Raw genomic sequence first — 56,211 nt, forward strand, 5'->3', positions numbered from 1 at the left:
TGCGACAGCGAGTCCGAGTGGGTGGAGCCGTAGCCGTTCAGCCACGCCTTCCAGGAGCCGCTGTGGGCCGCCTGCGAGGCGCTGCTGTCCACCACGCCGCTCGACGTCGTCCACGGCGTGGCCGTGCCCGACTCGAAGCCCTCGTTGCCCAGCAGCTGGGCCGGGGTGCAGCCGCCGCCACCGGTGGAGACGGCCCAGGTGAAGCTGGTGGAGGCCGACTTGCCGGCGGCGTCCGTCACGGTGACGGTGACGGTGGAGCTGCCCGCCGTGGAGACGGTGCCGGTGATCGCGCCGGTGGAGGCGTTGATCGACAGCCCGGCGGGCAGGCCGCTCGCGGCGTAGGACAGCGGGGCGGTGCCACCGGAGGCGTTGATCTGGAGGTTGACCGCGCCGCCGACGGCGGTGGACTGGTTGCCCGGGTTGGTCACCGAGACGGCGCTGCCGGCCGGCTTGGTGAGCAGGCAGCCGGCCACGTTGAGGTCGATGGCCCGGGTGGAGGAGTTCAGGCAGGTGGTGAACCAGTACGTCTCCTCGCCGTAGCTCTGGCCCTTGTAGGCCTTGGTGGTGCCGTCGGCGGCCACCTCGCACGGGTTGTTGAGGGTGCACATGCCGCCGTCGTCGTTGCCGGTGTTGTTGATGCCGACGATCCGCCCGCTGGCGGAGTCGACGATCGGCGAGCCGGAGGTGCCGTGCGTGGTGTTGCAGCCGGAGCTGTAGCGCAGCGAGTCGTGCCAGGTCCAGGCGTCCTCGCGCAGGGTCGGCACGAAGCCGTTGACGGAGCAGTTCCAGACCTGCTTCCAGTACGACGAGGGTATGTACATCGACGCGCCGTCGGTCGGGTGGGCGTCGCTGATCGTCAGCGCGGTGGCGCCGTACTTCGAGCTGATCGACCCGTAGGTGTCGGTGAGTTGGTAGAGGGCGACGTCGGTGCCGGTCATGGTCGCGTAGAGCAGCTTGTCGGCCTGGACGGTGCCCAGGCTGTTGCCCGCGCCATCCAGCAGGGTGCCGCTGCGGCTGGCGGTGGTGTTCTGGATGACCTGGCCGGCCGAGGGCATGGTCGGCAGGCAGTGTCCGTTGGTGAGCATCAGCGCCCGGTCGCCGGCCGCCGAGGTGGGGTAACGGACCAGCGAGGCCGAGCAGTTGCTCAGGGCGATGGTGGACGTCAGGTCGGCCGCCTGGACGGCGTGCGCGGGGGCGGCGGCGAAGGCCAGCCCGCCCGCGACGACGGCACTCGTACCGGCCACCGCGACAAGTCTCTTGAACATGGCTCTCCTTGTGGGGGATCGCGGGGTGTACGACTGGTCGCCGACGCCCGCGCCGCATGAAAGTGCCATGGCCACTTCAAGAGGTCAAGGAGTGTGACCGAACTCGCCACTGCCCGGCACGGGCCGTGCCATCCGACGGCAACGACCCGTCCCGGTATGCCCGTTACGGGCCGGGGCAGTGGATACGGCTGCGGCTGCGGTCGCGGTTGCGGCTACGGCTACGGCTGCGGGAAGGCGTTCGGGTCCACGTCGTTGGTCTTGGCGTTGCCGTCGGCCACCGGCTGGAGGGTGATCTCCCAGGAGGTCGCGGTCCGGCCGGTCTCGAACGGGAAGGTGTCCTCGAACTTGGTGAACTGGCAGTTCTGGGTGAAGCCCTTGGCGTCGGAGTCCCAGTCCGCGCCGCCGGAGACGTAGACCTCGTACGTCCCGTCCTCCACGCCGTCGACACTGGCGTGCTGCCCCTTGCCGACGAACACCGAGTGCACGGCCTTGCCGTTCAGCGCGAGCGACACCACGGCGTCCACCTTGCCGCCGTTCTCGACCTTGAACACGCCCTCGCCGCGCAGCTTCCCCTTCCGGACCATGGTGCCGTTGTCCAGCGCGCGGGACTGCTGCTGGGGCAGCGGCGGGACGGCGAAGGTGGTCTGGTAGCCGGCCGCGGTCATCGTGACGAGGGCCGCCGACACCGCCGCCAGCCCCTGGGAGGCGCCCAGTTCGGCCTCGGCCGAGCTCAGCGCGCAGACGTCGTGGAACTTGATGTCGCTGCGGACCTTGCCGGCGTCGGTGGCGAGCGAGGTCAGCGCCGCCACCAGTTCCTTCCGCGCCGTCGTCACCCCGGGCGGCTCGTCCGCCACGCTCAGGGACTTGGCGGCGCCCTGCGCGCTGGTGACGATGCCGCCGAGCACGGTGTCGAGGTCGCCCAGGTCCTTGGCACCGGCCACCTGGGCGAGCGCGACGGTGACCGGGTCGACGCTCGCGCTGAGCACCGGGCCGTACGGCGCCCGGGTCGGGGTCGGCGTTGGCGTCGCGGTCGGCGTCGCCGAGACCCCCGTCCCCGCCGCCCCGGGCGCGGACGAGCCACCCGCCGAACCACCGCCCCCGCCACCGGAGCAGGCCGCCAGCACCAGCGCCGTGCCGACGGCCAGACCGGCCTTCCCCACGAACCTCTCGGACCCCGTGAACCTCATGCCCCACCCCCGGGTAGCCGGACCGCGCGCACACCGCGCAGCCGTGCGGTCACACATGGTCCCGAGCACGAACGACCCCGTCAACCCATTACCCGGCGGTCACCTCCGAGGGGCCCTCCGAGGCCGTCTCCGGAGGTCAACTACGATCGGGCCCGTGCTCAGTCTCACCGGACTCCCCCTCCAGATCATCGCCTCGCTCCTCGCGATCGCCGTCTTCGCCGCCACCATGTGGCTCTGGCCGCGGTTCGGCGGGAAGGGCTGGAAGGCGTGGCTGGGCCGGCTCGGGGCGTTCCTGGCCACCCAGGTGTCGGTGCTGGCCGCGATGGGCCTGATCGCCAACAGCTACTTCGGCTTCTACAGCTCCTGGACGGACCTGCTCGGCACCAGCGGCGGGCTCGGCACGGTGGTCGACCACCAGCCCAACGCCTCCGGGGTGGCCGTCACCGGCGAGCAGAAGTTCTACTCCGCGCAGGGCTCGGACCCGGAGCGCTCCGGCCTGATCCAGAAGGTCGACGTCAAAGGAGCCGGCAGCGGCCTGACCACCGAGGCGTACGTCTACCTGCCGCCGCAGTACTTCCAGCCGGACTACGCCAAGCAGCGCTTCCCGATGGCCCTGGTGCTCACCGGCTACCCGGGCACCCCGGAGAAGCTGATCTCGCTGATGCAGTACCCGGCGTCCACGCTGAACGCGATCGAGCAGAAGAAGCTGCCGCCGACCGTCCTGGTGATGACCCGCCCCACCCTGGTCGGCGACCGGGACACCGAGTGCGTGGACGTGCCGAACGGCCCCCAGGTGGAGACCTTCTTCACCAGCGACCTGCCCAAGGCCCTCGCCACCACCTACCGGATCGGCACCGACCCGGCCAGCCGGGCGGTGATCGGCAACTCCACCGGCGGCTACTGCGCGCTCAAGTTCGCGCTGCGCAAGCCCGACGCCTACCGCTCGGCGGTCGCGCTCTCCGGCTACTACGACGCGGCCCACGACGCGACCACCGGCGACCTGTTCGGCGGCAACGACCGGCTGAAGCAGGAGAACGACCTGCTGTGGCGGCTGAAGAACCAGCCGCCCGCCCCGGTCAACCTGCTGCTGACCACCGCGTACGACGAGAACAACTACGACGAGACCAAGGCCATGATCGCGGCCTTCAAGGCCCCCACCACGATGTCCTCCATCACGCTGGACACCGCCGGCCACAACTTCCACACCTGGACCAGGGAGATCCCCCCGGCCCTGGAGTGGCTGGGCAAGCACCTCGCCGTACCGCCATCCGCCTGACGTTCCAGATCACACGCGCCTCACACTCCCGTCTCACGGTTCTCTCAGGCACGCCACCGACGGTATGGCGCATGACCACGAGCAGCTACTCCCCTCCGGCCGGCGAACCGTGGCCCGAGGCCGCGCACTACCCGCCGCCGGAGGTGCCGCGGCCGGACCCGGTCCGGCCGGACCCGGCGCCGCTCTTCCCCGAACAGCCCCTGCCGCCCGCCGGCCCCAAGGGGTTCGCCACCTGGCCCGACCGGCTGCGCACCCTCCCCGCCCGCGCCTGGCGCGGGCGCGCTGACGACCCGCGCTGGGTGCGCCCGGCCCTGCTGGCGCTGCTGGCCGCGACCGCCGTCCTCTACCTGTGGGGCCTGAGCGCCTCCGGCTGGGCCAACTCCTTCTACTCGGCCGCCGTGCAGGCCGGCTCGCAGAGCTGGAAGGCCTTCTTCTTCGGCTCCTCGGACGCGGCGAACTTCATCACCGTCGACAAGCCCCCGGCCTCGCTGTGGCCGATGGCGCTCTCGGCGCGGATCTTCGGCCTCTCCTCCTGGTCGGTGCTGGCCCCGCAGGCGCTGATGGGCGCGGCCACCGTCGGCGTGCTGTACGCGACGGTGCGCCGGCGCTTCTCCCCGCTCGGCGGCCTGCTGGCGGGCGCCGCGCTGGCGCTCACCCCGGTCGCGGCGCTGATGTTCCGCTTCAACAACCCGGACGCGCTGCTGGTGCTGCTGCTGACGCTGGCCGCGTACGGGATGGTCCGGGCCGTCGAGGCGGCGGGCACCCGGTGGCTGGTGTTCACCGGGGTGATGTTCGGCCTCGCCTTCCTCACCAAGACCCTGGCGGCCTTCCTGGTGCTGCCCGCCTTCGCGGTGATCTACCTGGTGGTGGCGCCCACCGGCCTCTGGCGACGGGTGCGGCAGACCCTGCTCGCGGGCGCGGCACTGCTGGTCTCGGGCGGCTGGTGGGTGGCGGTCGTCGAGCTGATGCCCGCCTCGGCCCGCCCGTACATCGGCGGCTCGCAGGACAACAGCTTCCTCTCGCTCACCTTCGGCTACAACGGCCTCGGCCGGGTCGACGGCAACGAGCGCGGCAGCGTGGGCGGCGGCGCCCGGATGCCGGCCGGGGTCGACCTGCCGGGCGGCGCGGCGCCCGGCGGCCGCGGCTGGGGGCAGACCGGCCTGACCCGGATGTTCGGCACCGACATCGGCGGGCAGATCGCCTGGCTGCTGCCGGCCGCGCTGATCCTGCTGCTGGCCGGTCTCTGGGCGACCCGCCGCTACGGCCGCGCCGACACCGCCCGCGCGGCCTTCCTGGTCTGGGGCGGCTGGCTGCTCTCCACCGCGCTGGTCTTCAGCTTCATGTCCGGGATCTTCCACCAGTACTACACGGTGGCGCTGGCCCCGGCCGTCGCGGCGCTGATCGGCATGGGCGTGGACGGGCTGTGGCGGGCCCGGCACCGGGTGCCCTGGGCGCTGGTACTGGCCGGGACGCTCGCGGTGACGGCGGTCTGGGCGTTCGTGCTGCTCGGCCGCAGCTCCGGCTTCCTGCCGTGGCTGCGCTGGGCGGTGCTGGTGGGCGGACTGCTCGCGGCGGCCGCGCTGGCGGCCGGGCCGTTCGTCGGACGGGTCTCCGGCCGGGCCGGCGCGCGGATCGCCTCGGTGGCGGGCCTGGTGGGCCTCGCGGCGGCGCTCGGCGGTCCGGCCGCGTACGCGGTGGACACCGTGAACTCCCCGCACACCGGCTCGATCGTGACCGCCGGGCCGCGCGTGAAGGGCGGGTCCGGGCCGGGCGGCATGGGGCACCGGGGCGGCAAGGGCTTCCCGGGCGGCAACGGCAACGGCAACGGGCACTGGTTCGGCCAGGGCGGCCCGGGTGCTCCGGGTGGCCAGGGGGGCTTCGCGGGCGGTCAGGGCGGTCAGGGCGGTCAGGGCGGTCAGCAGGGCTTCGCGCCCGGGCAGGGCTTCCCGGGCGGCGGCACCGGCAACGGCGGCGACCGCGCCAACGGCCGCCACGAGCGCGGCACCGACGGCGGCACCGGCCTCCCCGGCACCCAGGACCCCGAGGGCACCGGCACCGACGGCACGAACAGCACCGGCGGCACGGCCGGCGGCCCGCCCCCCGGCGGCATGGGCGGCCTGCTCGACGGCCCCAAGGTGACCGACGAGGTCGCCGCCATGCTCAAGGAGAACGCCGACCACTACACCTGGGCGGCCGCCGCGATCGGCTCGCAGACCGCGGCCGGCTACCAACTCGCCACCGGCGAACCGGTGATGGCCCTCGGCGGCTTCAACGGCACCGACCCCTCGCTGACCCTGGCCGGCTTCCAGAAGTACGTCCAGGAGGGGAAGGTGCACTGGTTCATCGGCGCGGGCGGCTCCCGCCGCGGCTTCGGCGGCGGCGCGGGCGGCGAGGGCGGGCAGCAGAGCGAGTCCGCCCAGATCGAGTCCTGGGTGACCGCCCACTTCACCGCGAAGACCATCGGCTCGACCACCTTCTACGACCTGACGGCCCCCACCTCCTGACCGGGGGCCGCGACCCCGGAGGGGGCGTGCCGCGCGAAAGCGGCACGCCCCCTCCGCGCTGTCCCCGGCCGGCCCCCTCCGCGCTCAGCCGGCCCCCGCCGCCCTCAGTCCGACCCGCAGTGGGTGCCCGCCGCCGGCAGCCGCCCGTCCACCAGGAACGCCGTCACGGCCGCCCGGACGCAGCCGCTCTTGTCGTACGCGGTGTGCCCGTCGCCCTCCCGGGTGAGCAGCACGCCGTGCTCCAGCCCGGCGGAGAGCCGCTCGGCCCAGGCGTACGGGGTGACCGGGTCGGCGGTGGAGCCGATCACCAGGAGCGGGGCGCTGCCCGGCGCCCGGACCGGTCGCGGCGGCTCGGCCGGACGGTACGGCCAGGAGCGGCAGTCCGCTTCGAGCAGGATGCCGACCGGGTCGTGCCCGCTGGTCAGCGGGGCGCGGGCGGCGAGTTCGGCGAGGGCCGGGCGCAGCTCCGCCTCGGTGGGCGGCGGCGGGCCGTCCGCGCAGGAGATGGCGGCGAAGGCGTCGGCCGGGGTCCGGTAGCGGCCGTCCTCGCCGCGGCCGTCGGCGCCGTCGGCGAGGGCGAGCAGGCCGTCGGCGTCGCCCCGGGTGACGGCCGGTTCGAGGGCCTCGCGCAGCCGGGGCCAGGAGCGGCGGCCGTCGGAGAGGACGTCCAGGGCGGCGACCCAGCCGAGCGCGGCGGTGAGGGTCCGGCCGTCGGCGGCGCGCAGCGGGTGGTCGCGCAGGCCGTCGAGGAAGCGGGCGAGGCGCTGCGGGGCGGCGGCCGGGTCGGCGCCGAGCGGGCAGGCCGCCCCGTCCTCGGTGGCGCAGGCGGCGGCGAAGGCCCGGAGCCCGGTCTCGGCGGCGACGGCGGCTTCGATGCCGAGCCGCGCCGCGGGGGCGCTGTGGTCGACGGCGCCGTCGAGGACGAGCCGGCCGGTGCGCTCGGGGAACTCCTCGGCGTAGCGGGCGCCGAGGTGGGTGCCGTAGGAGAAGCCGAGGAAGTCCAGCCGGCGTTCGCCGAGGGCGCCGCGCAGCACGTCGAGGTCGCGGGCGGTGTCGCGGGTGCCGAGGTGCGGGAGCAGGTCGGCGTGCCGGGCGCGGCAGGCCTCGGCGAGGATCCGGGCGTGGTCGTAGGCCGGGTCGTCGGTGGCGTTCCACTGGTCGCGGGTGCGGTCGTCCAGGCAGTGGACGGGGGTGGTGTCGCCGGCGCCGCGCGGGTCGAAGCCGACCAGGTCGTACCGGTCGTGCAGCGGCCCCTGGTAGCTCTGCCAGCCCCAACGGACCATGTCGACACCGGAGTTGCCGGGGCCGCCGGGGTTGAGCAGCAGGGCGCCGAGCCGCCGCTTCGGGTCGGCGGCGGCCACCTTGGCGAGGGCGACGTCGACGGTGCGCCCGCCCGGGTCGGCGTAGTCCAGCGGGACCTTGAGGGTGGCGCACCGCACGGCGGCCGCGTCCTGGTCGCCGTCGTCCTCGCCGGGGCAGCTCCGCCAGTCGATCCGCTGGTCGTAGAGCGCGCGCAGGGCGGGGGCCGCGGTGGCGGCGACCCGTTCGTCCAGCGGCGGGCGGACGGCCGGACGGGCGGCGCCCGTGCAGCCGCTCGACAGCGCGAGGGCGAGGGCGGCGGCGAGGGCGGGCACGGCGCGCCCGGCCGACCGGGGGAGCGGGGAGATCATCGGGGCCACCGCCCACGAATACCACCCGGCCCGCGCCCGGCCGTCACCGGGGGCACACCGCGCCCGCCCTTCGACGGCGTGGATTGACGTTTCGTCAGCCGCCGCACAGCTGGAGCATGGTCTTCTTATCGGCCTCGGTGACGGGCAGCTGGTACTTCAGCGAGACCTGGGCGAAGCGCACCGCGTAGGAGCAGCGGATCTCGGTGTTGGCGGGCAGCCAGGAGGCCGGGCCGGAGTCGCCCTTGGAGGCGTTCTGCGAGCCGTCGGCGGGGATCAGGTTCAGCGGGTCGTTGGCGATCTGGACGCGCTTGGCCTTGTCCCACTTGCTGGCGCCCATCTGCCAGTCGTAGGAGAGCGGCATCACGTGGTCGATCTGGATCTTGGAGGCCTGCTGCTTGGTCCACTGGACGCTCTTGCCGGTGTACGGGTCCCAGATGGTCATCGCGGTGACCGTGCAGTCCGAGCCGTCCTTGTGCTCGACGGCGGTGCCGTCGCGGGCCAGCAGGTCGTTGCGGGTGTCGCACTTGTTGCCGCCGAACGGGACGCCCTCGACGTTGTCCGTCCAGGCGGGGCCGAACTCGTTGCGGTCGTAGCCGTCCTTGGTGCCGACGGCGGCGGTGGTGACCTTGGCGATGACGTCCCGCCCGGCCTTCTGCTCCTCGGGGGTGGTCAGCGGCGCCAGGCCGGGCTTGGTGCCGTCCGGGTTCTGCAGCGGGCTGGTGCCGGTGGCCCCGGCGGCGGCGGTGCCGCCGTTGGCCTTGGGGCCGGTCGACTTGTGGTCGCGGCCGCCGATCAGCCAGCCGACCAGCGCGAGCGCGCATATCAGGAACACGGTGGCGGCGGACAGGGTGGAGCGGCGGGCGGGCACGGGGAACTCCGGAGGTCAGGGGCGGGTTGACGGCAAGCCAGCAGACCAGCCGCCCGGGGGGAGGTCAAGCCGACGCCACGCGATCCCGCCGAGCATGTCGAAGCTCACATCCGCTCATGCCCTGGTCCGGGCCCCAGCCCCGGCCGCGCCGTCAGCCGCCGATGGCGGACATCGGGCGGTCGGGCCGGACGAACTCCGCGCTGCCGACGGCGTGTCCGGGCCCCTTGCCCGCCACCGCGGCCCGCCAGGCCGCCTCGATCGCCGCGTCGTCCGCCCCGCCGCGCAGCAGCGCCCGCAGGTCCGACTCCTCCGTCGCGAACAGACAGGCGCGCAGCTGCCCGTCCGCCGTCAGCCGCACCCGGTCGCAGCCGCCGCAGAACGGCCGGGTGACGGAGGCGATCACGCCGACGACCGCGTCCGTACCGGCGATCCGCCACTCCTCCGCCGGGGCGTTGCCGGACCGGCCGACGGGGACGAGGTCGAACCGCTCCCCCAGCGCCGCCAGGACCTCCGCCGCCGTCACCATCGCCGAACGGTCCCACGCCCCTTGCGCGTCCAGCGGCATGGACTCGATGAACCGCATCCGGTACCCGTGCCCGACGGCGAACTCCACCAGCTCCACGATCTCGTCGTCGTTGACCCCGCGCACCGGCACCGCGTTCACCTTCACCGGCCCCAGCCCGGCCGCCCTCGCCGCCGCCAGCCCCGCGAGCACGTCACCGATGCGGTCCCGCCGGGTGATCGCGGCGAAGCGCTCCGGACGCAGCGTGTCCAGGCTGACGTTCACCCGCCCCAGCCCCGCCGCCGCCAGCCCGGCCGCCGCGCGCGCCAGCCCGATCCCGTTCGTGGTCAACGACACCTCGGCCCCCAGCGGGGCGATCCGCCCGACCAGCCCCGCCAACCCCCGCCGCAGCAACGGCTCCCCGCCCGTCAGCCGGACCGACCGCACCCCCAGCCGCTCCACCGCGATCCGCACCAGCCGGACCACCTCGTCGTCCCCCAGCAGCCCGGCGCGCCCGAGCCAGGGCAGCCCCTCCGCCGGCATGCAGTAGGTGCAGCGCAGGTTGCAGCGGTCGGTCAGCGAGACCCGCAGATCGGTGTGGACCCGGCCGAAGCGGTCCACCAGCGGGGGCGGGGCGGGGTCGCGGGCCTCGGTGTCGTGCGGTCGCGTGTCGTACGGAGGCGCGGTGCGCGGGTCAGGGCTGTGCGGGGCAGGGCTGTACGGGGCGGGGTTGTACGGGGCCGTGTTCATCGGCCCAGTACAGGCGGGCCGGGCCCGCCCCGGCCAGCGGCCGAACCGCCGGGGCGCGGCCGCCGCGCACCGCCTCCGCTTGTGGCTTCCCACAATGCGCGCCCCGGCCCCGACCGGGCAGGCTGGCCCCATGCAGACAGCGCCGACACCCGCCGGACCGGGCCCGGTCGCCGCCCTGGTCCTCGCCGCCGGCGGCGGGCGGCGCCTCGGCGGGCGGCCCAAGGCGCTGCTCCGGTACCGGGGCCGGCCGCTGGTGGAGCACGCGGTGGCGGTGGTCCGGGCCGGCGGCTGCACGGAGGTCACGGTCGTGCTGGGCGCGGCGGGCGAACGGGTCCGGGCCACCGCGCACCTGCCGGGCTGCCGACTGGTCGGCAACCCGGACTGGGCGCAGGGCATGGGCTCCTCGCTGCGGGCCGGCCTGGCCGCGCTGCCGCCGCACGCCTCGGCGGCACTGGTGATGCTGGTGGACACCCCCGGCGTCACCCCGGCCGCGGTGGCCCGGCTGCTGGCCGCCCACCGGGCGGGCGCCGAACTGGCCGCGGCGGCCTACCAGGGGCGGCGCGGACACCCGGTGCTGATCGGCGCCCGGCACTTCGCCGAGGCGGCGGCGGGCGCCCTCGGCGACGCCGGGGCCCGCGCCCTGCTGGCGGCGCACGCGGCGGAGCTCGTCCTGGTCGAGTGCGCCGACGTCGCCGCCCCGGACGACCTCGACACCCCCGCCGACCTGGCCCGCTGGTCCGCCGGCTGAACGTCCCGGTCCGCCGCGCCGGGCATCCCCCTCCGGAAGGATTCCTTCCCTACCCGAGCAGGCAGGATCCCCTGATCCGTCCCTGAGGATTGCCCCATTCCGCGTCCTGCGCCGGACATTTCGGGGAGCATGGGAGACGTCCCACCCACCCGACACCGACGGACGGAGCCCGCGATGGCCGGACTGCCCGACGACTTCACCGGACACGACCCCGCGCGGACGGGGCCCGGCGGTGGCGCCCGGGCGATCCGCTGCCCCGCCTGCCGCCGCGAGCACCTCTACGAACCGCCCTCCCTCCCCTGTCCGTGCGGGGCCTCGCTCAAGGTGCCGCTGCTGCGCGGCGGAGTGCCGGTGCAGGTGCGCTTCCGGTCCTGGGAGGACTCCTGGCTGAGCATGCGCTGCCCGCACTGCGGCCGCTCCGACCAGTGGCCGCAGCCCGAGTTCACCTGCAACTGCGGCGCCACCGTCCGGCTGCCGGTGGACCGCGCCACCCGCCTGGGCACCGGCACCGCCGCCCCGCTCGCCGCCCCCGGCCCGCAGGCCGCCCGCCCGCTCCCGGCCCACCCGGCGAACGCCCCCGCCCCGGCCCCGCCCGCACCGTCCCCGACCGGCCGCTCCCGCCCGTTCCGCCACCGCGCGCCGTTCCGCCCGCACCCGGTGCGCACCTCGCAGGACGCGGTGTTCACCGCCGCCCGCTACCTGGAGTGGCTCGGCTTCGACGACCTGGAGCTCACCGAGTCCCAGGAGCGCGACGGGGTCACCCTGCTGGGCGGCCGGATGGTCGCCCAGGTGGACACCTGGACCGAGCCCGCCGACGTGAAGTCGGTCGAGTGCCTCTGGCTCCAGACCCTGCACGCCGAGGAGATGGCCGCCGCGATGTTCACCCTCGCGGGCTATTCGCACCAGGCCACCGTGCGCGGCGAACAGCTGCTGGTGGCCCTGTTCAGCCTGGACCTGGCGGGCGTGCCGCAGCCCGCGAACGGCGCCGCCGAGGCCCTGATGGAGACCGGCTGGACCTCCTGACCCACCGGGCGGCCCCGCCGGGCCGCCCCACCGGCCCCCTCCGGCCCCTTTCCCTCGCGCACCCCTAGATCATTTCTCTTCCAAAAGCAACAACCTTCGCTCGTGATCTGGTGCACAAGCTCACCCCCGTGTTGAATTGCCGCCACAGCGCGGGCCTTTCGCCCTGTCGTCGCCATGCGTGCGGGTCGTGGCGACAGGGCCTCAGGGGCAGGTCCGTGCCCATGCCGGATGGCGCACACAAGGAGGTGGCGTTGTCGGAGCACGGATGGGACCCGAGCAACCCGGAGGGGCGGGGGCGGGCGGCAGCGGAGGAGCCGGGTGACACCGTGTGGCGGCTGAGGTCCCGGGGGTGCTGGCAGGAGGCCGCCGAACTACTGCGACCGACCGCCGAGCACGACCCGGACGCGGCCCTGGGGCGGGCCGAACTCCTCATCGAGCAATGCCTGTTCACCGCCGCGAACTGGACCCAGGCGGAACAGGCGCTGCGCCTGGCGGAGGCCCTGGCCTCCGGCACCGAGCAGCGCGCGGCCGCCGCCTGCGCCCGCGGCTTCCTCGCGTACGTGGCGAGCGTCCTCGGCCCGCGCGACCGGCTGGACGAGGCACAGGCGGCGCTCGGCCGCACTTCGGCCCTGCTGCCGCCGGACGCCCCGGGCCGCCCGCTGCTGGACTTCCGGCGCGGACTGGTCGCCGAGAACCTGCTGCGCGACCGCAGCGCGGCCTGGATCGCCTACCGGCGGGCGCACGAGGGCGCCGGCGAGCGCGGGGACGAGCTGCTGCGCTCGTACACCTGGCGGCACCTGGCCGCGCTGGCGCTCTCGCGCGGGGAGCGCGGGAACGCCCGGGAGGGCTTCGACGCCTCCCTGCGGCTGCGTGAGCAACTCGGCTTCACGGTGGGGGTGGCGCCGGCGCTCGCGGCGCTCGCCGAGGTGTCCGAGCCGCCCGAGGCCGCGCGGCTGCGGGCCGAGGCGACCCGGCTGGTGGACGCCCTGGGCGGCGTGCCGGTCTGGCTCGCGCGCCAGCTGAACACCCTCCGCACAACCGGTGCTCCCCCGGACGGGCGCATCACCAGCGAGACCGGGGGGACGATCAGCTAAGGTGAGGCTAACCTGGCCGGGGGGAGCAGTACCCCGGCCAGGTCGCCTTGCCGTTCCCCGGGCACCGCCATGCCCCGGTCCGGCCGCGTCCGGCGCCGCCACCACCCGGCCGGGCACCGCCGGGCGGACCATGGGCGCCCCGGTCGACCCGATGGGGCCGTCCATGACCGCGAGCAGCACCCGGCCCGGCCCCAGGCCGCGCGTCCCCCGCGCCACCGGGGCGCGCACCCCCGCCCCCACCGCCCCGGGCGCCCCCTCGTACCACCGGCTGTCAGGACTCACCCCCGTCCTGACGGTGCGCTGCGCCCCGCCCCGGCACGGCGGCGGCTGGCTGCCCGTCGCCGACCTCGCCGCCCGCCCCGAGGCGGTGCGCGAGCTGATCGCCCACGACGCCCGGCAGGGCCTCACCCGCTACGGGCAGCCGCTGCGCCCGGACGTCGCGGCCGGCTTCGGGCTGCACCGCTTCGTCTGGCCGGTCTCGCTGCTGTTCACGCTGCCGTGGTTCCTGGAGCGGCGCGTCCCGCTGCTCGGCCTCGGGGACGTCGCGCTGCGCCGGCGCCCCGACTCGGTCGAACTGACCGTCCGCCCGGCGGAGTTCGCCTGCCTTCCGGACGACCCGGCGGCCGGGTCGGTGGCGGGTTCGAAGCCCGGGACGGCGGCGGGCGCGGCGACCGTGCCCGCGGCCGTCGGCCCGGAGTGGGCCCGGACGGTGCCGGACGAGGCGGCGCTGGCCGCCGCCCTGCGGTCCGCGCTGGGCGCCTTCCTGGCCCCGGTGCTCACCTCCTTCGGCCCGGAGGCGCGGCGCGGGCCCCGGGTGCTGTGGGCGATGGCCACCGACGCGGTGGTGGAGGGGCTCTGCTACGCGGGCGGGCTGCTCGGGGAGCAGGAGCGGGCGCGCGCCGAACTGTCCGCGCTGCTGGCGCCCGGCGGGCCCCCCGACCCCGCGCGCACGCCCGGCGCGGGCGACCGCCCCGCTCCGGCCCCGGCCCCCTTCATCCCGGGCGCCGGATTCGCGCCCCCGGCGCCCGGGGGCGGTGGCGCTCCGGCCCTGGAGCGCGCCCGGGCCAGCTGCTGCCTCGTCTACACCGCCGATCCGAAGGACATGTGCGGCGGCTGTCCGCGCGTCACGCGGCGTTGACGAAAACCTGTCCGATATCAGGTCCGAAAAGCCCGCGATTCCGGGAAAAGCCCGCTTCATATTCGCATGACAATGCGATGGTAACCGGGTCAGAAATCCCTCTCCTCAGCGCATTGACGGCGAATCGGCCATTTCCTCGCCGCGCGTCCGCCATGATGGTCCCCGCCGTCACGACGCAGAAAAGCGACGCAGGAAAGCGAGGCTGGTTTCGGCGATGAAATTGTCCGACATACCGCTCGGATGGGCGATCACCGTGGTCGTGGGGCTGCTGGTCAGCGCACTCCTGGTGGCCCTGCTCCGCAGCCGGGGGTCCGCCTCCTCCACCGCCGGCACGGATTCCTGGGAGCGCTCCGAGGAACGGCGCCGCCGCAAGGAATCCCTGTACGGCGGCGCCTCCTACACCCTGTTGTTCTGCTGCGCGGGCGTCGCGGCCGCCCTCTCCTTCCACGGCCTGGTCGGCTTCGGCGTGCAGAACCTGGGCCTGTCCGGCGGCTGGGAGTACCTCGTCCCGTTCGGCCTGGACGGCGCCGCGATGTTCTGCTCGGTGCTCGCCGTCCGCGAGGCCAGCCACGGTGACGCCGCGCTCGGCTCCCGGCTGCTGGTCTGGCTCTTCGCCGGCGCCTCGGCCTGGTTCAACTGGGTGCACGCCCCGCGCGGCCTGACCCACGCCGGCGCCCCGCAGTTCTTCTCCGGCATGTCCCTCTCCGCGGCGATCCTGTTCGACCGGGCGCTCAAGCAGACCCGCCGGGCCGCGCTGCGCGAGCAGGGCCTGGTGCCGCGCCCGCTGCCGCAGATCCGCATCGTCCGCTGGCTGCGCGCCCCGCGCGAGACCTACGCGGCCTGGTCGCTGATGCTGCTGGAGAACGTCCGCAGCCTGGACGAGGCGGTCGAGGAGGTGCGCGACGACAAGCGGGAGCGCGCCGACGAGAAGCAGCGCCGCAAGCTGGCCGGGCGCCGGGAACGGGCCGAGATCCGGGCGATCAACCGCTCCCACAGCGCCTGGCGGCGCGGCGGCGGCACCGCGCGGCGGCTGGGGTCCGGCGCGGAGCCCGCGACGGCCGCCACGGCGGACCGCCCCGGGGTGGAACGCGTCTCGACGGAGCGGGTGTCGGCGGAACGGGTGTCGACGGAGCGCGTCGGGGCCGAGCGTCCCGAGGTGGAGCGCCCCGCCGGTCCGCGCGAGGTGGAACCGGCCGAGGGCACGGTCGTCCAGCCGGGCCTGCCGGCCCGTCCGGAGCGGCGCACCATCGACCTCACCCTGGAGGAGGACACCGTCACGCTGCCCCGGCTGGACGAGATGGAACGCAAACTGAAGGACCTGGAGCAGCAGTTCGGCTGACCGCTCCCCCGTCGGCGCCCCGACGCCCCCGGGGGCCGGAGACCGGGCCTGGGGCTCAGGCCGCCGACGTCCCGCTGAGCTCGAACCACATCCGCTTGCCGGAGCCGCGCGGCTCCACGCCCCAGGAGTCCGCGAGTGCCTCGACCAGCATCAGACCCCGCCCGGAGGAGGCCTGCTCCCCCGGCGTCCGGCGGGTCGGCCAGAGGTCCGACTCGTCCTCCACCTCGACCCGCAACCGGGCCCGGCCGCCGTCCGCCTCCGGCTCCCGGTAGAGCCGGGCGGTGAACATGGCGTCCCGGTCGGTGTGCCGGATGGCGTTGGTGACCAGCTCGGAGGAGAGCAGCTCGGCGGTGTCGATGAACTCGGCCACGCCCCAGCGGCGCAGCGCGTCGCGCAGCTCGGCCCGGACCTCGGCGACCCGCGCCAGGTCGGCCTGGCCGATCCGGCGGCGCAGCTGCTGGGCGGCCAGCCCGCCGGCCGGGCCGTCCCAGCGCAGGAGCAGCAGCGCTATGTCGTCCTCGCGCTCGCTGGAGTCGGCGGCCTGGGAGGCGATCCGCTCGGCCAGCTCCTCCAGCGGGTCGCGGGCGGCCTGCCCGGCGTCCGGCAGCGGGCGGGCGAGCGCCCGGGCGAGCCGGGCGATGCCCTCGTCCAGGTCCATGCCGCGCGCCTCGACCAGGCCGTCGGTGCAGAGCAGCACGGTCTCGCCCGGGTCCAGGCTGAACCGGGTGACCCGGTACTCCTGGTCCGGGTCGATGCCCAGCGGCAGCCCGCCGGCCACCGGCACCACGGCGGCGGTGCCGTCCGCGCGGCGCACCAGCGGGTCGAGGTGACCGGCCCGGACGGCGTAGACCACGCCGTAGTCCACGTTGACCTCGGCGTAGGTGCAGGTCGCGAAGTGGTCGGTGTCCAGGTCGGCGAGGAAGCGGGAGGCGCGGGCCATCACGGCGGCGGGCGGGTGGCCCTCGGCCGCGTAGGCGCGCAGCGCGATCCGCAGCTGGCCCATGATCCCGGCGGCGTGCACGTCGTGGCCCTGGACGTCGCCGATCACCAGGCCGACGTGTCCGCCGGGCAGCGGCACCACGTCGTACCAGTCGCCGCCGATCTGGAGGCCGGAGCCGGCCGCGATGTAGCGCACGGCGGTGGTCACGCCCGGGACGGACGGGACGGTGCGCGGCAGCATCACCCGCTGGAGGCCGGCCGCGAGCTCGTGCTCGGCGTCGTGCAGCCGGGCCCGGGCCAGCGACTGGGCGACCAGCCCGCCCAGCGTGGTCAGCAGGGTCCGCTCATCGGCGTCCAGCTCGCGCTCGTCGTCGAAGCTGACCACGCAGACGCCGATCGCCCGGCCGCTGGCCACCAGCGGCAGGTACGCCCAGGAGCCCCGGCCGGTGCGGCTGGTCTGCTCCCACACCTCGGGGTAGCCGTCGCGGAAGTCCTCGCGGGTCGAGACGAAGACCGGCGCGCGGTGGCGCAGCGCCTCGGCGGCCGGGTGGCCGGGCGGCAGCACGGTGCGGTCCCAGACCGCCAGCGAGTCGGAGCGGTAGCCGGAGGCGCCGAGGATCTGCGCCCGTCCGGCCTCGAAGGAGGCCAGCACCAGGCCGTCCGGCGGCAGTCCGGGCAGCGGCAGTTCGGTGAACACCCGGGCCACGTCACGCACGGTGACGGCTTCGGAGAGGGCGCGCGCCGCCTCCTTGATGAACCGGGAGCGCTCCTCGCGCAGCAGGGCCATCCGGTCGGCGTGGTCCCGCTTGTGCAGCTCGACGGTGGCGTCCCAGACGAAGCCGACCATCCGGGAGGCCCGGCCGAAGGCGTCGGCGAGCACCCGGCCGCGGAAGCGCACCGCGCGCATGCCGCCGTTCGCCCCGACCGTCCGGTAGTAGGCGCCGCACTGGCCCAGCTCGGACACCGCGCGCTCGACCCGGCGGCGCACCACGGGCGCGTCCTCGGGGTGCAGCATGGCCAGGAAGGAGGCGGCCGTACGGTCGAAGCGGCTCTGCCCCAGGGCGTCCAGGCCGACGATCGCACAGGCCCGCTGGTCGCCCTCCAGGACGTCGCGGCGGATGTCCCAGTCGAAGGAGCCGATGCCGTTGGCCGCCATCGCGGGCTCCAGCCAGTCCGGCATGGTGTCCGCGGAGGACGGCGGCAGGCCGCCCGACAGCACGGGCGCCAGCCGGGCGGCGGCGAGGCTCGGGGACGGCCGCACCGCGGAGCCGCGGCGCGAGGACTGGGCGGGCGGCCGGGCCCGGCCCGTCCCGGTGGTGGTGGGGCCGGCGGCGGGCTGCCCGGAGGTGCGCGGCTCCGGGGCGCCCGGCTGCTCGGCGACACGCGGCTCGACGGCTCTCGGCCGGGCGGTGCGCGGCTCCACGGTCCTCGGCTCTACGGCTCGCGGCGCCACCGTTCGCGGCTCGACGACGGGCGCCGCGCCGGGAGGAAGCGCCGGCCCCGGCGACTCGGGCTCAGTGGGCATGCTGCTCCTGCCGCTGCCGTGGCGGACCGCGCCGACCGTCCGGACGGGCCGCGTGGCGTTGTGATGGGTCGTGCTGGATAGGACGGTGCGACGGACGGTCGCCAGTCGAGGTTCGGTCTCCCCGCTGCTTCCCGCACGTGGACACACATTCCCACCATCCTGGCCAATGTTCGGCCGAGCGGCAATGCCAACGGGCCGGAAATCTTCTGTTCCGCCTTCTGTTCTGGGCTTCCTTCGACAGCGAATCAATCGACGGCGAACAATCGTACGTCCTGCCGCCGACCCGGAACACACGGCCCGGAACGCACGGCCCGGAGCACGCCGCCCGGAGGCGGGACTCAGGGCATGGCGAGCTCGAACCAGGTGACCTTGCCGTCGCCGCGCAGCTGCACGCCCCAGGAATCCGCGAGCGCCTCCACCAGCAGCAGGCCGCGCCCCGAGGTCGCGTACTCGCCCTCCGGATCGCGCCGCCGCCCGGGCAGTCTGCTGGTGCCGTCCTGCACCTCGATGCGCAGCCGGTGGTCCGACCCGAGCTCCGCGTCGAACACCGCGCCCTTGCCCGTGTGCAGCAGCGCGTTGGTGACCAGCTCGGAGGAGAGCAGCTCGGCGGTGTCGGACAGCTCCGGCACCCCCCAGTGGCTCAGCGCCGAGCGCAACCGCCGCCGCACCGCGCCCACCCCGACGAGATCCGCCGGATCGAGCGTGAGGTGCAGTCTCCGGTGCACGGCACACCCCGGTGCCGGCGCACCCGGCAGGGTCGTCCCGGTGCCGGCGACCGGCGCCTGGACCGGCCCGGACCGGTAGGCGTCGCCGGAACTCGTCCGCTGCCGCGGGAATCGCGACTGACCGTCCATCAACACATGCCCCCGCCCTGAAATCCGGGCCCCCGCCTCCGGATCCCCCGCCGGCCGGGTGGCCCCCTCGTTCTGACCACTCATCCTCATGCCCAGTTGACGGCGTTTGCAACAGTGTGCGTCCGATCACGTGGGGTGAAAGGGGCACGGGGTGGTTCGCGTGATCCAACTGCCCGCGCCGGACAGGTTTGCGAAGCGCAGAGGCTGTTTTCGAAGAAGCCCCCACCCGATCCCGCGCACACCCGGCGCCCGTACCGACCGTGCGCCCGACCACGCGCCCCCCGCCCCGCTCCCGCCGCGCGCCGGGGTCCGGGCGCCGGCCCACCCGGACCTCTTCGCCCCCGCCCCTCGCTCCCGCCCGCTCACCCCCGCCCCCCACCCGGCGGGCCGAACGCCCGCGGAGCGGCAACGCTGGACAGGGCGGCCCGCTGCGGGTTCAATGACCCCGAGGTGTTTGAACGCCGTTCTAACATCGATCCCGACAGCCCCCGAGGACCCGAGCCGACCCCCTTCCCGGCGACCGCGAGCGAGGAACCGTGCGACTGACCCCCACCGAGCGGGACCGGCTGCTGATCTTCACGGCAGCCGAACTGGCCCGCGCCCGCCGCGCCCGGGGCGTGCGCCTCAACATCCCCGAGGCCACCGCCCTGATCGCGGACACCGTCTGCGAGGCCGCCCGCGACGGCCGCCGCCTCGCCGAGGCCATCGAGGCCGGCCGCTCCGTGCTCACCGCCGACGAGGTGCTGCCCGGCGTGCCGGACGTGGTCACCGTCGTCCAGGTCGAGGCCGTCTTCGAGGACGGCACCCGCCTCGCCGTCGTCACCGACCCGTTCAAGGGCGCCGGCTCGCTCGGCGACGACGCCCCCGGCGGCGCGCTGATCGGCGACGGCGCCGGCTACGACCCGGTCGAGGAGACGCTGCTGCTCCCCGTGCACAACACCTCCGGGGTGCCGATCTCGGTCACCTCGCACTTCCACTTCTTCGAGGCCAACCCCCGGCTGGCCTTCGACCGTGCCGCCGCCTACGGCACCCACCTGGCCGTGCCGGCCGGCTCCTCGGTGCGCTTCGACCCGGGCGCCACCGTCGAGGTCGGCCTGGTGCCGATCGGCGGAGAGCGGGTCGCGATCGGCTTCGCGGGGCTCGTGGACGGGCCGCTGGACGCGCCCGGCGCGAAGGAGGCCGCCCTGGCGAAGGCCCGCGCGACCGGCTACCTGACCGGCTTCGACGACGCGGAGGTGCCCTCGTGAGCGCGATCACCCCGCACGACTACATCGCCGTGCACGGCCCGCGCGCCGGGGACCGGGTCCGGCTCGGCGACAGCGGACTGATCGTCCGGGTCGAGTCCGACTCCCAGGCGCCCGGCGACGAGTTCCTGGCCGGCTTCGGCAAGACCGCCCGGGACGGCCTGCACCTCAAGCCCGCCGCCGTCCGCGACACCTGCGACGTGGTGATCAGCAACGTGCTGGTGATCGACGCGGTCCAGGGCGTCCGCAAGACCTCGATCGGCCTGATCGGCGGCCGGATCGCCTCGATCGGGCGGGCCGGCAACCCCGACACCCTCGACGGCGTCGACGTGGTCGTCGGCACCGGCACCACGATCGTCTCCGGCGAGGGCCTGATCGCCACCGCCGGCGCCGTCGACACCCACGTCCACCTGCTCTCGCCGCGGATCATGGAGGCCTCGCTGGCCTCCGGCGTCACCACCATCATCGGCCAGGAGTTCGGCCCGGTCTGGGGCGTCGGCGTCAACTCCCCCTGGGCGCTGCGGCACGCCTTCAACTCCTTCGACGCCTGGCCCGTCAACATCGGCTTCCTGGGCCGCGGTTCGTCCTCCGACGAGGCCCCGCTGATCGAGGCGCTGGCCGAGGGCGGCGCGTCCGGCTTCAAGGTGCACGAGGACATGGGCGCGCACACCCGCGCCCTGGACACCGCGCTGCGGGTCGCCGAGGAGTACGACGTCCAGGTCGCCCTGCACACCGACGGGTTGAACGAGTGCCTCTCGGTCGAGGACACCCTGAAGGTCCTCGACGGCCGGACCATCCACGCCTTCCACATCGAGGGCTGCGGCGGCGGACACGTCCCCAACGTCCTCAAGATGGCGGGCGTGCCGAACGTCATCGGCTCCTCCACCAACCCGACGCTGCCGTTCGGGCGGGACGCGCTCGGCGAGCACTACGACATGATCGTCTCCGCCCACGACCTCAAGCCCGACCTGCCCGGCGACGCCGCGATGGCCCGCGACCGCATCCGGGCCGGCACCATGGGCGCCGAGGACGTGCTGCACGACCTCGGAGTCATCGGCATCACCTCCTCCGACGCCCAGGGCATGGGCCGGGCCGGCGAGACCGTGCGCCGCACCTTCGCCATGGCCGGGAAGATGAAGGCCGAACTCGGCCCGCTCGACGGCGCCGGCTCGTACGGGACGACGGAGAGCGGCGACGACAACGAGCGCGTGCTGCGCTACATCGCCAAGCTCACCATCAACCCGGCCATCGCCCACGGCCTCTCCCACGAGGTCGGCTCCATCGAGATCGGCAAGCTCGCCGACATCGTGCTGTGGCGCCCCGACCACTTCGGCGCCAAGCCGCAACTGGTCCTCAAGGCCGGCTTCCCCGCCTACGGCGTGGTCGGCGACCCCAACGCCGCCACCGACCGCTGCGAACCGCTCGTCCTGGGAACGCAGTTCGGCGCCCACGGCGCGACCGCCGCCGACATCTCGGTGGCCTTCGTCGCCCAGGCCGCCGCCGACGGCGCCTACCTCGACCAGGCCGCCGACGGGCTGCCCACCCGCCGCCGCCGGGTCGGCGTACGGAACACCCGCGGCATCGGACCGCGCGACATGGTGCGCAACGCCCGCATCGGCCACGTCGAGGTCACCGAGACCGGCCTGGTCTCCCTGGACGGCTCGCCGCTGCGCTCCGAACCCGCCGACAGCGTCTCCCTCAGCCGCCTCTACTTCCTCTGACCGCTTAGGACTCCACGATGACCACCGCCACGCCCGCCTCCCTCGGCTACCGGATGCCCGCCGAGTGGCACCCGCACGACCGCACCTGGATGGCCTTCCCCACCACCAACCCCACCTTCGACGGCCCCGAGCAGCTGCACGCCGCCCGCCAGGCCTGGGCCGCCGTCGCCGACACCATCGTCCGGTACGAGCCGGTGACGCTGATCGTCAACACCGGCGAGACCGAGCAGGCGCGCACGTACGTCTCCGAGAAGGTCGAGATCGTCGAGCGCCCGCTGAACGACGCGTGGATGCGCGACATCGGCCCCTCCTTCCTGATCGACGGCAAGGGCTCGCTGGCCGCCACCGACTGGATCTTCAACGGCTGGGGCGCCCAGTCCTGGGCCCGCTGGGACAAGGACCAGCACATCGCCGAGCACATCAGCGAACTGACGGACGTCCAGCGCTTCGCCTCCCGGCTGATCAACGAGGGCGGCGGCATCCACGTCGACGGCGAGGGCACGGTCCTCGTCACCGAGACCGTCCAGCTCGGCGAGGGCCGCAACGCGACCTGGACCAAGGAGGAGGTCGAGGCCGAGCTGCACGCCTTCCTCGGCACCACCAAGGCGATCTGGCTGCCGCGCGGACTCACCCGCGACTACGACGAGTTCGGCACCCGCGGGCACATCGACATCGTCGCCTCCTTCGTACGCCCCGGCGTCGTGGTCGCCCACGTCCAGCCCGACCCCTCGCACCCGGACCACGAGGTCTGCCGCGAACTGGTCGCCGTGCTGCGCGCCTCCACCGACGCCCAGGGCCGGCCGCTGGAGGTCCTCGAACTGCCCGCCCCCACCGTCCTGCTGGACGAGGACGGCGAGCCGGTCGACTACTCCTACATCAACCACTACGTGGCCAACGGCGCCGTCGTCCTGTGCGCCTTCGACGACCCGCGCGACCAGGAGGCCGCCGCGATCCTCGCCGAGGCCTACCCGGGCCGCACCGTCGAACTCGTCGACGCCCGCGAGATCTTCGCCAACGGCGGCGGCATCCACTGCATCACCCAGCAGCAGCCGAAGGCGCTCTGACGCCCCGCCCGGGCGGGGGCCGTACGCCCCCGCCCGGGCCGCCTTCCCGCGTTCCGCGCCGCCTTCCCGCGTTCCGGCCCACCGAGGAGAACCCCACATGGCCGACCCCCGCCCGCGCCGGCCGGCCCGCCCCCGCGAGGAGGTCTTCGCCACCGCCCGGGCCGCGATCGCCGAACACGGGCTCGCCAAGCTCACCATGGCCGGGCTCGGCAAACAGCTCCAGATGAGCGCCGGACACCTGCTCTACTACTTCGGCAGCAAGGACCAGCTGCTGCTGGAGACCCTCCGCTGGAGCGAGGACCAGCTCGGCGCCCGCCGCCGCGAGGCCCTCGCCGACCACACCCTCGACCCCTGGCAGCGCCTCGACGCCTACCTGCGCCTCTACCTGCCGGAGGGCGCGGGCGACCCGCGCTGGATCCTCTGGGTCGAGGTGTGGGGCCGCTCCCCCGCGAGCGCCGAGATCCGCCAGGGCCAGCAGGAGATCGAGGCCCCCTGGCAGGCCGACCTGGTCGCCCTCATCGAGGAGGGCACCGCCACCGGCCGCTTCACCCCCGGCCCCGCCGCCGACCGCGCGGCCCAGATCCGCGCCCTGCTCGACGGCCTCGCCGTCCCCGTCGCCATCGGCCTCCCGGACGCCCACCGCGACACCGCCCTCACCCAGGCCACCGCCGTCACCGGCATCCTCCTGCGCACCTGAGCGGCCCCGCGGCCTCCCCGGCTCCGGTTCCGACCCCGGCCCCGGCTTCGGATCCGGCTTCGGCTTCGGCTTCGGCTTCGGCTCAACCACCGGGTGGAGAACGGCGGGTGGAGAACCGGCCGCCGACCTCCACCCCCGCTCCGAAGCCGGGGCCGCCGAGCCGACCTACCGTCAGAGCATGACCGCGATCCTGCGCCGCACGGCCGCGACCGGTGGCCTGCTGCTCTCCCTCCTGCTCCTGCCCGCGGCCGTCGCCCCGCCGACGGCCGCCGCCGACGCCGCGCCCACCGCCCTCCGTTGGGGGCCCTGCCCGGCCCCGACCCCCAACGCCAACGGCACGCCCTTCCCCCGCGACCCGCGCCAGCGGTGCACGACGCTGCGCGTCCCCCGCGACTACCGCCACCCCGGCGCCGGGACCCTCACGCTCACCGTCTCCCGGATCCGCACCGCCGACCCGGCCCACCGCCGCGGCGACCTCGTGGTGGTCCCCGGCGGACCGGGCGGCTCCGGCCTCGACTACCCCGGGGAGGCCACCGCCTTCCTGCCGCCCGACGTCCTGCGCTCCTACGACCTGATCGGCTTCGACGAGCGCGGCGTCGGGAACAGCACCCCCGTGCACTGCGACCTGCCCGCCGAGGAGCGCGCCGCCGAACTCAACTACCCCTTCCCCGCCCCCGACGGCTCGATCACCGCCAACCTCGACCTGGCCCGGCGGATCGCCGACGCCTGCGCCGCCGCGAGCGGCCCGTACCTCGCCGACATCACCACCGCCGACTCCGCCCGGGACCTCGACCGGATCCGGGCCGCCCTCGGCGTCCACCGGATCTCCTACCTGGGCTCCTCCTACGCCACCTACCTCGGCCAGGTCTACGCGAGCCTCTTCCCCACCCGCGCCGAGCACCTGGTGCTGGACAGCACGGTCGCCCCCGGCGGGGAGCAGCAGGCGATCGGCCTGTTCAGCGAGGGCACCGAGGAGGCCTTCCCGGCCCTCGCCCGGTACCTCGCCGCCCGCGACGACACCCTCCACCTGGGCGCCACCCCCGAAGCCGTACGGGCCGCCTACCTGCGGCTCGCCGAGGAGCTCGACCGCGCGCCGTTCGGCCTGCCCGACGGCCGGACCCTCACCGGCAACACCCTTCGGGCCGTCGTCTACGCCTCGCTCACCAAACCTCGCTACTACCCGCTGGCCGCCACGGTGCTGCGGATGGCCGCCACCCGCACCGCCCCGCCGCCGGGAGGCTCCCCCGGCAGCGGCCTCCCGTCGGTCATCCCGGACAACTTCGTCGCCGCCCAGTCCGCGGTGATCTGCGGCGACTCCGCCTGGCCCCGCGACCCCGCCGTCTACGCCGCCCGCACCGCGGCCGACCGGCAGCGCTACCCGCTCACCGCCGGCATGTCCGGCAACGTCTGGCCCTGCGCGTTCTGGCACTACCGCCCCGAGGAACCGCCGGTGCGCCCGAACCCGGACGGGCCGCGGAACATCCTGATGCTCCAGAACCGCTACGACGCCTCGACGCCGTACTCCGGGGCCCGTCAGGTCCGGTCGGCCTTCGGCCACCGGGCGGCGATGGTCACGGTGGACGCCACCGGGCACGGCGTCGACTTCACCGACCCCCGGATCCGCGACCCGCTCACCGCCTTCCTCCTCGACGGCCGGCTGCCGGCCTGACCGGCCCGGGACCGCACCCCGCCGCTCCGCATCCCGCCGCCGCCCTCCCCGGTCACTCGGTCCAGATGGCGGCGGCGGTGCGGTCGTCGGCGTAGCCCTTGGCGCGGACCTGGACCTGGCGGAGGAAGTCGACGGTGCCCGGGGGGTGGGGGTGGGTCCAGTGGGTGGAGAGGAAGTGGGCGACGGCCGGCTCGTCGGCGATGGGGCGGGCGAGACCGGGGGTGCAGAGCAGGAGGATGTCGCCCGGCGTCACGGGGACGAGCCGGAAGCGGAACGGGCGCGGACCGGGCACCGGGGCCTCGGGGACCGGCGGCTGGCCGTCCGGGTGGTGCAGCAGGCGGGCCGCGTAGGCGTCGATCCAGTGGCCGGAGCGCAGCAGGTAGAGCCCGCCCGGGCCGACGCCGAAGGCCGCCCGGTAGCCGGCCTCCGGGTCCAGCGACACCAGCAGGCAGTGCAGCAGCGCCGGGGACGGCGCGTCCTCCTCCTCCCGGGGCACCAGGGCGCGCAGCGGGGCGGCGGCACCGGTGGCCAGGCGCTGGAGACCGTAGCGGAGCCGGTCGCGGGCGCCGGCGCGCAGGTCGGCGGCCAGCCCGGCCCGGCTGCGCCCGATCGCGGCCGCGAGCTGGTGGCACGCCTCCCCGGTGGCGGCCGCGACCGCCTCGGCGGTGAGCGCCTCCTCCTCGGGGCCGCCCGTCCGGTCGAAGCCGCCGAGGACGGCGAGCAGCAGGCCGTCGGGGCCCTCGCCGAACCGGGTGACCAGCAGGGCGTCGCGGCGCGGCTCGCCCCGGTAGCGCGCGGAGTCACCCCGGACGGAGGCGGCGCGCAGCACGGACGGCCCGTACTGGGCGCCGTCCAGCACGGTGTCCGGTACGAGCGCGCGCAGTGCGCCCGGGTCCGCCTCGGGTACGGCCGTCGGCTCGGGTCCGTAGGTCGGCGGGCGCTCGCCGACGTGCGGGACGGCGGCGCCGCCGTCGGCGAGCGGTGCGCGGATGGCCAGGCGGGGATCGGGGACGGGCGCGGGGGCTTCCGGCTCCTCCGCCGTCTCCGGCTCGGCCGGCGCCTCGGCGGCGGGCTCGGGCTCAGGCTCCGGCTCGGGCTCCGGCTCGGGCTCCGGTTCGGGGGCGGACGGCGGGGTGGGCTTCTCCAACGAGACCGGGTCCGGGACCGGTACGGTCTCCGGCTCAGGTACCGGCTCGGGCTCAGGTACCGGCTCCGGCTGTACCTCCGGCTCCGGCGCGGGCTTCGGCGCGTCCTCGGCGAAGGCGGGGGCCGGGACGTGGTGGGTCTCGGAGGAGGTCCGCTGTCGCCCGATCCCCTCCGCCCCGCCGATCACGCCGACCGCGGTGTCGAACCAGTCGTCGATGCTGTCCCGGTTGTCCGCGCCCTCCGAACCGTCAGGCTCCGCGGGAGCCCCGGCCCCGACCTCCGGCACAGCCGCCGCAGCCGCCACCTCCGGCTCCGGATCCGGCCGCGCCTCCGGCTCCGCCGACCGCTGCTGCCCGATGAGCCCGACCGCCGTGTCGAACCAGTCGTCCACGCTGCCGTCCCCCGGGTCGGCGTGCGGGGTGTCCGGGAGGGTGCCCGCCGGACCGTCGTAGACGGCGTCCCACCAGCCGTCGTCCGGCCGGTGCGGCTGTGCCGGTGCACCCTGCTTGCTCATCTGGCGGCTCCTGGTCATTCCGTGGTCGCGCCGCCCCCGGGCGGGCCGGGCTGACGACATTGTTCTCCACCCGCGAGGACCCTGTCCGGGTTTCGGCGACAACCGGTCACCCACCGGAAAGTCCCGGCCACCGCGCTCACCTGCCGGTTCGCGAGCCCGGTCCCGGGCGCGTCATCCGTTCGTCCGCTTCCGTTCCGTCCGTGCTTGCCGGATGTGTCCGGAGCAGGGTGTTTCCTGGTCATCCGGGCGTACGGGCCGCCGAAAATGGGGGCCGATGGGGGGCATCGCATCACTCGTTCGGCTGATTAAATGTGCGCATGACCGCGTCGGCCCCCAGTTCGCCCCGACCGGGGAGGGCCGCATCCGCGGGCCGCCCGGCAGGTGGGCTGTTGGTCCTGCTGCTCGTCGCGCTGCTGACGCTGCTGCCGTGCGCGGGCCAGGCGAAGGCGGTGGACGGCTCCGGCCATCCGACGACGACCGCGGCCCCGGCCGGCTCCGTCACGGTGGTCAGCGTGGTCAGCGTCCAGGTCGCCACCGGGCACGCCTCCTACACCGGCCGTGCCGCGAAGGTCGCCAAGTCCGCGAACCCCTCGGACCACCACCGGACGGCCGAGGAGCAGGGGCACTGGATCCTCTGCACCGCCGACGGCCAGCCGCCGCGCAACAACGGCTGCTCCAGCCACCCGTACTGCCCGCAGGACGCCCAGCTGCCGAACCCGCCGCCGCAGCCGCAGCCCGCCGTGTCACCGCTGACCCCGACCGCGCCCGACGCGCAGCCCCGGGTGGTGCCCGCCGGCCTGCTGGACGGCGCGCACCCGGTTCCCGACCTGCACGAACTCCAGGTCCACCGGTCCTGAGCGGAACCCACCGCCGGCGCAGCCGCCGACGGATCCGTCCCTCCTCTCACTCCACCTGACCGCCGCCACCGACCGGTGCGGCGGGGACAAGGACGACCACCATGGGTTCCTCCTCCAAGCAGTCCAACAAGCCCGGCGGCAAGCAGGACGGCCTCGACCGCCGTGCCCGGATCGCCGAGCTGCGCGCCGCCGAGCAGCGCCGCGACCGCCGCAACAAGATCGTCGCCTCGGTGGTGGCCGGTGTGCTGGTGGTCGGTGCGATCGCCACCGGCACCTGGATCGTCATGGACCAGAACCAGAAGAAGAAGGACAAGCAGGCCGCCGCCAACGCGGACATCCCGGGCGTGAAGACCTTCGGCGAGCTGAGCCGCACCCACGTCAAGGACAAGGTCACCTACCCGATGACCCCGCCGGTCGGCGGCGACCACAACGCCATCTGGGCGGACTGCATGGCCCACGTCTACGACCAGCCGCTCGAGAACGAGCGCGCCGTCCACTCGCTGGAGCACGGCGCGGTCTGGGTGACGTACAACGGCAAGGCCACCCCGGACGACATCAAGACCCTCTCCGACAAGGTCAAGAAGACCCCGTACTCGATGATGAGCCCGTACCCGGACGAGCAGGGCACCATCACCCTGAACGCCTGGAGCACCCAGCTGACCGTGGACAGCGCCAGCGACCCGCGGGTGGAGGAGTTCTTCACCAAGTACGTCCAGGGCAAGCAGACCCAGGAACCGGGCGCCTCCTGCACCATGGGGCAGATGTGACCGCCGACGCGGACCGCCCGGACGACCTGGACGGTACGGAGGACGGCGCGGCCCCGCGCCGCCGCCGCCTGTGGTGGCCGGCCGCGCTGGCCGCCGCCGTGGCGCTGGCGCTCGGGGTGCCGGCCCTGGTGGCGAGCGGGACCTCGGCGTCCGGCTCGTCCACGCTGTCCGTCCCGGCCGACGACTCCCCCGAGGCCGGGTTCGCCCGCGACATGGCGACCCACCACCAGCAGGCGGTGGACCTGTCGTTCGTCGTCCGGGACCGCACCGCCGACGAGCCGACCCGCACCCTGGCCTTCGACATCATCAACACCCAGGCCAACCAGCGCGGGATGATGATGGGCTGGCTGGACCAGTGGGGGCTGTCCCAGCACTCGACCGCCACGCCGATGGCGTGGATGAAGATGGGCCACGACTACCAGGCCCACGACGGTTCGCTGATGCCCGGCATGGCCACCAACACCCAGATCGCGAAGCTGCGCACGCTCAACGGGCGGGACGCCGAGGTGTTCTACCTCCAGCTGATGATCGAGCACCACAAGGGCGGCGTCGAGATGGCCCAGGGCTACGTCGACAAGGCCCGGAACGACACCGAGAAGCGGCTGGCGCAGTCGATGGTGGTCGCCCAGACCTCCGAGCTCCAGCTGATGACCGACATGCTCAAGGAGCGCGGCGCCGAACCCGGCGTGCCCGCCTCCTGAGCGGTCGCCCCGCTCGGCCTGTCCGGTCTCTTCCAGCTGTTCCACCTGTTCCGCGTTCCGCGCGTTCCCCGGACGGCCGGGGCGCCGGCGGGGACGGTCCCGTACCGTCCCGGCCGCGCCCCGGCCGTCCGCCGTTCTTCCCCGCCCCCTTCAGAACCCCCTTCGGAGCACCCCCGCATGACCCCCGACGCCCCCTGGCTGATCGCCGGACTCGGCAACCCCGGCCCCTGGTTCCGGCTCACCCGCCACAACGCGGGCTTCCTCGCCGTGGACCGGCTCGCCGAACGGCACGGCGCCCGCTTCCGCCGGAGCGGGCTCGCCGGCCTGACCGCCGAGATCGGCATCGACGGCCACCGGGTGCTGCTGGCCAAGCCGCTGTGGTGGTCCATCAACCTGTCCGGACGCCCGGTGGCCGCGCTGCTGCGCCGCCACGGCGTCCCGGTCGAACGGCTGGTGGTCGTGCAGGACGACCTGGACTTCCCCTTCGGCTCCGCCCGGCTCAAGCGCGGCGGCGGCCCCGGCGGCCACAACGGCGTGCGCTCGGTGGGCGAGGTGCTCGGCACCCGGGACTTCGTCCGGCTGCGGTTCGGCATCGGCCGCCCCCCGAAGGGCCGGAGCGTCGGGGACTTCGTGCTGAAGAAGTTCTCGGAGGAGGAACTGGCCGCCATGCCCGGCGAGTTGGACCGCTGCGCGGACGCCCTGGAGACCCTGGTCCGGCGCGGCCTCAACCGCGCCCAGGACACCCTGAACGCCCGTACGGACGCCTAGGGTCCGGTCCTTCGGGTGCGGACGGGCCGGGTGAGCAGCGCGGCGAAGGCCGCGACGGCGGCGAGGGCGAGCAGCACCGTCCGCCCACCGGACGCGGCGCCCGCCAGGTGGACACCGAGGACGGACAGCGCCATGCCGAGCGCCGTACCGAGGCTGCGGGCCATGTTGACCATGCCGCCGCCGACCGCCGAGCACTGGGCCGGGATCGCCCGCATCACCAGGGCGTTGTTGGCGGGCAGCAGCAGGCCCAGCCCGTAACCGGCGACCAGCAGCGGGAACGCCACCGCGTCCGAGGCCGGCAGCACGGCGAACAGCAGCAGTCCGACGGCCGTGAGCAGCGCGCCGAAGCGGCACCTGGTCACGTCCGACCAGCCCCGGGGCAGCCACCCGCCGCCGACCGTCGCGGCGAAGGCGAACGCGGCGGGCAGCAGGGTGACCACCAGGCCCGCGTGGGCCGTCGACACGCCCGCGCCGGTGAGCAGCACCGGGCCCAGCACCAGCGGGCAGAACAGCAGCAGGTAGCCGATCAGCGCCACCACCAGGCCGGAGCGCACGCCCGGGGTGTTGACCAGCCCGGGCGCCAGGATCGGCCGGGCGGCCCGCCGCTCCTGGCGCACCAGCGCGAGGGCCAGGACGGCGGAGGCGAGCAGCAGGGCGGCCACCGCCCAGCCGGGCAGGGGCAGTCCGGAGGCGGTGGACAGGGCGAGCAGCAGCGTGGTGGTCGCCCCGGTGAGCAGCAGCAGGCCGGGCAGGTCGAAGCGGGCGGCCTCGCGGGGGGCGGTCCGGTGGGTGCCCGTCCCGTGGGTGCCTGCCCGATAGGCGGCTGTCCGGTGGGTGCCGGTCCGGCCCTCGCGGGGGCCCGGCACGGCGGCCGGGGCATCGGTCGGGGCGCCGGTCGTCCGGGTGCGGGGCAGCAGGTACCAGCCGGCCAGGATGCCGAACACCGCGATCGGCACGTTGACCCAGAAAACCCAGCGCCACGAGGCGTGTTCGACCAGCATCCCGCCGAGGATGGGCCCGAGCGCCAGGCCGAGGCCCTGGGCGGAGGCCTGGATGCCGAGCGCGCGCCGCATCGCGTGCCCGGGGACGCCGCGCGCGACCAGGGCGACGCTGTTGGCCTGCATCATCGCGGCGCCGACCGCCTGGACGGCGCGGAGGCCGACCAGGACCCAGAGGCCGCCGGCGAATCCGGCGCCCAGCGAGGAGAGGCCGAAGACCGCGAAGCCGCCGATGTACATCGTCTTGCGGCCGACCAGGTCGGAGAGCCAGCCGATCGGGGCCAGCAGGGCGACCAGGACCAGCAGGTAGGCCAGGGCGACCCACTCGACGGCGGCGAAGCCCGCGCCGAAGTGGCGGCCGAGGGCGGGGAAGACCAGGGCGATGACGCTGGCGTCGAGCTGGCCGAGGAAGGCTCCGAGACAGACCGTGCCGACGGCGAGCCAGTGGGCGTGGCGCCAGCCGGCTATGCCACGCGGCCGGGGCCGCTCGGTGAGCAGCCTCGTGGCAAGGGCAGTGGCATTCATGACACGAATATATCGGATACAGATATGTTCTTTCTACGAGCAGCTCGCTCTGCGACAGGAGACGTCCCACGGTACGGACGGTGCCGGAGGGACCCCCGCCACGAGGCCCGCAACAGAGCCGCAACACAGCGCGGCCCCGAGGCCCGAACCGGCCGCCGAACCGCCCCGTACCAGGCGATACGCTGTCCGCCATGCCGTCGTCACCACACGTTCCCGACCCCGCCACCGGAAGTCCCGACCCGGCGGTCGAGCACGCCCGGCGGCTGACCGACACCGTCACCCGGCTGCGCCGCGCGCTGCGCAGCAGCATCCGCACCGACTACCCGTGGGAGTCCCTGCCGATGGCGCAGGTCGAACTCCTCCAGACCCTGGCCGCCGCACCGCTGCGGGTCGGCGAACTGGCCGCGCGACAGCGGCTCGCGCCCAACACCGTCAGCGGACTGGTCGGCAAGCTGCTCGACGCCGGCTTCGTCGACCGCCAGGCCGACCCCGGCGACCGCCGCACCGCCCGGATCGCCCTCACCCCGGCCGGGCGCCGACAGCTGGACGACTGGCAGCACGCCCACGAACGCCGGATCGCCGCCGCCCTCGGCACCCTCGACCCGGCCGACCGTACGGCGGTCGTCGACGCACTGCCCGCGCTGGAACAGCTCGCCCGCGCCCTCGCCCAACCGGGCACCGGAGCCGAGCAAGGGCCCGCCGCCGGCTAGGAAGCCACCGCCGGGAAGCCAGCCTGCGGGAAACCGCCCTACGGGAAGCCGGCCGGCCGGAAATCACTGGTCGCCGGGGCCCGTCCGGCGCTACCGTCCCCGGCATGACCACCGCGGACGTACGCATCGAGCCCTGGACGGACGACGACCTCGCACTGCTGCGCCGGGTCAACACACCGGAGATGAAGAAGCACGTCGGCGGGCCGGAGAGCGAGGAGCGGCTGCTCGTACGGCACCGGCGCTACCTGGACTTCGTCCCGTCCGGACTCGGCTGCATGTACCGGATCGTGCTGCTGCCCGAGGGCGAGGCGGTCGGGACGGTCGGCTACGGCACCAGGACGTGGGAGGGTCGGACCGTCCACGAGATGGGGTGGAACGTGCTGCCCGGCTTCCAGGGCCGGGGCATCGCGGTTGCCGCCACCCGCGCGGCGGTCGCGGCCGCCCGCCGCGAGGCCGCGCACCCCCACCTCCACGCCTTCCCCTCGGTGGACAACCCCGCCTCCAACGCGGTCTGCGCGAAGGCGGGGTTCACACTGCTCGGCGAGACGGACTTCGAGTTCCCGCCCGGGCGGTTCATGCGGAGCAACAACTGGCGGGTGGACCTTCGGAGTTGAGCCCTCGGGGTCTACTGGGGCAGGGGCCCTGGGGCGCCGGCGGTCAGAACAGGGTGCCGCCCTCCAGGTCCAGCAGCCAGCGCTTGCGGTCCACGCCGGCGGCGAAGCCGGTGAGCGCGCCACCGGCGCCGAGCACCCGGTGGCAGGGCCGGACGATCAGCAGCGGGTTGGCGCCCACCGCGCCGCCGACCGCGCGGACCATGCGCGGCTCCTGCCCGGCCAGCTCGGCGAGTTCGCCGTAGGTGACGGTGGTGCCGTACGGGATCTCGTCCAGCGCGGCCCAGATCCTGCGGCGGAACTCGGTGCCCTCGGGCGCGAGCGGGAGGTCGAAGCCGGTGCGCTTGCCGGCGAAGTAGTCGGTCAGCTGGGCGACCGGCTCGGCGAGCGCCTCGGGGTCGCGCACCCAGTCGTCGGCGGGCTCGGCCAGCGCGTACTTCTGGCCGGGCACGGTGACGGTGGCCAGCGCGGCCGGTCCGCCGCCCTCCGGCAGCACCCCGCTGAGCAGCAGCCGGCCGAAGGGGCTCTCCATGGTGGTGTAGACGGTGGTGCTCATGCTCGTCCGATCTCCGTTCCGGTGCTGGTGCTACTGGTGTCGCTGGTACTGATGCTGGTGCTCATGTCGGTATCGGTCCCGGTGTCGGTCCCGGTGCCTGCGGGGCCGGTGCCTGCGGGGCCGGTGCCTGCGGGGCCGGTGGTCGCGGGGCCGGTGGTCGCGGGGCCGGCCCACAGCCGGTGGACGGCGTAGGAGCGCCACGGGGCCCAGGACTCGGCGGCGCGGGCGGCGGACTTCGGGTCCCCGGCGGCGCCGAGGCGGAGCAGGCCGTGCTTGACGCCCACGTCGCTCGGGAGGAAGACGTCGGGGTCGGCCAGGGCCCGCATCCGCAGGTAGCCGACCGTCCAGGGGCCGATGCCGGGCAGGTCCAGCAGGCCGGCCGCGGCCTCCTCGCGGTCGACCCCGCTGTCGAGCCGGACCGTGCCCTCGGCCAGCGCGCCACACAGGCCGATGAGCGCGCGACGGCGGGCGGCGGGCATCGCGAAGTCCTCCGGATCGGCGGCGGCCAAGGCCGCCGCGGTCGGGAAGAGCAGGCGCAGACCGCCGCTGGGCTCGGGCAGCGCGGTGCCGTACTTCTCCGCGAGCCGTCCCGCCAGGGTACGGGCGGCGACGACGGTGATCTGCTGGCCGAGGGCGGCACGGACGGCGAGCTCGTGCGGGTCCACGTGACCGGGCGAGCGCAGCCCGGGGCGCTCGCGGACCAGCGGGCCGAGCAGCGGGTCGGCGCCGAGCTGCTCGTCGACCGCGAGCGGGTCGGCGTCCAGGTCGAAGAGGATGCGCAGGCGCTGGACGGCGGTCGGCAGGTCGCGCAGGTCGGCGAGCAGCAGGCGGCAGTCCAGCCAGCCCCGGGTGGGCGGCTCGCCTGGCGCCAGGCCCTCGACCTCGGCGATGCCGTGGCCGTACGGGAGCGCGAGGGTGCGGCGGTACACGCGCACGCCGGGGCGCGCGCCGGGGACGACCTCCTCCACGCCGGGGACGGCGCGCAGGGCGAGGAAGTCGATCAGGTGCTCGCTGTCCAGCGCACCGCGGTAGGCCAAGCGCAGGGTGAGACCGCCGGCCGGAGTCGCGATGCGGCGACCGGCGGCGACCTCGGCGCGCAGGCCGCTGGGGGTGCGGTCGTAGACCTCGCGCACGGTGTCGTTGAACTGGCGGACGGAGGCGAAGCCGGCCGCGAACGCGATGTCGGTGACGGGCAGTTCGGTGGTCTGGAGGAGCAGGCGGGCGGTCTGCGCACGACGGGCGCGGGCCAGCGCGATCGGGCCGGCGCCCAGCTCGGCGGTCAGCTGGCGCTGCAGCTGGCGGGAGCTGTAGCCGAGGCGGTCGGCCAGGCCGGCCACGCCCTCGCGGTCCACCACGCCGTCGCCGATCAGGCGCATCGCCCGGCCGACCAGGTCGGCGCGCTGGTTCCACTCGGGCGAGCCCGGCACGGAGTCCGGGCGGCAGCGGCGGCAGGCGCGGAAGCCCGCCCCCTGGGCGGCCGCGGCGCTGGGGTAGAAGACGCAGTTGACCCGCTTGGGGGTCACGGCGGGGCAGCTCGGACGGCAGTAGATGCCGGTGGAGGTGACCGCCGTGAAGAAGACCCCGTCGAAGCGGGAGTCGCGGCTGTCCACGGCTCGGTACCGGATGTCGTCGTCGATCACGTTGTCCAGTTTGCGGCACTGGGCGGGGGGTGACTGGCGGGAATCGGACATCACCGTTGATCGTCGCCGTTCCCTGCTTCGGGGGCCCTCCCCCTCCCCCCGCCCCCACCCTCCCCACCACCCGCCCACCCACCACCTCACCCCATGGCCCAGTGGCCCAGCGGCCCATGGCGCCTTGGCCCGGAGGCCTGCCGACCCGCCCATTCGCCGCCCGCGCCCGAGATCACCCGCACGGCACCCCTGCACGCCCCGGGCCTGGGCACCTGACACCTGGGCTCCGGGCGCCAGGCACCGGGCACCTGACACCTGGGCTCCGGGCGCCAGCGGCCGGGCACCGGGAGCCTGGGCTCCTAGGCTCCTAGGCTCCTGGGCCCGGGCTCCAGCGGCCGGGCTCCGGGCTCCGGGCGCCGAGAGCCCCGGGCCCGAAATTCGCGGGCCCGCCAGCCGTCCCGCCGTTACCCTCGCGGCATGAGCGAGCAGCACTCCTACACCGGTCCGGACGACCCGCGCGTCGTCGCCCTGCCTCCGGCCGAGTTCGCGTTCCCCGGCCCGCTGCGGGACCAGCTGGTCGCGGCGATCCTCGACGGCGCCAAGACCAGCACCACCGGCCTGGTCGCCGACTACGACCACGAGGGCGAGCCCCTGCCGCTGCCCGGTGAGCTCTCCGCGGTCCTCGACTCGGACGGCCGCAGGGTCGCCGTGATCGAGACCACGGACGTCCGGGTGGTCCCGCTCGCGGAGGTCGACCTCCAGCACGCCCTGGACGAGGGCGAGGGGTGCACCAGCGTGGCCGAGTGGCGTGCGGTGCACGAGCGGTTCTGGCGCAGTCCGGAGATGCTCGACGCCCTCGACGACCCGGGTTTCACCGTGGACGACAGCACTCCGGTGGTCCTGCAGAGCTTCCGCCTGGCGGCCGACCTCCGCTGAACCGGGTGGGCCCGGCGGAGGCCGGCGGCCGCGGCGCGGCGGCCGGCCGGTGCTGGGGTTCAGCGCTTCACCGGACCTCCCGCGGCTCGCATCGACTTGTTGATCGTCTTCCACTTCTTCAGCCGCGCCTTGGCCACCCGGGCGTCCGACCGCGAGGCGATCCACTCGTTCTCGCGCTGGAGCTTGAGGTAGCTGTCCATCCGGCGCTGCGGCAGGGTGCCGTCGGCCAGCGCCGCCCGCACCGCGCAGCCGGGCTCGGTGTGGTGGCCGCAGTCGTGGAAGCGGCAGTCCTCGGCCAGCTCGGCTATGTCGGCGAAGGCCAGGTCCACGCCCTCGCCACCGTAGAGGCCGACTTCGCGCAGCCCGGGGGTGTCGATCAGCACGCCCCCGCCGGGCAGCGGGATCAGCTCGCGGGTGGTCGTGGTGTGGCGGCCCTTCTGGTCGACCTCGCGGGCCTCCTGGACGGTCATCACCACGGAGCCGGCCAGGGCGTTGGTGAGCGTGGACTTGCCGACACCGGACTGGCCGATCACCGCGGTGGTGCCGGGGGTGCAGGCGCGGAGCACGTCCATGCCCTCGCCGGTCTCGGCGCTCACCACGACCACCGTGACCCCGGGGGCGACCGCCTCGACGTCGGCCCGGATGAAGTCGGCGTCGTCGACGAGGTCGGCCTTGGTGAGGACGACCAGCGGATCGGCGCCGGACTCCCAGGCCAGGGCGAGGAAGCGCTCGATCCGGCCGAGGTCGGGATCGGTCGCGAGGGAGGAGGCGATCAGCACGGTGTCGACGTTGGCGGCCAGAACCTGGCCGTCGGAGCGCTTGCCGGCCACCTTGCGGATGATCGCGGTGGAGCGCGGCAGCAGCGCGGCGACGGAGGCCATCGGCTGGGCGTACAGGTCGACGGCCGCCCAGTCGCCCGTGCACGGGCAGTTGATCATGTCGGCATCGCCCACCGGCCGGGTGTCGAACCGGACAGTGCGCGGCTCGCCCGTCTCCGGGTCGGCGATGACGGCATCGCACTGGCCGCGGTCGACCCGGACGATCCGCGCCGGGAGCAGCCCGGCCTCGCCGAACGGGGTGAACAGCTCCGCGAGCTCGGCCGTCCAGCCGTAGCCGGTCAGCCCGGAGGCGTCAGCGGAGGTCGAGGAAGAGGAGGAAGAAGAAGAGAACGACGGAACGGAGGCAGCGTTGAACAACGCAGTGGCCCTTCGGGAGGAGATGTCCCGGCGGGCTACGGCTGGCGCGAAGGGCTCAGCCGGCGGCCGGGAAAAGGAGGTGAACGCGAGTGCTGCCCTGGGCAGCTATCGGGGCGACAACGACCACGGGGTTCACCTCCTGCTCTCTACTCCTCGGGCGGCCCAATGGCCCCCGAACCGGATGTGTCACACGCTAGCGGAGCGGGGGATCCCGGCCAACCTATTTTTGACCTGCGGAAATGCGGGAAAGAGGCCGTCGGGAAGGCCTCGAAGGGCCACAATTGGCCCGCCGCAAACAGCCGCTCGGCCACCCCTGCCAGACCCGGCCACCCGGCTGCCCGGCCACCCCGCCAAACCCGGCCGCCCCGCCACCAGACACCCGCCCCCGCCGCGCCCTACCCCCCGTACCGGTGCTTGAGGTTCGGGTCGTCCAGCCACCACGGCCGCATCCCGGTCTCCTCTTCCTCCGGCTGCCCCGTCTCCCGCGCCCGCTCGGCCGCCGCCGCGAAGCGGGCGTCCAGCTCGGCGTCCACCGCCTCGGTCTCCTCCCGCCCCTGCACCACCATCCGCCGCACCAGCGCGGCCAGGAACGGCAGCCCGACCAGGTCCCCCAGCACCCAGAACGCGTTGCCGCCCCAGGTCTGGTCCTGCGCCGGGCTCGGCCCCCACGGCCGCCCGAGCGCCAGGTAGTAGTGCTCGGCGACCAGGTGCCCGCCGTAGATCAGCACGATCCCGAGCCCCGCGTCGAAGATCACCTCGGCGAAGGTGATGAACAGCCCGACCAGGTGCGGGTACTCGTGCCCGACCGGGTCGAGCTGCAGGCGCGGCCAGAAGTACGCGAGGCCGAGCAGCACCAGCGCCAGGTGCAGCACCACGTTCCCGAGCCCGCTGGACACCGACCACTCGTACCAGGGCGTGAAGTAGAGCAGCCACGGCGGCGCCATCAGCAACGCGGTGGAGACCGCCGGGAACATCAGCACCTTGGACGGCCGGCTGCGCAGCGCCCGCAGGACGCGCTCCCGCCGGGCCGCCGGCGCCGCCTCGACCAGCAGCGAGACCGGCGCGCCGAGCGCCAGCAGCAGCGGGACGACCATCAGCAGCAGCACGACCTGCACGGCCCGGTCGGTGAAGAGGATCCGGTCGTACACGCCGAGGCCGGAGCAGGTGCACCAGATCCACAACAGCAGCCCGCCGAGGAACGCGGCGGTACGGGTGGGCTGCCAGCGCCCGCCGGCGGACCCGGCCCCGACCCCGGCGCCAGCCCCACTTCCGCTCCCGGCCCCGGCGGCCCGGTTGACGCGGCGCACCGCCGCCAGGTACCAGGCGCCGAGCAGCACCGACAGCGCGAGCACCAGCGGCTCGGCCGTCCAGGAGGTCGCCAGGTCGGACCACTGCCACGGCGGCGGGCCACTGTAGGCGAGCACCGAGGCGGGACCGCCCACCGGACCGCCCACCAGGCCGCCCACCGGAGCACCCATCGCGCCGTCCAGCACCGCGCCCATCCGCCCGCTCACCTCGCTCGTCCCGGTGGTCCCCGCCTGTCGCGAATCCCATCGGTCGGGAACCCATCGGCCGGGAACCCGCCGATCGGGAACCCCGACACCGGAGCACCCCGGCGCCCGGCCATGATGTCCCTCGGCCGTGCCCCCGCCGCACCCGGGGCCCGCCTCTATACCCGGGCCTGAACAAAGCTTTACCAAGCCCCAACAAAGCTTTGCCCAGGCAAAGTTCTGCCCTCCGTCCCCTCCTTTCCGCAACCGCGGGCGAAGACACAAACGTCTGGCAGGATGCCCCGTCGGCGAGACCCGCCACGTGGCCGACAAGGGGATGACAAGGGTGCGAACCACTGCACGCGGCGACGGCCGCCGGCTGGCGGCGCGCCACCGCAACATCGAACTGGGCCTCCTGGCCCTCGCGGTGGCCGTCTGTCTGGCGGGACACATCGACGCCGACCTGGCGCTCACCGGCAGGATGCCGCCCGGGCTGCTGGTGCACGGCCTGTCGCTGGGCGCGCTGGCCGGGGCGGCCCACCTGGCGGTGCGCCGGTTCGCGCCGTACGCCGATCCGCTGATCCTGCCGCTGGGCGTCTTCCTGACCGGCTTCGGGCTGGTGCTGCTGGACCGGCTGGACTTCAGCTACAAGGCCGCGCACGCCGCCAAGGGCGACTACCAGAAGCTCCCGGCGGCGCCCTCCCAGCTGATGTGGGTGTTCATCTCGGTGGCGGCGGCGCTCGCGCTGATCGTCTTCGTCAAGCACCACCGCTTCTTCCAGCGCTACGTCTACCTGCTGATGGCGGGTGCGCTGATCCTGCTGGCCGCGCCGGTGCTCTCCCCCGGCGACAGCTTCGGCGCCAAGCGCTGGATCCGGCTGTTCGGGCTCTCCTTCGAGCCGGACGAGTTCGTGAAGGTCGCGATCACGATCTTCTTCGCGGGGTACCTGATGGCCTCCCGGGACGCGCTGGCGCTGGCCGGGCGGAAGGTCTGGGGGCTGACCCTGCCGCGCGGCCGGCACGCCGGCCCGGTGCTGGCGATCTGGGTGGTCAGCCTGCTGGTGCTGATCTTCGAACGCGACCTGGGCACCTCGCTGATCTTCTTCGGCGTCTTCATCGTCATGCTGTACGTGGCGACCGAGCGCACCAGCTGGGTGGTGCTCGGCCTGCTGATGGCGGTCGGCGGCGCGGCGGTGGTCGGGACGGTGGAGCCCCATGTGCACGGCCGCGTCGAGGCCTGGCTGCACCCGCTCGACTACTACAAGCCGGTGCACGACATGGCGATCTCCGAGCAGCCCGCCGAGGCGCTGTTCAGCCTGGGCACCGGGGGCATGACCGGGACCGGCCTGGGCTCGGGACGGCCCTGGCTGATCGGCTTCGCCGGGCGCAGCGACTTCATCTTCACCACCATCGGCGAGGAGCTGGGCCTGGCCGGGGTGACGGCGATCCTGCTGGTCTACGTGCTGCTGGTCCAGCGCGGCCTGCGCACCGCGATCGGCCTGACCGACCCGTTCGGCAAGCTGCTGGCCACCGGTCTGTCGGCGGCGCTGGCGCTCCAGGTGTTCGTGGTGGTCGGCGGGGTGAGCGGGCTGGTCCCGCTGACCGGCAAGGCGCTGCCGTTCCTGGCCGCCGGCGGCTCGTCGCTGCTGGCGAACTGGCTGATGGTGGCGCTGCTGATCAAGCTGAGCGACTCCTCCGGGCGCACCGCCCTGGACCCGGCCCAGCCCTCCCCCGAGCCGCTCCCGGCCCAGGCCCGCCCGGCCGAGCCGTCCGTACGAGCCGAGCCGTCCGCGCCCGGCCCGTACGGCCCCACCGGCCCCGACGCCCCGCACGACCCGTCAGCCCAGCGCCCGACGGACCCGACCCCGGCGGGACCGCTCTCCTCCACCCCCGGCGCCGCCGACCCCTCCGCCCCGACCGAGCTGCGCCCCGCGTACGGCCACCCGCCGCACCCGTCCGCCCCCTGACCCACCGCCCGACCCACCGCCCGACCCACGACGCACCCGCGGCGCACCCCACGCCCCGACGCACCAGGGCCTCCCCCGCACCCGCGGGAGAGGCCCTGCCGTCACCGTCCGTCCGCCCCGCCTACCGCTGTTCCCACGGCGGCCGGGGCGGCCTCGGCGGGTACCCCGGCACCTGCTGCCCGGGCGGCACCGGCCCCAGCCCCGGCCCGGACGGCGCCCCCGGCCCCGAACCCGGCCCAGGCCCAGGTCCAGGCCCAGCGCCCGACCCCGGCTGCCCCGCCCCCGCCCCCGTCCCGCCCGCCTGCGGCGGCCCGGCCGGCCGGTCGCTGTCCGGCGGCGGCGGCCCGGGCCGGTGGTGCGGCCCGCCGCGGGCGGTGAGCCGGCCGCGCACGTTGTCGGCGGCCAGCACGTCGGCCCACCGCTCCGGGTACTCGGAGGGCACGTCCTCGCCCTCGTCCTCGCCCCACTCCTCCTCGACGCCCTCGGCGAGCCCGAGTTCGCGGGCGCGCCGGGCCCGTTCGGCGGCCCGCCGGGCGGCGACCTCGCGGACCACGGCGGCGGCGGCCTCCTCGTGGGCGCGCTCGTTCTCGGCGCGCGCGTCGGCGGTCTCCAGGGTGGGCCAGCGGCGGTCTATCGCGGCGTTCATCGCGGCGCCGATGAGCACCGCGAGCGCCACCACGAAGATCCACAGCAGGACGGCCACCGGCGCCGCCAGCGAGCCGTACACCGAGGGACCCTCGACCGAGCTGACCAGGTAGACCCGCAGGCCGACGCTGCAGAAGACCAGCACCACCAGGGCGACCAGGGCGCCGGGGATGTCCTCGCGCCACGGGGTCGAGACCGGGACGGCCAGGTGGTAGAGGGTGGTCAGCGAGACGGTCAGCAGCACGATGGCGACCGGCCAGTAGAGCGCGCCGACCAGCCCGGACACCCCCGGTACGGCGTTCTCCAGCAGTCCCGGACCGACCATCAGCAGCGGCAGCACCAGCGAGCCGATCACCAGGGCGCCGAAGTAGAGGCTGAGCGACATCAGCCGGGTCTTGACGATGCCCCGCTTGCCGTCGAGCCCGTACATGACGGTGATGGTGTCGATGAAGATGTAGAGGGCCCTGGAGCCGGACCACAGGGACAGCAGGAAGCCGATCGAGACGAGGTCGGGCCGGGTGCGGTCGAACACCCCGTCCAGCAGCGGGACCACGACCTCGTTGACGGAGGAGTCCGACAGCACCGTCCCGGAGGCCGAGAGGATGCTCTTCTTGAGCCCGGCGATGGTGCCCGCGCCGACGAACTCGTCGAGGTAGCCGAGGGTGCCGGCCAGCCCGAGCAGCAGCGGCGGGATCGACAGCAGGGTGAAGAAGGCCGCCTCCGCGGCGAGCCCGGTGACCCGGTACTCGACGCAGGTGTTGGTGGTGTCCCTGATCAGTTCCCACGCCGTGCGGCGCCAGGTGGCCTGTTTGGCCGCGCGCCGGGAGCCCTTGCCCCGCCGCCGGGAGGGCCGCTCGGCGTTCGCTCTGCTCGTATCGCCTGCTGCTTGCACAGGGCCAACCGTATCGGGCCGGGGCCCGGCGGTTGATCTCCCCGGGGGTACGGGCGCGTGGCCGGGCGGGGTGGGGGCGCGTCGCCGGACGCGTCGCCGGACGTCCGGGCGGGGAGCGGCGGGAACATCCGGATGTCCCACATGACGAAACCTCAGAGTCCAGTATCTGGATGTTAGTGGACCGCGAGTCCCGCGCCGTGCGAATCTCTTGCCATGCCTAGCGCCGGAACCACCCTAGTAGGTCGACTCCACGTCGATCTCCTTCGCGTGTCCAGCGCCATCTGTCCGGTGACCTGAGCCCCCCGTCTCCGCCGCACCACCGCACCCGGCGCCGACCTTCCCGCCATCCCCGCCGCAGCGGATGCGCAGGCGCCCGCCCGGTCCCGGCCACCGCCCTCAAGACCTTGAAATCCGCAGGTCAGAGCGGTACCGCACGGCCGGACACGCCCCGCGACCCATTCGGCAGCAGCGCCATCCGCCCAGAAGGACTTCACCATGGCCACCTCCCCCGAGACCGTCGAGCCCACGGCCGACCGCGCCGCCGAGCGGCGCCCCGCAGCGGCCCGCAAGGTGACCCGCCACCGCGGCGAGGGCCAGTGGGGCATGGGCCACTACACCCCGCTGAACGCCAACGAGCAGTTCAAGAAGGACGACGACGGTCTCAATGTGCGGACACGTATTGAGACGATCTACGCGCACCGGGGCTTCGACTCCATCGACCCCGCCGACCTGCGCGGCCGGATGCGCTGGTGGGGGCTCTACACCCAGCGCAAGGAGGGCATCGACGGCGGCAAGACCGCGATCCTGGACCCGCACGAGCTGGACGCCGAGTTCTTCATGCTCCGGGTCCGCATCGACGGCGGCCGGCTGACCGTCCCCCAGCTGCGGGCGGTCGCCGAGGTCTCCGAGCAGTACGCGCGCGGCACCGCCGACCTGACCGACCGCCAGAACATCCAGTACCACTGGATCCGGATCGAGGACGTCCCGGCGATCTGGCAGAAGCTGGAGGCCGTCGGCCTGTCCACCACCGAGGCCTGCGGCGACACCCCGCGCGTCATCCTCGGCTCCCCGGTGGCCGGAATCGCCGAGGACGAGATCATCGACGGCACGCCCGCCATCGAGGAGATCCAGCGCCGCTTCATCGGCAACCCGGACTTCTCCAACCTGCCGCGCAAGTTCAAGAGCGCGGTCTCCGGCTCCCCGCTGCTGGACGTCGCGCACGAGATCAACGACGTCTCCTTCGTCGGCGTGGTCCACCCCGAGCACGGGCCCGGCTTCGACCTGTGGGTCGGCGGCGGCCTGTCCACCAACCCCAAGCTGGGCGTGCGGCTGGGCGCGTGGGTCCCGCTGGACGAGGTCGCGGACGTCTACGGCGGCGTCATCGGCATCTTCCGCGACTACGGCTACCGGCGCCTGCGCAACCGCGCCCGGCTGAAGTTCCTGGTCGCCGACTGGGGCGTGGAGAAGTTCCGCCGGGTCCTGGAGGAGGAGTACCTCGAGCGCCCGCTGCTCGACGGCCCCGCCCCGGCCGAGCCCGCCGCCCGCTGGCGCGACCACGTCGGCGTCCACCGGCAGAAGGACGGCCGCTACTACATCGGCTTCGCCCCGCGCGTCGGCCGGGTCGACGGCAAGCTGCTCGGCCGGATCGCCGACCTCGCCGCCGCCCACGGCAGCGACCGGGTGCGCACCACCGCCGAGCAGAAGATGATCGTCCTCGACATCGCCGAGGAGCACGTCGACTCCGTGGTGGCCGGCCTGGAGGCGCTCGACCTGCGGGTCACCCCCTCGCCGTTCCGCCGCGGCACCATGGCCTGCACCGGCATCGAGTACTGCAAGCTCGCCATCGTCGAGACCAAGGAGCGCGGCCGCACGCTCATCGACGAGCTGGAGCAGCGCCTGCCGGAGTTCGCCGAGCCGCTGACCATCAACATCAACGGCTGCCCGAACGCCTGCGCCCGCATCCAGGTCGCCGACATCGGCCTCAAGGGCCAGTTGGTCACCGACGAGCACGGCGAGCAGGTCGAGGGCTACCAGGTCCACCTCGGCGGCGCGCTCGGCCTGGAGGCCGGCTTCGGCCGCAAGGTCCGCGGCCTCAAGGTCACCAGCGCGGGCCTGCCCGACTACGTCGAGCGCGTGCTGACCCGCTACCAGGCCGACCGCACCGAGGGCGAGCGCTTCGCCCAGTGGGCGGCCCGGGCGACCGAGGAGCAGCTCTCGTGAGCGAGCGATGGGGGCACCCCCGGCCGGAGGCTGGGGGAGAGCGAACCAAAAAGGCAGGGCGTTGTTCGCGAAGCGAACGCCGAGCGCAGCGAGGTGGGCAATGAGTGAGCGCGCCGCCCCTTTCTTCTGCCCCTACTGCGGGGACGAGGACCTGCGCCCCTCCGAGGCCGGACACGGCGCCTGGGAGTGCCACGGGTGCCGCCGCGCCTTCCAGCTGAAGTTCCTCGGCCTGCTGTCACCGACCAACCACGGGGGTACGTCACATGAGCAGCACCGCGACTGACCACGAGGCGATAGCCGTCCGGGCCGGCCGCGAGCTGGAGGAGGCCACCGCGCAGGAGGTCCTGCGGTGGGCCGCGGACACCTTCGGCGCGCGGTTCTGCGTCACCTCCTCGATGGAGGACGCGGTGGTGGCCCACCTGGCGTCCTCGGTGTTCCCGGGGGTGGACGTGGTGTTCCTGGACACCGGTTACCACTTCCCGGAGACCCTCGGGACGCGCGACGCGGTGGCCGCGACCATGCCGGTCAACGTCATCACGCTCACCCCGCTGCGGACGGTGGCCGAGCAGGACGCCGAGCACGGGCCGGCCCTGCACGACCGCGACCCGGACCTGTGCTGCTCGCTGCGCAAGGTCGAGCCGCTCAACCGGGGCCTGGCCGGCTACGACGCCTGGGCGACCGGGCTGCGCCGCGACGAGTCGCCGACCCGGGCGAACACCCCCGTGGTGTCCTGGGACCCGAAGCGCCGCAAGGTCAAGATCGCCCCGATCGCCCGCTGGACCCAGGAGGACGTGGACGCCTACGTCGCCGCCCACGGCGTGCTGCTCAACCCGCTGCTGTGGGAGGGCTACACCTCGATCGGCTGCTCCCCGTTGTCCTGCACCCGCAAGCCGGGCGAGGGTGAGGACGCCCGGGCCGGCCGCTGGTCCGGCTCCGGCAAGACCGAGTGCGGCATCCACCTCTGATTCGATCCGTTCTGATCGTCCGTCCATCCTCGTGTAAGGAAAGAACCGTGACAGCTGACACCCTGGCCGCCGACGGAGCCGCAGAGGCGGCCCGCACGGCCGCCCCGTGCGAGCGCGGCGCCACCATGTGGCTGACCGGGCTGCCGAGCGCGGGCAAGACCACCCTGGCCTTCGCCCTCGCCGAGCGGCTGCGCGCCGAGGGCCACAAGGTCGAGGTCCTGGACGGCGACGAGATCCGCGAGTTCCTCTCCAAGGGCCTCGGCTTCTCCCGCGAGGACCGGCACACCAACGTCACCCGGATCGGCTTCGTCGCCGAGAAGCTGGCGGCCAACGGCGTCAAGGTACTCGCCCCGGTGATCGCCCCGTTCGCGGACTCCCGCGCCGCGGTGCGCGAGCGGCACGCGGCGGCCGGCACCGAGTTCCTGGAGATCCACGTCGCCACCCCGGTCGAGCTGTGCGCCGAACGGGACGTCAAGGGCCTGTACGCGAAGCAGGCGGCCGGCGAGATCTCCGGCCTGACCGGCGTGGACGACCCGTACGAGGCCCCGGAGCGGCCGGAGCTGCGCCTCCAGACCCGGGGCCGCGCGGTCGCCGAGTCCGCCGCCGAGCTGCACGCCTTCCTGACCGAGAGGGGTCTGGCATGACCACCGAGACCGACAGCCCGGTCCGCACCGCCGGCGACCCCAACCAGAATTCAGGGGGGCCCTTCGCGCTGTCCCACCTGGACGCGTTGGAGGCCGAGTCGGTGCACATCTTCCGCGAGGTCGCGGGGGAGTTCGAACGCCCGGTGATCCTGTTCTCCGGCGGCAAGGACTCCATCGTCATGCTGCACCTGGCGCTCAAGGCCTTCGCGCCCGCCGCCGTCCCCTTCTCGCTGCTGCACGTCGACACCGGGCACAACTTCCCCGAGGTCATCGACTACCGCGACCGCGTCGCCGCGCGGCACGGCCTGCGCCTGCACGTCGCCCACGTCCAGGACTTCATCGACCGCGGCGTCCTGCGCGAACGCCCCGACGGCACCCGCAACCCGCTGCAGACCGTGCCGCTGCTGGACGCCATCGAGACGAACCGCTTCGACGCGGTGTTCGGCGGCGGGCGCCGCGACGAGGAGAAGGCCCGCGCCAAGGAGCGCGTCTTCTCGCTGCGCGACGAGTTCGGCGCCTGGGACCCGCGCCGCCAGCGCCCCGAGCTGTGGTCGCTCTACAACGGCCGCCACGCGGTGGGCGAGCACGTGCGGGTCTTCCCGCTGTCCAACTGGACCGAGCTCGACGTGTGGCAGTACATCGAGCGCGAGGGCATCGAGCTGCCGGAGATCTACTACGCCCACGAGCGGGACGTCTTCGCCCGCAGCGGCATGTGGCTGACCGCCGGCGACTGGGGCGGCCCCAAGGAGCACGAGCCGGTCCAGCGGCGGCTGATCCGCTACCGCACCGTCGGCGACATGTCCTGCACCGGCGCCGTCGACTCCGACGCCACCACCATCGAGGCCGTCATCGCCGAGATCGCCGCCTCGCGCCTCACCGAGCGCGGTGCGACGCGGGCCGACGACAAGCTCTCCGAGGCCGCGATGGAAGACCGCAAGCGCGAGGGATACTTCTAATGAGCACCGCCACCAACGCCACCTCGCTGCTGCGCTTCGCCACCGCCGGCTCCGTCGACGACGGCAAGTCCACCCTCGTCGGCCGGCTGCTGCACGACTCCAAGTCGGTGCTCGCCGACCAGCTGGAGGCCGTCGAGCACGCCTCCCGCAGCCGCGGCCAGGAGGCGCCCGACCTCGCCCTGCTCACCGACGGCCTGCGGGCCGAGCGCGAACAGGGCATCACCATCGACGTGGCCTACCGCTACTTCGCCACGCCCCGCCGGCGGTTCATCCTCGCCGACACCCCCGGGCACGTGCAGTACACCCGCAACATGGTCACCGGCGCCTCCACGGCCGAACTCGCCGTCGTCCTCGTCGACGCCCGCAACGGCGTCGTCGAGCAGACCCGCCGGCACGCCGCCGTCGCCGCCCTGCTGCGCGTGCCGCACGTCGTCCTCGCCGTCAACAAGATGGACCTGGTCGACTACGCCGAGCCCGTGTTCGCCGCCATCGCCGCCGAGTTCACCGCCTACGCCGCCTCGCTCGGCGTCAAGGACGTGCTGGCCGTCCCGATCTCCGCCCTCGCCGGGGACAACGTCGTCGAGCCGTCCGCGCACATGGACTGGTACGGCGGCCCGACCCTGCTGGAGCACCTGGAGACGGTGCCGGTCGGCAGCGACCCGGGCGCCGAGCCGGCCCGCTTCCCGGTCCAGTACGTCATCCGCCCGCAGACCGAGGAGCACCCCGACTACCGCGGCTACGCGGGCCAGTTGGCGTCCGGCGTGCTGCGCGTCGGCGACACCGTCACCGTCCTGCCGTCCGGCCACACCACCACCGTCGCCGGGATCGACGCCCTCGGCCGCCAGGCCGACGCCGCCTGGGCCCCGCAGTCGGTGACCGTCCGCCTCGCCGACGACCTGGACGTCTCCCGCGGCGACCTCATCGCCGCCGGGCCCGTGCCCGTCCCCACCAAGGACATCGAGGCCACCGTCAGCCACCTCAGCGAACGGCCGCTGCGCGCCGGCGACAAGGTCCTCCTCAAGCACACCACCCGCACCGTGCGGGCGCTGGTCAAGGACGTCGCCTACCGGATCGACATCGACACTTTGGAACAGCGCCCCGCCCCCGACGGGCTGAACGTCAACGACATCGGCCGGGTCGTCCTGCGCACCGCCGAGCCGCTGGCCCTGGACGGCTACTCCGACAACCGCCGCACCGGGTCGTTCCTGCTCATCGACCCGGCCGACGGCACCACCCTCACCGCCGGCATGGCGGGCGAGGCCTTCGCCACCGTACCCACCACCGGCACACCCGACGAGGAGGACTGGGTCTGATGCCCAGCGAGGCGTTCTCGGGCATGGACAAGGAAGGCGGCCGCATCGGCAGCGGCGTCCTCGGCAGCGGCCAGGGCGGCCTGACCCGATGTGCGGGCCGACGGGGCTGAGAACGCCCTGTCACCGGGCTGTCTTCCCCCACAGCCGCCCGGCTTGCCCCCGGCACACCGCTGCCGCGCGCACCACCTTCCAACCGTCCGTCCGAGACCGCCTCCTGACGGTCCGTCCGCGAACAGGACTCTCGCCATGGCACCGAACCCGGCCCTCCCGCATACCCGCACCCGCCCCGACGCCGGGCGGATCAGACGCTCCGCGGCCGCCGCCGCGGCCGGCCTGACCGTGGCGGCCCTGCTGTCGTCCTGCAGCTACGGCTCCAAGGCGGACGACAAGTCCTCCGACGCCAAGGCCAACACCGCTGCCACCGCCGGGAGTTCCGGCGCGAAGCTGTCCGCGGACACGGTGAAGATCGGCTACTTCGCCAACCTCACCCACGGCACCCCGCTGGTCGGCCTCCAGGAGGGCTTCTTCCAGAAGGAGCTCGGCGCCACCCAGGTCAAGACCCAGGTCTTCAACGCCGGCCCGGCCGAGATCGAGGCGCTGAACGCCGGCTCCATCGACATCGGCTGGATCGGCCCCTCCCCCGCGATCAACGGCTACACCAAGTCCGACGGCAAGTCCCTGAAGATCATCGGCGGTTCGGCCTCCGGCGGCGTCAAGCTGGTCGCCAACCCGGAGAAGATCGCCACCCTGGACGACCTCAAGGGCAAGAAGATCGCCACCCCGCAGCTCGGCAACACCCAGGACGTCGCCCTGCTCAACTACCTGGCGGGCAAGGGCTACAAGGTCGACGCGGCCACCGGCGCCGGCGACGTCTCGGTCGTGCGCACCGACAACAAGGTCACCCCCGACGCATACAAGTCCGGCTCCATCGACGCCGCCTGGGTGCCCGAGCCCACCGCCTCCAAGCTGGTCACGCTCGGCGCGAAGGTCCTGCTCAACGAGAAGGACGTCTGGCCCGACAAGAAGTTCGTGATCACCAACATCATCGTCTCGCAGAAGTTCCTCACGGAGCACCCGGACGTGGTGGAGGCCGTGCTGCGCGGCTCGGTGAAGACCAACGCCTTCATCAAGGACAACTCCGACAAGGCCAAGGCCGACGCCAACGAGGCGATCAAGAAGGAGGCCGGCAACTCCCTGGAGCCCGCCATCCTCGACCCGGCCTGGGCCGACATCGACTTCCTGGACGACCCGCTGGCGAACACCCTCCAGGCCGAGGCCGACCACGCCGTCACCGCCGGGCTCCTCAAGAAGCCCAACCTGAACGGCATCTACGACCTCACCCTGCTGAACAAGGTCCTCGCCGCGGAGGGCCGGCCCGCCGTCGCGGACGCCGGACTCGGCGCCAAGTAGCGCCCGCAGCAAGGCCGTTCGTCACGACTCCGCGGTCCGGCCCCCGCCCGCCCGGTCGATCCCCGATCGATGCCCACCGGGACGGGCGGGGCCCGGGCCACGGCCCCGACCTCGCCAGACCACTCATCCAGGAGGTGCCCGGATGACCCCGGCACTGACCACCTCGGCGGACGCCCCCGGCGCCGACGCCCACGGCGGTGCGCCCGCCGTCCGGATCTCGCACGTGCACAAGTCCTTCGGCCGCCCCGGCGCCCAGACCCACGTCCTGGACGACATCACCCTCGACGTCGCCCCCGGCGAGTTCGTCACCCTGCTCGGCGCCTCCGGCTGCGGCAAGTCCACCCTGCTCAACCTCGTCGCCGGCCTCGACCGGCCCACCGCCGGCGGCATCGAGGTGCCCGGCGGCCGCCCCGCGCTGATGTTCCAGGAGCACGCCCTCTTCCCCTGGCTCACCGCCGGCAGGAACATCGAACTCGCCCTCAAGCTGGCCGGCGTCGCCCGCCCCGAGCGCCGCGCCGAAGCCGAGCGGCTGCTCGAACTCGTCCGCCTGGACGGCGCGTACGGCAAGCGCGTCCACGAGCTGTCCGGCGGCATGCGCCAGCGCGTCGCCATGGCCCGCGCCCTCGCCCAGGGCAGCAAGGTCCTGCTCATGGACGAGCCCTTCGCCGCCCTCGACGCCATCACCCGCGACGTCCTCCACGACGAGATCACCCGGATCTGGGCCGAACGGCAGCTGACCGTCCTGTTCGTCACCCACAACGTCCGCGAGGCCGTCCGCCTCGCCCAGCGGGTCGTCCTGCTCTCCTCCCGCCCCGGCCGGGTCGCCCGCGAATGGCACATCGACCTGCCCCAGCCGCGCCGCATCGAGTCCGCCGGCGTCGCCGACCTGTCCATCGAGATCACCGAAGAACTGCGTGGGGAGATCCGTCGCCATGGCCAGCACTGACACCACCCCCGTCCTGGACAAGAACGACAGGAACGACAAGCACGACCGGAACGACAGGACCGCCGACACCGCGGGCGTCGGCGCCGGCCTGGACGCCCTCGACGCCGTCACCGCACAGCGCGGCTCCCTCGGCGAGGCCCTGCGCAGCAAGGCCCTGCCGCCGCTGATCGGCGTGCTCGTCGTGCTCGCGCTCTGGCAGGGCGCGTACAGCCTGGAGCTCACCTCCTCCTACAAGCTGCCCAGCCCCGCCGACGTGTGGCGCTCCGCCCAGGACCTCTGGTACCAGGGCACGCTGTTCTCGATCATCTGGACCAGCGTCTGGCGCGGCCTGTCCGGCTTCCTCCTCGCCGTGGTGATCGGCACCCCGATCGGCCTCGTCGTCGCCCGCATCAGACCGGTGCGCACCGCCATCGGGCCCGTCCTGCAGGGCCTGCAGTCGCTGCCCTCGGTCGCCTGGGTGCCCGCCGCCGTCATCTGGCTCGGCATCAACGACTCGATGATGTACGCCGTCATCCTGCTCGGCGCCGTCCCCTCCATCGCCAACGGCCTGGTCGCCGGCATCGACCAGGTCCCCCCGCTGTTCCTGCGGGCCGGACGCACCCTCGGCGCCACCGGCCTCACCGGCGCCCGGCACGTCCTCATCCCCGCCGCCCTGCCCGGCTACCTCGCCGGCCTCAAGCAGGGCTGGGCCTTCTCCTGGCGCTCCCTGATGGCCGCCGAACTCGTCGCCTCCTCCCCCGACCTGGGCCGCGGCCTCGGCCGCTTCCTGGAGGACCAGCGCGAGTTCTCCGACATGTCCGGCGTCCTGCTCGGCATCATCCTCATCCTCTTCGTCGGCATCGCCATCGAGCTCCTCGTCTTCACCCCCGTCGAACGCCGGGTGCTGCGCAACCGCGGCCTGCTGGCCACCGGCAAGTGAGGCAGCGCTGATGCCCGCCCTCCTCCTGATCGCCCACGGCAGCCGCGACCCGCGCCACGCCGCGACGGTGGCCGCGCTCGTGGAGGAGGTGCGGGCCCAGCGGCCGGGCACCGAGGTCGCCACCGCCTACCTGGACCACTGCGCGCCGCGGATCCCCCAGGTCGTCGGACGGCTCGCGGACGCGGTGGCGGTGCCGCTGCTGCTCAACCGGGCCTTCCACGCCAAGCACGACATCCCGGCCGCCCTGCGCGCCGCCGGCTCCCGGCTGCCGGTCGCCGACGTGCTCGGCCCCTCCCCGCTGCTGCTGGCCGCCCTGGACCGCCGCCTCGCCGAGGCCGGCCTCGCGGTCGGCTCACCCGCCGCCCGGGCCCGTATCGGCATCGTCCTGGCGGCCGCCGGCTCCTCCGACCCGGCCGCCGACGCCGCGACCCGCGCGGTCGCCGCCGAGTGGCGCCGCACCCGCGGCTGGGCCGCCGTCGAGGTCGCCTACGCCTCCGCCGCCGGCCCCCGCGTCCCCGACGCCCTCGCCGCCCTGCGCACCGCCGGCGCCGAACGCACCGCCGTCGCCCCCTACCTGCTCGCCCCCGGCCTCCTCCCCGACCGCATCGCGGCCGCCGCCGAGGACGCGGGCGCGGACCTCGTGGCCGACGTCCTCGGCCCGTCCCCCGAACTGGCGGCCCTCCTCCTCCACCGCTACGACCAGGCCCGCCACGCCGCGGACACCACCCCGGCCCTCACCGCCTGACCCTCACGACGCCCGACGGTGCTGGTACTCCGCCACCGCCGCGGTGATCACACTGAGCGGCACCGGCTCGTCCACGTCCGCGATGGCGGCCTCGATCCACTCCCGCATGATCGCCGTCGGCTTCAGCCCCCGCTCCCGCGCCCGGCGCCGGACCTCGTCCATCACCGGCTTGGGCAGCCGCAGCGAGGTGGTGATCATCACCGACTCGGCCGCCACCGGCTCGCCCGGCTCGGCGCTCATGATCTCGTCCTCGGTCAGCTCGTGCGTCTCGTAGTACTCGGCGATCGCCTCGAGGTCCGCACCGTTGTCAGTCATCCGTCACCTTCAACTCGTCCGCTTGAGGAACAAGCGCCTCTCGGCAGCTGTCATGTCGCGTGCGGTGGCGCAGTACCACGCTGACGGCACCACCGCGCTCTCCGCCAACACCACCAACAGGTAGCGCCCGGCCCGCGTCACGCCATGGCACAGGGTCGTCCCCTGGCGGCCGTCCGAGAACCAGTGCGGACGGCAGAACACGACATCCTCGACCTCCTCCGGATCCACTCCGTGCCTGGCGATGTGCTCCTCGGACCGCTCGGTCCAGTAGATCTCACTATGCACGAGCAGCAGCGTGTTGCAAACGCAATGCACGACTCAAGCCGCCGTCACTCAGGCGAGTGACGGCGGCCAGGAGCACCGGCAGCGCGCACGGACGGGCCGTACGCCCTGGCCGGCGCGGGCGTCAGGCCGGGAGGTTCCACTTCTGGTTGGCGGCGCCGTTGCAGTCCCAGATGCCGAGCTGGTTGCCGTTGTCGGTGGAGAAGCCGAGGTCGTCCAGGCAGCGGCCGGACTGCGGGTTGAGGAGCGAGCCGTCGGGGCGGGCCTGCCACTGCTGGGCGCCGCTGCCGTTGCAGTCGTAGATCTGGACCTTGGTGCCGTTGCCGGTGTTGCCGCCGGAGACGTCCATGCACTTGCCGAGGGCGCGGATCGTGCCGTCGACGCCGATCCGCCACTTCTGCGCGACGGAGCCGTTGCAGTCGTAGATCTGGACGGCAGTGCCGTTGCCGACGTTGGCGCCCTTCACGTCGACGCACTTGCTCGCGTAGCCGGAGATCTGGCCGGTCGGGCCGGCCGGCGGGACGGCGCCGAGGACGACGCGCGGGAACTGGACGCTGTCGCCGATGCCGCAGGACGCGGACATGGTGCCGTCGCCGATCGCGATGCCGCCGATGGCGGGGCGGGAGAACTGCACGGTGTGGTTGGAGTTCCAGTAGAGGCAGTTGGCGGTCACGGTCCAGGTCTGCATCGGGTCGAGGCCGGTACAGCTGCCGACGGCGTTCCAGGCGGAGGCCCAGGCGCCGCAGGCCGGCGCGGCCTGGGCGGAGGTGGCCGGGGCGGCCAGGGCGGCGGCCCCGGCGAGCAGGGCGGTGGTCAGCAGGGCGGAGGTTCGGCGCATGGGACGGTCGTCCTTCCGAGTGGGGGGATCACGTGGACTCACCATCCGCGCTTCCGTGGTGACGGGGCGTCGGATGTGTGGGCCGCGTCAGAGACTCGGGGGTGCGCGGTCGGCCGTCAACCGGCAGGGCACCGGCAGCTGCCGGGTGCGCCGGGGCTGAGCTGGGCGGTCGGTCCGGGCGGCAGTTTTCGCCGGGGCACGGCACGGCGCCGGTCCCGGAAAAGCCGGAGGCCCCGCACGCCCCCTGCTGCGAGGGGGTGTGCGGGGCCCGTACGGCGTGGCCGGGACGGCCGTCAGTCGGCCTTGCGGCGCTGGCGGCCGGTGCCGTAGTTGGAGCCGGACTTGGTGCCGCTGCCGGGCTTGGCGCGGCCCGAGGAGCGGCCGATGAAGCCGGCCGCCTGCGGGCGCTCGCCCTGGGCGGCGCCGCCGATGCGCTGCTTGGGGCGGGGGCGGCGCGGGTTGCCGTTCATGTCGACGTCGGCGGGCAGCGCGGAGCGCTTGCCGGGCCGGCGGCGGGGGGTGCCGGACTTGGCCCCGGCGGGCTTGTCGGCGCCGCCCTTGGCCCCGGCGGCCTGGTCGGCGGTGACCGGTACGGCCAGCGTCACGGCCACGCCGCTGGGGGTGCGGGCGCCGGTGATCCGGGTGAGGTCGGCGTCGCCCGGGCGGATCTTGGTGACGGTCGGGCGGATGCCGGCCGTCGTCATCAGCCGGTTGACCTCGCGGCGCTGCTCGGGCAGCACCAGGGTGACGACCGTCCCGGACTCGCCGGCCCGGGCGGTGCGGCCGCCGCGGTGCAGGTAGTCCTTGTGGTCGACCGGCGGGTCGACGTTGACGACCAGGTCCAGGCCGTCGATGTGGATGCCGCGGGCGGCGACGTTGGTCGCGATGAGCGCGGTGACGTGGCCGTCCCGGAACTGGTCCAGGACCCGGTTGCGCTGCGGCTGGGACTTGCCGCCGTGCAGCGCGGCGGCCTTCACGCCGTTGGCGAGCAGCTGCTTGGCCAGCCGGTCGGCGCCGTGCTTGGTGTGCACGAACATGATCACGCGGCCGTCGCGGGAGGCGATGTGCGCGGTGGCGGAGGCCTTGTCGGCCTGCTCCAGCTGGAGGACGTGGTGGTCCATGGTGGTGACCGCGCCGGCCGAGGGGTCGACCGAGTGGGTCACCGGGTCGGTCAGGAAGCGCTTGACCAGCCGGTCGACGTTGCGGTCCAGGGTGGCGGAGAACAGCATCCGCTGCCCGCCCTCGGCGACCTGCTCCAGCAGCTTGCTGACCTGCGGCAGGAAGCCCATGTCGGCCATCTGGTCGGCCTCGTCGAGGACGGTGATCGCGACGTCGGAGAGGTTGACGTCGCCGCGCCCGATCAGGTCGTCCAGCCGGCCCGGGGTGGCCACCAGGACCTCGGTGCCGCGGCGCACCGCGTTGGCCTGCTTGTTGATCGACATGCCGCCGACGACGGTGGTGATCCGCAGGTTGACGGCGGTCGCGTACGGGGTGAGCGCCTCGGTGACCTGCTGGGCCAGCTCGCGGGTGGGCACCAGGACGAGCGCCAGCGGGTACCGGGCGTCGGCGCGGCGCCCGGCGGTGCGGGCGAGCAGCGGGAGGCCGAAGGCCAGGGTCTTGCCGGAGCCGGTACGGCCGCGGCCGAGGACGTCGCGCCCGGCGATCGAGTCGGGCAGCGTGGCGGCCTGGATCGGGAAGGGCTCGGTGACGCCCTGGCGGCCGAGCGCGGAGAGGATCGCCTTGGGCATCTCCAGCTCGGCGAAGGACGCCGCCGGGGGCCGGGCCGGGGTGCCCTGGACCACGGTGAAGTCGGTGGCCTCGGGGGTGGCGGCGGGGCGGGCCTGCTTGGGGGCGCCGCTACGGCCGCGCGGCTTGCGCGGGCGGTCGCCGCCGGCAGTGCGGCGGGCCTGGTCGGTGGTGCGGGGGCCGCGGTCGCGCGGCGAGCGGGCAGGGGTGGTCACGGATTCTCCGTCCGTCGGTCTACAGCCCGGGCTGCGGGCTGGAGTCGGCCGTCGGATGCATGGAGTGCGCCGCCCCGGCCGTACGGCGGCATGAGCGGGGGCCCGCACCGTGCGGTGCGGGCCCCGCTTCGCGATGATCGCGAGTCAGCGTGGAGGCTGACGTCAGCCGATGATCTGGATGTTCTCGGCCTGCGGGCCCTTCTGGCCCTGGGTGACGTCGAACTCGACCTTCTGGCCCTCGAACAGCTCACGGAAGCCCTGGGCAACGATGTTCGAGTAGTGGGCGAACACGTCGGCGCCGCCACCATCCTGCTCGATGAAGCCGAAGCCCTTCTCGCTGTTGAACCACTTCACGGTGCCGGTAGCCATAACCGTCTCCTCTAAATCCTGGGGGCATCAGGGATCCACACCTCGTGGATCCCCGTGGTAGCCGCGATCCCCATCCGGAGACTGAAACACCGGACAAAACAAATGCGCCTGTCGGTTGGTACCAGCAGGCGCACACCACGTTCATGGGAACCAAAACTGCAACTGCTTCGACTGTAGCACGGTGGCACGGGGGTTGACCGGGGATTTTCCCGCCCAGGAGATCACGTTTGGTGGCCTCGGAAACGGGGCAGCGGCGGGCCGCCGCCGCCCCGGCCCGCCCGGCGGCCCCCCCCCCCCCCCCCGCTCGGCTGGGCGGGGCGGGGTATGACAACGCTGTACAAC

50 protein-coding genes are annotated in these 56,211 nt (G+C 74.3%); 31 read left to right on the forward strand and 19 right to left on the reverse strand.

Annotated elements, in window-relative coordinates; translation table 11 throughout:
- Positions 1-1,265: putative Ig domain-containing protein (locus tag ACWDCZ_RS20770; RefSeq protein WP_449816610.1), on the reverse strand; the 1,265-nt coding region annotated here is incomplete at its 3' end.
- Positions 1,266-1,483: 218 nt separating this feature from the next.
- A complete protein-coding gene (locus ACWDCZ_RS20775) occupies positions 1,484-2,452 on the reverse strand; it encodes a hypothetical protein (protein ID WP_449816611.1) in 969 nt (322 codons plus the stop codon).
- A 154-nt stretch (positions 2,453-2,606) separates the two neighbouring features.
- On the opposite strand from ACWDCZ_RS20775, the gene ACWDCZ_RS20780 reads away from it, so the two are divergent.
- Together ACWDCZ_RS20780 and ACWDCZ_RS20785 are read left to right on the forward strand one after the other, a co-directional pair.
- A complete protein-coding gene (locus tag ACWDCZ_RS20780) occupies positions 2,607-3,728 on the forward strand; it encodes an alpha/beta hydrolase (RefSeq protein ID WP_074001025.1) in 1,122 nt (373 codons plus the stop codon).
- Positions 3,729-3,799: 71 nt separating this feature from the next.
- Complete coding sequence (locus tag ACWDCZ_RS20785) at positions 3,800-6,232, forward strand: glycosyltransferase family 39 protein (protein ID WP_449816612.1); 2,433 nt, start codon at positions 3,800-3,802, stop codon at positions 6,230-6,232.
- A gap of 104 nt (positions 6,233-6,336) precedes the next feature.
- On the opposite strand, the gene ACWDCZ_RS20790 is transcribed toward ACWDCZ_RS20785, so the two are convergent.
- The 3 genes from ACWDCZ_RS20790 to moaA form a co-directional block, all read right to left on the reverse strand.
- Positions 6,337-7,902, reverse strand: a complete 1,566-nt coding sequence (locus ACWDCZ_RS20790) for an alpha/beta hydrolase (protein WP_449816613.1) — start codon at positions 7,900-7,902, stop codon at positions 6,337-6,339.
- A 94-nt stretch (positions 7,903-7,996) separates the two neighbouring features.
- Positions 7,997-8,770: an HNH endonuclease family protein gene (locus tag ACWDCZ_RS20795; RefSeq protein WP_117487336.1), complete on the reverse strand. Its 774-nt coding sequence runs from the start codon at positions 8,768-8,770 to the stop codon at positions 7,997-7,999.
- A gap of 151 nt (positions 8,771-8,921) precedes the next feature.
- The gene (moaA, locus tag ACWDCZ_RS20800; RefSeq protein ID WP_449816614.1) at positions 8,922-10,022 is read right to left on the reverse strand and encodes a GTP 3',8-cyclase MoaA; all 1,101 of its coding nucleotides are present in this window, start codon (positions 10,020-10,022) and stop codon (positions 8,922-8,924) included.
- Positions 10,023-10,152: 130 nt separating this feature from the next.
- Between moaA and ACWDCZ_RS20805 the strand changes: the two genes are divergently transcribed.
- From ACWDCZ_RS20805 to ACWDCZ_RS20825, 5 genes are all read left to right on the forward strand, one after another.
- A complete protein-coding gene (locus ACWDCZ_RS20805; RefSeq protein WP_074001021.1) occupies positions 10,153-10,770 on the forward strand; it encodes a nucleotidyltransferase family protein in 618 nt (205 codons plus the stop codon).
- Positions 10,771-10,944: 174 nt separating this feature from the next.
- On the forward strand, positions 10,945-11,793 hold the full coding sequence (locus ACWDCZ_RS20810; RefSeq protein ID WP_241852729.1) for a hypothetical protein: 849 nt from the start codon (positions 10,945-10,947) through the stop codon (positions 11,791-11,793).
- Positions 11,794-12,014: 221 nt separating this feature from the next.
- Positions 12,015-12,887: a hypothetical protein gene (locus ACWDCZ_RS20815; RefSeq protein WP_449816615.1), complete on the forward strand. Its 873-nt coding sequence runs from the start codon at positions 12,015-12,017 to the stop codon at positions 12,885-12,887.
- A gap of 163 nt (positions 12,888-13,050) precedes the next feature.
- A complete protein-coding gene (locus tag ACWDCZ_RS20820; RefSeq protein ID WP_449816616.1) occupies positions 13,051-14,025 on the forward strand; it encodes a (2Fe-2S)-binding protein in 975 nt (324 codons plus the stop codon).
- A gap of 214 nt (positions 14,026-14,239) precedes the next feature.
- A complete protein-coding gene (locus ACWDCZ_RS20825; RefSeq protein WP_449816617.1) occupies positions 14,240-15,364 on the forward strand; it encodes a DUF2637 domain-containing protein in 1,125 nt (374 codons plus the stop codon).
- A 55-nt stretch (positions 15,365-15,419) separates the two neighbouring features.
- On the opposite strand, the gene ACWDCZ_RS20830 is transcribed toward ACWDCZ_RS20825, so the two are convergent.
- Together ACWDCZ_RS20830 and ACWDCZ_RS20835 are read right to left on the reverse strand one after the other, a co-directional pair.
- A complete protein-coding gene (locus ACWDCZ_RS20830) occupies positions 15,420-17,726 on the reverse strand; it encodes a SpoIIE family protein phosphatase (protein WP_107418653.1) in 2,307 nt (768 codons plus the stop codon).
- 440 nt (positions 17,727-18,166) lie between these two features.
- Positions 18,167-18,553 (reverse strand): ATP-binding protein, encoded by a 387-nt coding sequence (locus tag ACWDCZ_RS20835; RefSeq protein ID WP_049658213.1) that lies wholly within the window; start codon positions 18,551-18,553, stop codon positions 18,167-18,169.
- Positions 18,554-19,218: 665 nt separating this feature from the next.
- On the opposite strand from ACWDCZ_RS20835, the gene ACWDCZ_RS20840 reads away from it, so the two are divergent.
- From ACWDCZ_RS20840 to ACWDCZ_RS20860, 5 genes are all read left to right on the forward strand, one after another.
- A complete protein-coding gene (locus ACWDCZ_RS20840; RefSeq protein WP_049658208.1) occupies positions 19,219-19,929 on the forward strand; it encodes an urease subunit gamma in 711 nt (236 codons plus the stop codon).
- Positions 19,926-21,647, forward strand: coding sequence for an urease subunit alpha (locus tag ACWDCZ_RS20845; protein WP_449816618.1), 1,722 nt, complete (start codon positions 19,926-19,928; stop codon positions 21,645-21,647). The genes ACWDCZ_RS20840 and ACWDCZ_RS20845 overlap by 4 nt, the downstream gene beginning before the upstream one ends.
- A 17-nt stretch (positions 21,648-21,664) precedes the next feature.
- On the forward strand, positions 21,665-22,711 hold the full coding sequence (locus ACWDCZ_RS20850; RefSeq protein WP_074001019.1) for an agmatine deiminase family protein: 1,047 nt from the start codon (positions 21,665-21,667) through the stop codon (positions 22,709-22,711).
- A gap of 97 nt (positions 22,712-22,808) precedes the next feature.
- Entirely contained in the window at positions 22,809-23,408 is a 600-nt protein-coding gene (locus ACWDCZ_RS20855; RefSeq protein WP_380743123.1) for a TetR/AcrR family transcriptional regulator, read from the forward strand.
- Between the two features lie 178 nt (positions 23,409-23,586).
- Positions 23,587-25,077: an alpha/beta hydrolase gene (locus ACWDCZ_RS20860; protein ID WP_449816619.1), complete on the forward strand. Its 1,491-nt coding sequence runs from the start codon at positions 23,587-23,589 to the stop codon at positions 25,075-25,077.
- A 52-nt stretch (positions 25,078-25,129) separates the two neighbouring features.
- Here ACWDCZ_RS20860 and ACWDCZ_RS20865 read toward each other — a convergent pair whose 3' ends face one another.
- Positions 25,130-26,737, reverse strand: coding sequence for a protein phosphatase 2C domain-containing protein (locus ACWDCZ_RS20865; RefSeq protein WP_449816620.1), 1,608 nt, complete (start codon positions 26,735-26,737; stop codon positions 25,130-25,132).
- A 389-nt stretch (positions 26,738-27,126) separates the two neighbouring features.
- On the opposite strand from ACWDCZ_RS20865, the gene ACWDCZ_RS20870 reads away from it, so the two are divergent.
- The 4 genes from ACWDCZ_RS20870 to pth all read left to right on the forward strand — a co-directional run bounded on the left by ACWDCZ_RS20870 (position 27,127) and on the right by pth (position 29,830).
- Positions 27,127-27,594, forward strand: coding sequence for a hypothetical protein (locus ACWDCZ_RS20870; RefSeq protein WP_449816621.1), 468 nt, complete (start codon positions 27,127-27,129; stop codon positions 27,592-27,594).
- A 101-nt stretch (positions 27,595-27,695) separates the two neighbouring features.
- A complete protein-coding gene (locus tag ACWDCZ_RS20875; RefSeq protein ID WP_387819464.1) occupies positions 27,696-28,361 on the forward strand; it encodes a DUF3105 domain-containing protein in 666 nt (221 codons plus the stop codon).
- Positions 28,362-28,387: 26 nt separating this feature from the next.
- Positions 28,388-29,062, forward strand: coding sequence for a DUF305 domain-containing protein (locus tag ACWDCZ_RS20880; protein ID WP_449816629.1), 675 nt, complete (start codon positions 28,388-28,390; stop codon positions 29,060-29,062).
- A gap of 177 nt (positions 29,063-29,239) precedes the next feature.
- Positions 29,240-29,830, forward strand: a complete 591-nt coding sequence (gene pth, locus ACWDCZ_RS20885; protein ID WP_375873911.1) for an aminoacyl-tRNA hydrolase — start codon at positions 29,240-29,242, stop codon at positions 29,828-29,830.
- Here pth and ACWDCZ_RS20890 read toward each other — a convergent pair.
- Positions 29,827-31,353: an MFS transporter gene (locus ACWDCZ_RS20890; protein WP_449816622.1), complete on the reverse strand. Its 1,527-nt coding sequence runs from the start codon at positions 31,351-31,353 to the stop codon at positions 29,827-29,829. The two genes, pth and ACWDCZ_RS20890, sit on opposite strands and share 4 nt — an antisense overlap.
- Positions 31,354-31,544: 191 nt before the next feature.
- Here ACWDCZ_RS20890 and ACWDCZ_RS20895 point away from each other — a divergent pair, with 191 nt between their 5' ends.
- Entirely contained in the window at positions 31,545-32,063 is a 519-nt protein-coding gene (locus ACWDCZ_RS20895) for a MarR family winged helix-turn-helix transcriptional regulator (protein WP_449816623.1), read from the forward strand.
- Between the two features lie 104 nt (positions 32,064-32,167).
- Entirely contained in the window at positions 32,168-32,677 is a 510-nt protein-coding gene (locus ACWDCZ_RS20900) for a GNAT family N-acetyltransferase (protein WP_117487347.1), read from the forward strand.
- 43 nt (positions 32,678-32,720) lie between these two features.
- Here the strand turns inward: ACWDCZ_RS20900 and ACWDCZ_RS20905 are convergent, their stop codons facing one another.
- Both ACWDCZ_RS20905 and ACWDCZ_RS20910 read right to left on the reverse strand, forming a co-directional pair.
- Positions 32,721-33,230 carry a methylated-DNA--[protein]-cysteine S-methyltransferase gene (locus tag ACWDCZ_RS20905; RefSeq protein WP_117487348.1) on the reverse strand — a complete coding sequence of 170 codons (510 nt, stop codon included), beginning with the start codon at positions 33,228-33,230 and terminating at the stop codon, positions 32,721-32,723.
- Positions 33,227-34,921, reverse strand: coding sequence for a DNA-3-methyladenine glycosylase 2 family protein (locus tag ACWDCZ_RS20910; protein ID WP_449816624.1), 1,695 nt, complete (start codon positions 34,919-34,921; stop codon positions 33,227-33,229). The genes ACWDCZ_RS20905 and ACWDCZ_RS20910 overlap by 4 nt, the downstream gene beginning before the upstream one ends.
- A gap of 417 nt (positions 34,922-35,338) precedes the next feature.
- Between ACWDCZ_RS20910 and ACWDCZ_RS20915 the strand changes: the two genes are divergently transcribed.
- A complete protein-coding gene (locus ACWDCZ_RS20915) occupies positions 35,339-35,797 on the forward strand; it encodes an ASCH domain-containing protein (protein WP_117487350.1) in 459 nt (152 codons plus the stop codon).
- A 59-nt stretch (positions 35,798-35,856) separates the two neighbouring features.
- On the opposite strand, the gene rsgA is transcribed toward ACWDCZ_RS20915, so the two are convergent.
- Positions 35,857-36,993: a ribosome small subunit-dependent GTPase A gene (gene rsgA, locus ACWDCZ_RS20920; RefSeq protein WP_375873916.1), complete on the reverse strand. Its 1,137-nt coding sequence runs from the start codon at positions 36,991-36,993 to the stop codon at positions 35,857-35,859.
- Positions 36,994-37,388: 395 nt separating this feature from the next.
- Complete coding sequence (locus ACWDCZ_RS20925; protein ID WP_449816625.1) at positions 37,389-38,507, reverse strand: cytochrome c oxidase assembly protein; 1,119 nt, start codon at positions 38,505-38,507, stop codon at positions 37,389-37,391.
- 313 nt (positions 38,508-38,820) lie between these two features.
- Between ACWDCZ_RS20925 and ACWDCZ_RS20930 the strand changes: the two genes are divergently transcribed.
- Entirely contained in the window at positions 38,821-40,449 is a 1,629-nt protein-coding gene (locus ACWDCZ_RS20930; RefSeq protein ID WP_449816626.1) for an FtsW/RodA/SpoVE family cell cycle protein, read from the forward strand.
- Between the two features lie 121 nt (positions 40,450-40,570).
- Here ACWDCZ_RS20930 and ACWDCZ_RS20935 read toward each other — a convergent pair whose 3' ends face one another.
- The gene (locus ACWDCZ_RS20935) at positions 40,571-41,986 is read right to left on the reverse strand and encodes a YihY/virulence factor BrkB family protein (RefSeq protein ID WP_449816627.1); all 1,416 of its coding nucleotides are present in this window, start codon (positions 41,984-41,986) and stop codon (positions 40,571-40,573) included.
- 213 nt (positions 41,987-42,199) lie between these two features.
- Here ACWDCZ_RS20935 and ACWDCZ_RS20940 point away from each other — a divergent pair, with 213 nt between their 5' ends.
- The 11 genes from ACWDCZ_RS20940 (at position 42,200) to ACWDCZ_RS20990 (ending at position 52,104) form a co-directional block, all read left to right on the forward strand.
- Positions 42,200-42,283, forward strand: a complete 84-nt coding sequence (locus ACWDCZ_RS20940; protein ID WP_310593185.1) for a putative leader peptide — start codon at positions 42,200-42,202, stop codon at positions 42,281-42,283.
- A gap of 198 nt (positions 42,284-42,481) precedes the next feature.
- Positions 42,482-44,206 carry a nitrite/sulfite reductase gene (locus tag ACWDCZ_RS20945; RefSeq protein WP_049655045.1) on the forward strand — a complete coding sequence of 575 codons (1,725 nt, stop codon included), beginning with the start codon at positions 42,482-42,484 and terminating at the stop codon, positions 44,204-44,206.
- Between the two features lie 100 nt (positions 44,207-44,306).
- Positions 44,307-44,489 (forward strand): hypothetical protein, encoded by a 183-nt coding sequence (locus tag ACWDCZ_RS20950; RefSeq protein ID WP_030060859.1) that lies wholly within the window; start codon positions 44,307-44,309, stop codon positions 44,487-44,489.
- On the forward strand, positions 44,470-45,171 hold the full coding sequence (locus tag ACWDCZ_RS20955) for a phosphoadenylyl-sulfate reductase (RefSeq protein ID WP_117487354.1): 702 nt from the start codon (positions 44,470-44,472) through the stop codon (positions 45,169-45,171). The genes ACWDCZ_RS20950 and ACWDCZ_RS20955 overlap by 20 nt, the downstream gene beginning before the upstream one ends.
- A 62-nt stretch (positions 45,172-45,233) precedes the next feature.
- Positions 45,234-45,815: an adenylyl-sulfate kinase gene (cysC, locus tag ACWDCZ_RS20960; protein ID WP_449816630.1), complete on the forward strand. Its 582-nt coding sequence runs from the start codon at positions 45,234-45,236 to the stop codon at positions 45,813-45,815.
- Positions 45,812-46,771, forward strand: coding sequence for a sulfate adenylyltransferase subunit CysD (gene cysD, locus ACWDCZ_RS20965; protein WP_259316546.1), 960 nt, complete (start codon positions 45,812-45,814; stop codon positions 46,769-46,771). The genes cysC and cysD overlap by 4 nt, the downstream gene beginning before the upstream one ends.
- Positions 46,771-48,084 carry a sulfate adenylyltransferase subunit 1 gene (locus tag ACWDCZ_RS20970; protein ID WP_074001004.1) on the forward strand — a complete coding sequence of 438 codons (1,314 nt, stop codon included), beginning with the start codon at positions 46,771-46,773 and terminating at the stop codon, positions 48,082-48,084. The genes cysD and ACWDCZ_RS20970 overlap by 1 nt, the downstream gene beginning before the upstream one ends.
- A 246-nt stretch (positions 48,085-48,330) precedes the next feature.
- Positions 48,331-49,494 carry an aliphatic sulfonate ABC transporter substrate-binding protein gene (locus tag ACWDCZ_RS20975; RefSeq protein ID WP_049655034.1) on the forward strand — a complete coding sequence of 388 codons (1,164 nt, stop codon included), beginning with the start codon at positions 48,331-48,333 and terminating at the stop codon, positions 49,492-49,494.
- Positions 49,495-49,636: 142 nt separating this feature from the next.
- Positions 49,637-50,440 (forward strand): ABC transporter ATP-binding protein, encoded by an 804-nt coding sequence (locus tag ACWDCZ_RS20980; RefSeq protein ID WP_049655033.1) that lies wholly within the window; start codon positions 49,637-49,639, stop codon positions 50,438-50,440.
- A complete protein-coding gene (locus tag ACWDCZ_RS20985) occupies positions 50,427-51,359 on the forward strand; it encodes an ABC transporter permease (protein ID WP_074001002.1) in 933 nt (310 codons plus the stop codon). Before ACWDCZ_RS20980 ends, ACWDCZ_RS20985 begins: the two co-directional genes overlap by 14 nt.
- Positions 51,360-51,369: 10 nt before the next feature.
- On the forward strand, positions 51,370-52,104 hold the full coding sequence (locus tag ACWDCZ_RS20990; protein WP_449816628.1) for a sirohydrochlorin chelatase: 735 nt from the start codon (positions 51,370-51,372) through the stop codon (positions 52,102-52,104).
- Between the two features lie 3 nt (positions 52,105-52,107).
- On the opposite strand, the gene ACWDCZ_RS20995 is transcribed toward ACWDCZ_RS20990, so the two are convergent.
- The 5 genes from ACWDCZ_RS20995 to ACWDCZ_RS21015 all read right to left on the reverse strand — a co-directional run bounded on the left by ACWDCZ_RS20995 (position 52,108) and on the right by ACWDCZ_RS21015 (position 55,869).
- On the reverse strand, positions 52,108-52,419 hold the full coding sequence (locus ACWDCZ_RS20995; protein ID WP_049660589.1) for a hypothetical protein: 312 nt from the start codon (positions 52,417-52,419) through the stop codon (positions 52,108-52,110).
- Positions 52,420-52,428: 9 nt separating this feature from the next.
- The gene (locus ACWDCZ_RS21000; RefSeq protein WP_198959303.1) at positions 52,429-52,704 is read right to left on the reverse strand and encodes a BrnT family toxin; all 276 of its coding nucleotides are present in this window, start codon (positions 52,702-52,704) and stop codon (positions 52,429-52,431) included.
- Positions 52,705-52,825: 121 nt separating this feature from the next.
- Positions 52,826-53,539 (reverse strand): ricin-type beta-trefoil lectin domain protein, encoded by a 714-nt coding sequence (locus ACWDCZ_RS21005; protein WP_053112563.1) that lies wholly within the window; start codon positions 53,537-53,539, stop codon positions 52,826-52,828.
- Between the two features lie 293 nt (positions 53,540-53,832).
- A complete protein-coding gene (locus ACWDCZ_RS21010) occupies positions 53,833-55,500 on the reverse strand; it encodes a DEAD/DEAH box helicase (RefSeq protein ID WP_380742611.1) in 1,668 nt (555 codons plus the stop codon).
- A 162-nt stretch (positions 55,501-55,662) separates the two neighbouring features.
- Positions 55,663-55,869 carry a cold-shock protein gene (locus ACWDCZ_RS21015; protein ID WP_049657493.1) on the reverse strand — a complete coding sequence of 69 codons (207 nt, stop codon included), beginning with the start codon at positions 55,867-55,869 and terminating at the stop codon, positions 55,663-55,665.
- Between the last annotated feature and the right edge of the window lie 342 nt (positions 55,870-56,211).

This window comes from Kitasatospora sp. NPDC001225, from assembly GCF_053597855.1.

Excerpts from the sequence above, each read along its gene's own strand:
- ACWDCZ_RS20775 (WP_449816611.1), bottom strand. The coding sequence starts at position 2,452 with ATGAGGTTCACGGGGTCCGAGAGGTTCGTGGGGAAGGCCGGTCTGGCC.
- ACWDCZ_RS20785 (WP_449816612.1), top strand. The coding sequence starts at position 3,800 with ATGACCACGAGCAGCTACTCCCCTCCGGCCGGCGAACCGTGGCCCGAG.
- ACWDCZ_RS20790 (WP_449816613.1), bottom strand. The coding sequence starts at position 7,902 with ATGATCTCCCCGCTCCCCCGGTCGGCCGGGCGCGCCGTGCCCGCCCTC.
- moaA (WP_449816614.1), bottom strand. The coding sequence starts at position 10,022 with ATGAACACGGCCCCGTACAACCCCGCCCCGTACAGCCCTGCCCCGCAC.
- ACWDCZ_RS20805 (WP_074001021.1), top strand. The coding sequence starts at position 10,153 with ATGCAGACAGCGCCGACACCCGCCGGACCGGGCCCGGTCGCCGCCCTG.
- ACWDCZ_RS20810 (WP_241852729.1), top strand. The coding sequence starts at position 10,945 with ATGGCCGGACTGCCCGACGACTTCACCGGACACGACCCCGCGCGGACG.
- ACWDCZ_RS20815 (WP_449816615.1), top strand. The coding sequence starts at position 12,015 with ATGCCGGATGGCGCACACAAGGAGGTGGCGTTGTCGGAGCACGGATGG.
- ACWDCZ_RS20820 (WP_449816616.1), top strand. The coding sequence starts at position 13,051 with ATGACCGCGAGCAGCACCCGGCCCGGCCCCAGGCCGCGCGTCCCCCGC.
- ACWDCZ_RS20825 (WP_449816617.1), top strand. The coding sequence starts at position 14,240 with ATGAAATTGTCCGACATACCGCTCGGATGGGCGATCACCGTGGTCGTG.
- ACWDCZ_RS20850 (WP_074001019.1), top strand. The coding sequence starts at position 21,665 with ATGACCACCGCCACGCCCGCCTCCCTCGGCTACCGGATGCCCGCCGAG.
- ACWDCZ_RS20855 (WP_380743123.1), top strand. The coding sequence starts at position 22,809 with ATGGCCGACCCCCGCCCGCGCCGGCCGGCCCGCCCCCGCGAGGAGGTC.
- ACWDCZ_RS20860 (WP_449816619.1), top strand. The coding sequence starts at position 23,587 with ATGACCGCGATCCTGCGCCGCACGGCCGCGACCGGTGGCCTGCTGCTC.
- ACWDCZ_RS20865 (WP_449816620.1), bottom strand. The coding sequence starts at position 26,737 with ATGAGCAAGCAGGGTGCACCGGCACAGCCGCACCGGCCGGACGACGGC.
- ACWDCZ_RS20875 (WP_387819464.1), top strand. The coding sequence starts at position 27,696 with ATGGGTTCCTCCTCCAAGCAGTCCAACAAGCCCGGCGGCAAGCAGGAC.
- pth (WP_375873911.1), top strand. The coding sequence starts at position 29,240 with ATGACCCCCGACGCCCCCTGGCTGATCGCCGGACTCGGCAACCCCGGC.
- ACWDCZ_RS20890 (WP_449816622.1), bottom strand. The coding sequence starts at position 31,353 with ATGAATGCCACTGCCCTTGCCACGAGGCTGCTCACCGAGCGGCCCCGG.
- ACWDCZ_RS20895 (WP_449816623.1), top strand. The coding sequence starts at position 31,545 with ATGCCGTCGTCACCACACGTTCCCGACCCCGCCACCGGAAGTCCCGAC.
- ACWDCZ_RS20900 (WP_117487347.1), top strand. The coding sequence starts at position 32,168 with ATGACCACCGCGGACGTACGCATCGAGCCCTGGACGGACGACGACCTC.
- ACWDCZ_RS20905 (WP_117487348.1), bottom strand. The coding sequence starts at position 33,230 with ATGAGCACCACCGTCTACACCACCATGGAGAGCCCCTTCGGCCGGCTG.
- ACWDCZ_RS20910 (WP_449816624.1), bottom strand. The coding sequence starts at position 34,921 with ATGTCCGATTCCCGCCAGTCACCCCCCGCCCAGTGCCGCAAACTGGAC.
- ACWDCZ_RS20915 (WP_117487350.1), top strand. The coding sequence starts at position 35,339 with ATGAGCGAGCAGCACTCCTACACCGGTCCGGACGACCCGCGCGTCGTC.
- ACWDCZ_RS20930 (WP_449816626.1), top strand. The coding sequence starts at position 38,821 with ATGACAAGGGTGCGAACCACTGCACGCGGCGACGGCCGCCGGCTGGCG.
- ACWDCZ_RS20940 (WP_310593185.1), top strand. The coding sequence starts at position 42,200 with ATGCCTAGCGCCGGAACCACCCTAGTAGGTCGACTCCACGTCGATCTC.
- ACWDCZ_RS20945 (WP_049655045.1), top strand. The coding sequence starts at position 42,482 with ATGGCCACCTCCCCCGAGACCGTCGAGCCCACGGCCGACCGCGCCGCC.
- ACWDCZ_RS20950 (WP_030060859.1), top strand. The coding sequence starts at position 44,307 with ATGAGTGAGCGCGCCGCCCCTTTCTTCTGCCCCTACTGCGGGGACGAG.
- ACWDCZ_RS20955 (WP_117487354.1), top strand. The coding sequence starts at position 44,470 with ATGAGCAGCACCGCGACTGACCACGAGGCGATAGCCGTCCGGGCCGGC.
- cysD (WP_259316546.1), top strand. The coding sequence starts at position 45,812 with ATGACCACCGAGACCGACAGCCCGGTCCGCACCGCCGGCGACCCCAAC.
- ACWDCZ_RS20970 (WP_074001004.1), top strand. The coding sequence starts at position 46,771 with ATGAGCACCGCCACCAACGCCACCTCGCTGCTGCGCTTCGCCACCGCC.
- ACWDCZ_RS20975 (WP_049655034.1), top strand. The coding sequence starts at position 48,331 with ATGGCACCGAACCCGGCCCTCCCGCATACCCGCACCCGCCCCGACGCC.
- ACWDCZ_RS20980 (WP_049655033.1), top strand. The coding sequence starts at position 49,637 with ATGACCCCGGCACTGACCACCTCGGCGGACGCCCCCGGCGCCGACGCC.
- ACWDCZ_RS20985 (WP_074001002.1), top strand. The coding sequence starts at position 50,427 with ATGGCCAGCACTGACACCACCCCCGTCCTGGACAAGAACGACAGGAAC.
- ACWDCZ_RS20990 (WP_449816628.1), top strand. The coding sequence starts at position 51,370 with ATGCCCGCCCTCCTCCTGATCGCCCACGGCAGCCGCGACCCGCGCCAC.
- ACWDCZ_RS20995 (WP_049660589.1), bottom strand. The coding sequence starts at position 52,419 with ATGACTGACAACGGTGCGGACCTCGAGGCGATCGCCGAGTACTACGAG.
- ACWDCZ_RS21005 (WP_053112563.1), bottom strand. The coding sequence starts at position 53,539 with ATGCGCCGAACCTCCGCCCTGCTGACCACCGCCCTGCTCGCCGGGGCC.
- ACWDCZ_RS21015 (WP_049657493.1), bottom strand. The coding sequence starts at position 55,869 with ATGGCTACCGGCACCGTGAAGTGGTTCAACAGCGAGAAGGGCTTCGGC.